Source organism: Pseudomonas sp. GL-B-19 (genome assembly GCF_019956415.1).
GTDB lineage: Bacteria > Pseudomonadota > Gammaproteobacteria > Pseudomonadales > Pseudomonadaceae > Aquipseudomonas.
The window spans coordinates 1-56723 of record NZ_JAHBDK010000053.1 but is presented as its reverse complement, the minus strand read 5'-3'; the positions used below and the strand labels follow the sequence as shown (position 1 = coordinate 56723).

Sequence of the window (56723 nt, the reverse complement as noted above, 5' to 3'; positions counted from 1 at the left end):
GCAGTGCCGGCGCTGAGCAGGTTCAGGCCCATCAAGTACAGCACGTAGTTGCCGACCAGACCGAGCACCGCCATCAACACCAGCCAGCCACCTCGCGGGCCGAGGACTTTACGAGTCGGCAAACGCCTGGTCGCCGCCAGATACACAAACAGGCACCCACCGGACACGATCAGGCGAAACCAGGTGACGGTCACCGGGTCCATCACCAGCAGCACTTGCTTGAGTTTGATCGGCAGGATTCCCCACAACAGCGCAGTCAACAAGGCCAGAAACAGACCGTAGACCCAGCGACCGGATGAAATGTGCATGCGAACCCCAACAGCCAGAAGGCGAGAATCGTCATTCTAGGCGCAGAGGCGTCTGGCACACAGGGACAGTTGGCGAGCAGGCGCGAATGAAACTGTGCAGGTCGCAGGCGGCGGAGCTGGAGATTCGGGTGTATATCGAGCAGATGCGGATTTTAAGTGCCCGCCGATAAACCGAGGCGCAGCCATCGCGAGCAGGCTCACTCCTACAGTTGATCGCATTTCTCCAGGAAGAACTCGGTCAACTGTAGGAGTGAGCCTGCTCGCGATGGCGGTTGATCAGGCGACACAGTTTTCCGGATTTAACGTACTGCTTCAAACAACCCCGTCGCCCCCATCCCGCCACCCACGCACATGGTGACGATGCCGTAACGCAGTTTGCGCCGCTGCAATTCGCGCACGAGATGCCCGACCTGACGCGAACCGGTCATGCCGAACGGGTGGCCAATGGAAATCGACCCGCCACTGACGTTGTACTTCTCGTTATCGATCCCCAGCCGATTGCGGCTGTACAGGCACTGCGAAGCAAACGCTTCGTTGAGTTCCCACAGATCAATGTCGACGATCTGCAAACCCTTGGCCTTGAGCAACTTGGGCACCGAGAGCACCGGACCGATGCCCATCTCATCCGGCTCGCACCCGGCGACCGTGAAACCACGGAAGAACGCTTTGGGCTTCAAGCCCAGTTCCAGCGCTTTTTCCAGGCTCATCACCAGCGTCATCGACGCCCCGTCGGACAGTTGCGACGAGTTGCCCGCCGTGACCGAACCGTCTTCGGCAAACACCGGTTTCAAGCCCGCCAGGCTTTCCAGCGTGGTGTCCGGGCGGTTGCAGTCGTCGCGATCGACGACGCCATCGAGAATTTGAATTTCACCGGTGTTTTTGTCTTCAACCCGGTACTTCACCGCCATCGGCACGATTTCATCATCGAACAGACCGGCGGCCTGAGCCTGAGCGGTGCGCTGCTGACTTTGCAGGGCATACAGGTCTTGCTCTTGGCGACTGACGTTGTAACGACGCGCGACGATTTCGGCGGTCTGGCCCATCGGGAAGTAGATGCCCGGCACCTGCTCCTTCAGCAACGGGTTGATCAGGTTATCGGTATTGACGCTTTTCATGGTCAGGCTGATGGATTCGACGCCACCGGCAACGATGATGTCGCTGCAACCCGAAGCAATTTGGTTGGCGGCGATGGCGATCGCCTGCAAGCCCGAGGAGCAAAAGCGGTTAAGGGTCATGCCGGCGGTGCCGATGCCCAGACGCGACAACACGGCGACGTTGCGACCGATGTTGTAGCCCTGCGCGCCTTCGTTGGAGCCCGCACCGACGATGCAGTCTTCGACGCTGGCCGGGTCGATGCCATTTCGTGCCAACAACGAGTCGACACAATGCGCCGCCATGTCATCTGGCCGGGTCTGGTTGAACTTGCCGCGAAAGGATTTGGCCAGGCCAGTCCGCACGCTGTCGACGATCACCACTTCACGCATGGCATACCTCATTGTTGTTATCGGTTGAGAGTGGACCGAGCATAAGTCCACCTCATAACTGACCGCGACAATCATTCATCCCGCGTATGCGTAACCATCGACTCAGCTCTTGTGCTTCCTGGCCCTCTTGTCGGACTTTTCGAACGCGGCTTCCAGCGCCCGATTAATCGTGCGCAAGACTTTGACCCGCGCCCAGCGCTTGTCATTGGCCTCCACCAGCGTCCAGGGCGAGATTTCGGTACTGGTGCGATCGACCATGTCACCCACCGCAGCGCGGTAAGCGTCCCACTTATCTCGATTGCGCCAGTCGTCTTCGGTGATCTTGAAACGCTTGAAGGGAATTTCTTCCCGGGCCTGGAAACGCTCCAGTTGTGTCTGCTTGTCGATGGCCAGCCAGAACTTGACCACGATGACGCCCGAGTCGGAAATCTGTTCTTCGAAGTCGTTGATCTCGCTGTAAGCCCGCAGCCAGTCCGTCGGCGGGCAAAAGCCTTCGATGCGCTCCACCAGCACCCGCCCGTACCAGGAGCGATCAAAAACCGTGAACTTGCCCTTGGCCGGGAGGTGGCGCCAGAACCGCCACAGATACGGCTGTGCCCGCTCCTCTTCGGTCGGCGCGGCGATCGGCACGATGCTGTACTGACGCGGATCGAGCGCCGCCGCGACTCGCCGAATCGCCCCGCCCTTGCCCGCCGCATCGTTGCCTTCGAACACCGCCACCAACGCGTGCCGACGCATGCGTTTATCGCGCATCAGGCCGGAGAACCGCGCCTGCTCGGTGATCAGTTGTTCTTCGTAATCGTCCTTGTCCAGCTGCAGGGTCAAGTCGAGACTGTCGAGCAGGTTGATCTGATCGATATGGATCGGCAGCGGTGCGGCATTGACCTTGTCGGGATGGACATCGGGGCGTTTCAGCGCAGTTTGCAGACCTTCAAGCAGGATCTTGCCTACCGCCAGGCTACGGTAATGGGCGTCCAACCCTTCAATCACATGCCACGGCGCGTAGTCGCGACTGGTGCGGCGCAACACACGCTCGCCGTATTTCACGAATTTGTCGTATGTCTTGGATTGTTGCCAGTCCAGCGGACTGATGCGCCAGCTGTGCAGCGGATCGTCGGCAAGGGCCTTGAGGCGCGCTTTCATTTGCTTTTTGGAGAGGTGGAACCAGAACTTGAAGATCAGCGCGCCTTCGTCGCACAGCATCTTTTCAAAACGCTCGGATTGGTTGATCGACTGATCCAGCACGGCGTCTTTGAACAGGCCATGAACCCGGCCTTGCAGCATCTGACTGTACCAATTGCCGAAGAAAATCCCCATGCGCCCCGCGGCCGGCAGCATCCGCCAATAACGCCAGGCCGGTGGTCGCGCCAGTTCCTCATCAGTTTGCTGGTCGAAGGTGCGGACCTCTATCAGACGCGGGTCCATCCATTCGTTGAGCAACTTGACCGTCTCGCCCTTGCCGGCGCCTTCGATGCCATTGATCAGGATGATCACCGGGAAACGTTTTTGCTGCTGAAGTTCGAACTGCGCTTCAAGCAAGGCTTCGCGCAACGCCGGCACCTCGGCGTCATAGGTTTCTTTGTCGATGGCGTGACCGATTTCAGCGGATTCGAACATTGGACGGCTCCCTTTCCAGATTGAACAAGACTAGCGGATTGGGCCGATAGCAAGCAGAGAAATCCCCTGCGATGTGGGCTTTTGTGGCGAGGGGGCTAGAATGGCGACCTTGCCGCCGCCGAGCCTGCCATGAAACCTGTATTGCCTCACGCCCAACTCGACTGGGACGACCAGGGTCGCCCGTATTCGCGGGTGTTCGACGACGTGTATTTTTCGGACAAGTCGGGCCTTGAAGAAACCCGTTACGTGTTCCTTGAGCAAAACAATCTGCGTGAACGTTTCACCGCGTTACCGGACGGCGGTCGACTGGTCATTGGTGAGACCGGCTTCGGCACCGGGTTGAATTTTCTGTGTGCCTGGCAATTGTTTGAACAGCACGCGGTGGCGGGTGCGCGACTGCACTTTGTGAGCGTCGAAAAATATCCGCTGAGCTTGCCCGATCTGCGACGCGCCCTGGCGTTATGGCCAGAACTCAAACGGTTCGCCGATCAATTGCTCGCGCAGTACGTAGCGATCCATCAAGGCTTCCAGCGATTGATCCTGGACAACGGCCGCGTGACGCTGACCTTGCTGATCGGCGATGCTCTTGAGCAGCTGCCGCAACTGGACGCGCAGATTGACGCCTGGTTTCTCGACGGTTTCGCCCCGGCGAAAAACCCCGACATGTGGACCGCCGAATTGTTTGCCGAACTGGCACGGCTGGCAGCGCCAGGCTCGACCATCAGTACGTTCACCAGCACCGGTTGGGTTCGCCGTTTGCTGAATGCGGCAGGCTTCAAGATGAAGCGCACACCGGGCATTGGCCACAAGTGGGAAATCCTGCGGGGTGTGTTCCTTGGCTGGCCCGAAGACACCGAGGCACCCGTTGCTGCAAAACCCTGGTTTGCTCGACCGACAGCCTTGACTGGCGAACGTCGAGCCTTGGTAATCGGTGGCGGCCTGGCCGGTTGCGCCACAGCCGCCAGCCTCGCCACGCGGGGTTGGCAAGTCAGTTTGTTGGAGCGACATGACGCACTGGCCCAGGAAGCCTCAGGTAACCCACAAGGCGTGTTGTACCTCAAGCTTTCCGCCCATGGCACCGCATTGTCTCAGTTGATCGTCAGTGGTTTTGGCCACACCCGACGCTTGCTGGAGCATTTGCAACGCGGTGTCGACTGGGACGACTGCGGCGTGCTGCAACTGGCCTTTAACGCCAAGGAAGCGCAACGTCAGGCGCAATTGGCGGCGGCGTTTCCCGAAGATCTGCTGCACGTGCTGGATCGAGAAAACGCCGAGATTCACGCCGGTATCGCACTGCAATCAGGCGGTCTGTTTTACCCCGAAGGCGGCTGGGTGAATCCACCCGCCCTGTGCCACTGGCAAGCGACGCATCCGGATATCCAGATTCTTACCCATCGCGATGTACTGGAACTGCGCCGCGTCGACGGGCACTGGCAAGCCTGGGATGGCGAATCATTATTAGCTGACGCCCCCGTGGTGGTGCTCGCCGGCGCCGCCGAGATCAAGCGCTTCCCATACAGCAGCGAATTGCCGCTCAAACGTATTCGCGGACAAATCACTCGCCTGCACCAGACACCTGAGAGCCAAAGCCTGAGTACCGTGGTTTGCGCTGAAGGTTATGTCGCCCCGGCTCGATTGGGTGAACACACGCTGGGCGCCAGTTTCGATTTCAACAACGATGACCTGACGCCAACGGCAGCCGAGCATGCCGGCAACCTGCACATGCTTGAAGAAATTTCGGTGGATCTGGTTGCTCGGTTCGGCGCAGACACCTTGCAACCTGAAGCCCTTGAGGGTCGCGCGGCATTTCGCTGCACCAGCCCGGATTACTTGCCGATTGTCGGGCCCTTGGCCGATAGTCAGGCGTTTGCCGACGCCTATATCGCCCTGAGCAAGGATGCCCGGCAAACCCCGGACATCCCTTGCCCCTGGCTGGACGGTTTGTACGTCAACAGCGGCCATGGTTCACGAGGGCTGATCACCGCGCCATTGTCGGGCGAGTTGCTGGCTGCATGGCTGGATGACGAACCACTACCATTGCCCAGAGCAGTGGCCGAAGCCTGTCATCCAAACCGTTTTGCCTTGCGGCGTTTGATCCGGGGTAAGTGAATCCACTCGACTCATGACGTCCCGGGTCAGGCGCACGGTCCCGATGGCGTTGCCCTCCTTGTCCGTCCCGCGGACTTATTACTTATCGATCTAAAACTCCCTCGCCCCCACCGGGTCAGTTTCTGAGTACCCGCCGCTTTGGCCGGGTATCGATTGACCCTCCCCAACGGAAAAACCGGTAAGGATTTTATGTGCGGATTAGCTGGCGAGTTACGTTTTGATCACCAACCGGCGGACCTCGCGGCCGTTGAACGAATCACCCATCACCTGGCCCCTCGCGGCCCGGATGCCTGGGGTTTTCACGCTCAAGGACCGATTGCCCTGGGCCATCGGCGCCTGAAAATCATGGACCTGTCGAACGGCTCGGCGCAGCCGATGATCGACAATCAATTGGGCTTGTCCCTGGCCTTCAACGGCGCAATCTACAACTTCCCGGAACTGCGCGCCGAGCTCGAAAGCCTCGGCTATGTCTTCTATTCCGGCGGTGACACCGAAGTACTGCTCAAGGGCTATCACGCCTGGGGCGAAGCCTTGCTGCCCAAACTCAACGGCATGTTCGCGTTCGCGATTTGGGAACGTGACGCCCAGCGCTTGTTCATCGCCCGCGACCGCCTCGGCGTGAAGCCGCTGTACCTGTCGCGCACCGCTCAGCGACTGCGCTTTGCCTCGGCGTTGCCGGCGTTGCTCAAGGGTGGCGAGATCAACCCGATGCTCGACCCGGTGGCGCTCAATCATTATCTGAATTTCCATGCCGTGGTCCCGGCGCCGCGCACCCTGCTGGCCGGTATTGAAAAGCTGCCGCCGGCCACCTGGATGCGCATCGAAGCAGACGGCGCCACCGAACAGAAAATCTGGTGGACCCTGCCCTACGGCCCACGCGCCGACGAAATGAACCTGACCCTCGAAGACTGGCGTGACCGTGTGCTCGACAGCACTCGCGACGCAGTGGCGATTCGTCAACGTGCGGCGGTTGACGTCGGCGTATTGCTTTCGGGCGGTGTCGATTCGAGCCTGCTGGTCGGGCTGTTGCGTGAAGTCGGCGTGGAAAACCTGGCGACTTTCTCCATCGGTTTTCAAGATGCCGGCGGCGAGCGCGGCGACGAGTTTCAGTATTCGGACCTGATCGCCAGGCACTACGGCACACAGCACCATCAATTGCGCATCGACGAAAAAGAGATCATCGAGCAACTGCCGGCAGCGTTCCGCGCCATGAGCGAGCCGATGGTCAGCCATGACTGCATCGCCTTCTATTTGCTGTCCCGCGAAGTGGCCAAACATTGCAAAGTGGTCCAGAGCGGCCAGGGCGCGGACGAGTTATTTGCCGGTTATCACTGGTACCCGCAGGTCGACGGTGCTGCCGATCCGTACACGGCCTATCGAGAGGCGTTCTTCGACCGTAGCTACGACGATTACGCAGCCACCGTGCAGCCGAAATGGCTGACAGCCAATGACGCCGCCGGTGACTTCGTGAAGGAACATTTCGCACAACCCGGTGCCGACGCTGCGGTGGACAAGGCCCTGCGTCTGGACAGTACGGTGATGCTGGTCGACGACCCGGTCAAACGCGTCGACAACATGACCATGGCTTGGGGTCTGGAAGCACGCACGCCGTTTCTCGACTATCGGCTGGTGGAATTGTCGGCCCGCGTGCCGGGTAAATTCAAACTGCCGGACGGCGGCAAACAAGTCCTCAAGGAAGCGGCGCGACTGGTGATTCCGAGTGAAGTCATCGATCGCAAGAAGGGTTACTTCCCGGTGCCCGGCCTCAAGCACTTACGGGGCGATACGCTGAACTGGGTGCGCGAATTGCTGCTCGATCCCAGTCAGGATCGCGGCCTGTTCAACCCGGCCATGCTCGACCGGCTGCTGACAGATCCGCAAGGTCAATTGACCCCGCTGCGCGGCTCCAAGCTGTGGCAATTGGCGGCCCTGAACCTGTGGCTCAGCGAGCAAGGAATCTGATCGATGAAACCCAACGCCACGGCTTACAGCCAACGCTTGTTGCGCGGCCAGACGCCTTCCTATGAACGCTTGCAGGCGCGTCTGGCCGAAGACGGCAGCGAACTGAGTGCCGCGCCGATCGCCGTGCATTGCGGCTGGGGCCGGTTGCTGATCGGGCACACCTTTCCCGATCCGGCCAGCCTCGCCCAAGAGTTGCTCAATGAGCAGCCGGGCGAACGCGACATTGCGTTGTACGTTGCCGCGCCTCAGCAAATACTGGGGCTTGAACCCGCACAGCTGTTTCTTGACCCGTCAGACACCTTGCGGTTGTGGTTCAGTGATTACCGTCAGGCGACGCGCGTGTTTCGCGGTTTTCGTATCCGTCGGGTACAAAGTGATGCGGACTGGCTGGCAATCAATCAGCTGTATCAGGCGCGCGGCATGTTGCCCATCGATGCAAGTCTGCTGACCCCGCGCCATCTGGGTGGCCCGGTGTATTGGCTGGCCGAGGATGAAGACAGCGGCGCGATCATCGGCAGTGTCATGGGCCTCAATCACCACAAGGCGTTCAACGACCCGGAAAACGGCAGCAGCCTGTGGTGCCTCGCGGTCGACCCTTGCTGCTCGCGGCCCGGTGTCGGTGAAGTGTTGGTGCGACATTTGATCGAACACTTCATGAGCCGTGGGCTGAGTTACCTTGACTTGTCGGTTTTACACGACAACCGGCAGGCGAAAAGCCTTTACGCCAAACTCGGTTTCCGCAACCTCTCGACCTTTGCCATCAAGCGCAAGAACGGCATCAATCAGCCGCTGTTTCTCGGGCCTGGGCCGCAGGCCAAATTCAATCCGTATGCACGGATCATCGTCGAGGAAGCCCATCGGCGCGGCATTGATGTGCACGTTGATGATGCCGATGCCAGCCTGTTCACCCTCAGCCACGGCGGGCGCCGGGTGCGCTGCCGCGAATCGTTGAGCGACCTGACCAGCGCCATCAGCATGAGCCTGTGTCAGGACAAAAGCCTGACGCACAAAGTGCTCAAAGGCGCAGGGCTGAACCTGCCTTCGCAACAACTGGCGGGCAATGCCGATGACAACCTGGCGTTTCTCGATGAGCACGAGCGGGTGGTGGTCAAGCCGCTGGATGGCGAGCAAGGTCAAGGGGTTGCCGTGGATTTGCGGACGATTGAAGAGGTGCAGCAAGCCATCGAAGCCGCTCGCCAGTTCGACAGTCGAGTGCTGCTGGAAAGTTTTCACGAAGGCCTCGACCTGCGGATTGTGGTGATCGGGTTTGAGGTGGTGGCGGCGGCGATTCGGCGGCCGGCAGAGGTGGTCGGCGACGGCCAGCATTCTATCGGTGCGCTGATCGAAGCCCAGAGCCGGCGTCGACAGGCGGCGACCAGCGGAGAGAGCAAAATACCCCTGGATCATGAGACCCAGCGCACGTTACATGCGGCGGGTTACGACTACAGCAGCATTCTGCCGGCGGGCGAGCATTTGTTCGTACGGCGTACGGCGAATCTACATACAGGCGGGATTCTGGAGGATGTCACGGCGATTCTGCATCCAACTCTGGAGGATGCTGCGGTGCGTGCGGCGCGGGCGCTGGATATCCCGATGGTCGGACTCGACTTGATGGTGCTCGCTGCCGATCAGCCGGCGTATGTGTTTATCGAGGCGAATGAGCGCGCCGGATTGGCCAACCATGAACCACAGCCGACGGCTGAGCGGTTTGTGGATTTGTTGTTTCCGCATAGTCAGCCGGCTGCCTAGTTCCCTTCTTGATCGTTCCCACGCTCTGCGTGGGAACGATCAGTTCTGTACCCATCAGGAGTTTCCATGACCAGCAAAATTCCCGAACCGGATCTCAACTATCTGCAAAAAGTCCTGCTGGAAATGCTCGCCATTCCCAGCCCGACCGGGTTCACCGACACCATCGTGCGCTATGTCGCCGAACGCCTTGAAGAGCTGGGTATTCCATTCGAAATGACCCGACGCGGGACTATCCGTGCGACCCTCAAAGGCAAGAAAAACAGTCCCGACCGCGCAGTTTCCGCCCACCTGGACACCATCGGTGCGGCGGTTCGCGCCATCAAAGATAACGGTCGTCTGACACTGGCGCCGGTCGGTTGCTGGTCCAGCCGTTTTGCCGAGGGCAGCCGGGTCAGCCTCTTCACCGACAACGGCGTGATTCGCGGCAGCGTATTGCCGCTGATGGCTTCCGGGCACGCCTTCAACACCGCCGTAGACGAGTTGCCGATCAGTTGGGATCACATCGAGTTGCGACTGGACGCTTATTGCGCCACCCGTGCCGACTGCGATTCGCTGGGGATCAGCGTTGGCGATTTCGTGGCCTTCGACCCCTTGCCGGAATTCACTGAAAGCGGTCACATCAGCGCCCGCCATCTGGACGACAAGGCCGGTGTTGCTGCATTGCTCGCGGCGATGAAAGCCATCGTCGACAGTGGCGAGGAATTGATGATCGACTGCCATCCGCTGTTCACCATCACCGAGGAAACCGGCAGCGGCGCGGCGGCAGCATTACCGTGGGACGTCAGCGAATTCGTCGGCATCGATATTGCGCCCGTCGCGCCCGGCCAGCATTCCAGCGAACACGCCGTCAGTGTGGCGATGCAGGATTCCGGTGGACCTTATGACTATCACTTGTCGCGACATTTGCTGCGCTTGGCCAGTGACAACGAATTGCCGGTGCGCCGCGACCTGTTCCGTTACTACTTCAGCGATGCGCACTCGGCGGTGACCGCCGGGCACGACATTCGCACCGCCCTGCTCGCCTTTGGTTGCGATGCGACGCACGGTTATGAGCGTACGCATATCGATAGCCTGGCGGCATTGAGCCGCTTACTGGGTGCCTACATTCTGAGCCCGCCGGTTTTTGCCAGCGATGCGCAACCGGCGAAGGGGTCGCTGGACCGGTTCAGTCATCAGATCGAACATGACACGCAGATGGAAAGTGATACGCGGGTGCCATCGGTGGATAGCCTGGTGGGGCAGCGCTCCGATAGCTGACATCTTCATTGTTTGATCTTGCGCTATCGCAAGCAGGCTCGCTCCCACAGGGAACTGCGGTCAACTGTGGGAGCGAGCTTGCTCCGGGCGGCGTTCCGACGAAGGCGGCCGCACAGGCGACACATCAGGCCGAGGCTAGCCGCCACCGATCATTCGCCGTAGCATCGCGCCATTGTTTAGCCGAGGTGCCTATGCTGATCCCCTACGACCAACTTGAAGTCGACACCCTGACCCGCCTGATCGAGGATTTCGTGACTCGTGACGGTACGGACAATGGTGATGACACGCCGCTGGAAACCCGTGTGTTGCGGGTCCGCCAGGCATTGACCAAAGGCCAGGCACTGATCGTTTTCGACCCGGAAAGCGAGCAATGCCAATTGATGCTCAAGCACGATGTGCCCAAGCACCTGTTTGACTGAACGGCTCAGCGCCCCTTGGTCTTGGCCAGTTTTACCTGGATGCGCTCATAGACTTCAGCCCGATGCACATTGACGTTCAGCGGCGCTTCGACGCCAAAGCGCACACTGTTGCCGCTGACGTTGAGGACACGCAGTGAAATGTTGTCACCGATGGAAATCACCTCGCCCACAACGCGACTGAGTACAAGCATGGTATTGGTCCTTGAGGATTGCCGGTCCTTGAAGATGCCCGGCGTTTAGCGGGTCTTCAAGGCGAGGACGGCAAATCAGCCCAGCCCTACAGCGCTGGACGATCACCTCTGACGGATGCGTCCGACAAATCGATTGAATGCAGGACCGTTCCTTCAGGACGCGGTAAAGCGCGGGCCAAACAAAATGACGCTGGCCCCGATCACGCACAGCGCCACACCAATCCAGTCCGAGCTCAATGGACGGATTCGCTCGACGACCGCCAGCCAGCCAATTGAAGCAATGATGTAAATGCCACCGTAGGCGGCATAGGCGCGCCCTGCGTAGGAGGCCTCGACACGCGTCAGCAGCAGCGCGAACAAGGTCAGGCTGAGCAGCGCCGGAAGCACCCACACAACGCTTTTGCCTTGGCGCAACCACATCCAGAACGCGAAACAGCCGGCGATTTCAAACAGCGCCGCGAGGAAAAACCACAAGTAATTGAGCATGCAGATGCCTCGTGAGGATGGCCGGTGGCGGCCACCCTAACGACGCTGTTGCCTACGGGCAAGTTCAGCCAGCGTTTTGTTTGGCCTTGGCGCGCATTTTATCGGCCATGACGGTCATTTCGTTGTAGAGCAGTTGCGGGTTCTTCTGTTTGATCGCCCAGGCCATGCGGCCCTGTTCGTGAGGCAGGATCATGAACTCACCGGCGGCCACCTGTTGGTAGATGTAGTCGGCAATGTCAGAGGCGGTGATCGGCGAACTTTCCAGCAATTTACCGACCTGCGCCTTCATCGCCGGGGTCGGACCGCGGAAAGAGTCGAGCAAATTAGTCTGGAAGAACGACGGGCACACCACATGCACGCTCACTTCCTGCTGTGCCAGCTCGATCAACAGGCTTTCGGACAACGCCACCACGCCGGCCTTGGCCACGTTGTAGTTGCTCATGGCCGGGCCTTGCATCAGGGCGGCCATCGACGCGATGTTGATGATTTTGCCTTTGCTTTCTTCCAGCAGCGGCAGGAACGCCTTGCAGCCCTTGACCACCCCCATCAGGTTGATCGCGATCTGCCAGTCCCAGTCTTCCAGCGACAGTTCACTGAAGAAACCGCCCGAAGCAACACCGGCGTTATTGACGATGATATCGATGCCACCCAGCTTTTCTTCGCAGGCCTGAGCGAATGCGGTCAGCTGGCTGTAATCGCGCACGTCGCAGCGCTGGGTAAATCCGTCACCTCCGGCCTCGCGAACCAGTTTCAGGGTTTCCTGCAAGCCGGGTTCGCTGACATCTGACAAGGCCAGTTGCCAGCCTTCGCGCGCCCAGCGCAGCGCGATTTCGCGACCCAGGCCCGAGCCCGCGCCAGTGATCATCATGCGATTTTGCATAGCAAACAGCCTTGTGGTTCCGGGGAAGATTCGCTGAGTGTAGCGAAGGACATTGCCCGACCCACGCTCCATCAGATTGCTGAATGGCCCGAGCAAACCGTGGGCGCGTGTGATTCAACTAACACTGGAACAAATGAAATAAGTCTGTCTTCGAAAAACATTAAAAAAACATGGAATTTTCCGACTCGCGCACCAGTCGGATTTTGTAAGCAGCTAGAAATTATTGCTTTCCAGCTGACAGTTTAAAGACAGGTCATTCCAGAAGACTTTCAACAAGGAAATAGACATGGGCACAATTCTGATCGTTATTCTGATCCTCTTGCTGATCGGTGGTCTGCCGGTTTTCCCACACTCCAGAAGTTGGGGTTATGGCCCGTCGGGTATCATCGGTGTGGTGCTGGTGGTGCTGTTGATCCTGCTATTGCTTGGCCGGATATAACGGACATAACGAGTTAACAGACAAAAAAAGAGGCCCTTGAAAAAGGGCCTCTTTTTTATTGCGCCGAAAACTTAGTCCGGCTTGCCATCAACCACACCAGCGGTGTTATCGAGCAGGCTTTTGGTCGCTGTTTGCAGGAACGATTCGAGCTTAAGCTTCAACTCCGCAGTGTGTGGATCGTTAGGAACGATCTCGGAACGCGGATTGGCGCCCAGCTCGTAGCGGTACATCTTAGGCTCCATATCCTTGTCTTTCGGTAGCACCAGAATCTGGTCAGCCGTGAGAATGGCCGTGGTCTGTTCGCTGCCCGACGGTTTGATCACGCCAAAACCGGCGTCACCTTCCGGCAGGTTGAGCAGGTCACGACCCCAGCACTGATGGCGCACTTCGCCACCGATGCGGCCCATAATGGTCGGCACGATGTCGATCTGAGTGCCCACGGTGTGGTCACGCTGGCCGAACTTTTCCTGGATACCCGGTGCGATCATCAGCATCGGCACGTTGAAGCGACCCAGGTCCATTTCGGTGATTTGCTGCTCGTTACCGAAACCATGGTCACCCACGATGACAAACAGGGTTTCCTTGAAGTACGGCTCTTTACGCGCCTTCTCAAAGAACTGACCCAGCGCCCAGTCGGAGTAACGCATGGCGGTCAGGTGTTCGTTGAGGTTGCCGCGATCGGTGACGCGCTCGACCGGCAAAGGTGTCGGCAAGGCATACGGCGTGTGGTTGGATAACGTTTGCAGCAAGGCATAGAACGGCTTGCCGTTTTCCCGAGCCTTGAGCTCCACCAGGCCACGGTCGAACATGTCCTGGTCAGACACGCCCCAGGTCGGATCAGAGAACACCGGGTTCACGTAGTCGTTACGGCCGATGAAGTTGGTCATGCCCTGGTTGCTGAAGAAGCCCGACTGGTTATCCCAGGCGAAGTCGCCGTTATAGACGTACACGTCTTCGAAGTCACGGGCACTGAGCAATTGCGGCAGGCCGGACAGTTTGTGGCTGCCTTCCGGGGTCTGCATCAGGTATTCGAAACCCGGCAGGTTCGGGAAGCAGGCCATGGTGGCGAACATGCCCTGGTGGGTGTGGGTGCCGTTGGAAAAGAAACGGTCGAACAACAGGCCTTCCTTCGACAGTTTGTCGAGGTACGGCGTGATGTTACCCGGTCCACCCAGCGCGCCGACCGAGTGACCAGCCATGCTTTCCATCAGGATCACGACCACGTTCTTGATTGGCAGGGTCTTGTCGGCCGGTGGCGTGTAATCACGACGCACGGCGGCTGTCTCGGCATCCACCAGTTTTTCGTCTTTCATCACCAGCATGTCACGCACGGTCTGCTGAGCCTCCGGCTGCGGCAGTGTGGCTTTCCAGATGTTGTCGCGATCTTCGGACATCCGGCTCTTGGCCGCCGCGATCAGCGACAGCGTGCCGTTGAGGCCCAACTGGTTGGCGAAGATCGAGTCAGTGGTGTAGACGTCACCCCAACGCATCGGTGGGCCTTGACGCAGAGTGCCACGAGCAGCGACCACGCAAATCAGCAGGCAGACGACGAACACGCCGATGCGTGCATACCACGGGGCGATCTGGCGCGTACTGATGCTGCCACCGCTGAACGGGCCGCGAGGACGGGTCGCACGATCGGCGCCCTTGAACGCCAAAGTCAGGATCAATGTGCCAAAGGCCCACGCCAGCAGATAGCGAACCACCGGGAAACCGTACCAGAGCATGCTCATCACGGTTTTCGGGTCTTCTTTCACATACTGGAAGACCAGGCCGTTGAGGCGCTGGTGAAACTCGCGGTAGAAGTCCATTTCCATCAGGCCGAGGAACAGCGCGATGCTCGAAGCGAGGGTCAGCCAGAAGCGGAAGAACCCGCGAGCAGCCATCGCCCGGGCGCTGAACAGTGCCAGCAACAGCGGAATGCAGAGGTAGACCACCAGACGCAGGTCGAAACGCAGGCCGTTGGCGAACGCTTCAAGAAAGGTCGCAGCCGGTGTGTCGAGGATCATCGAGCGGTTGTAGACCAGCAGCGCAACACGCAGCAGGCTGAACATGACCATCATGATCAAGGCGCACAACAGCGTATAGGCCAGATGCGATTTGACGGTCGGTTGCAGCAGGCGACTAGAAGCTCGCTGCTGATTCAGGGCGTCCGGGATTGCCATGTCGTTTTAGGACCCATTGGAAGTTGAAGTTTCAAAAATACGGCGGCGCATTGCCCTCTATTGGCCAATACCTGACCCTGGGGCTTGCGCGGTGCGCAAATGTTGCACGATCACCCGCCTCATTGCCATTGATTACTGTTTGGCTGGCAGATGCGGGGCGGATTGTCTTGGAGGCTTTGTGAAAATTTTGTGCAACGCATATCCGGAAACACAATAAAGCCGCGCACTGGTAAAAACACAAACGCCCCGAACCAGTCGGGGCGTTTTGCAGAACAACGGTGCGATTACTTCTCGGCGCGTTCTTTCAGGGCTTTCAAGGTATTGAACGGCGCATCGACCACGAACTTGTTGGCGACCATTGCCGGCACGCTGCCGCCCGGCTCGGTATGGACTTGATAGGTCACTTCAACCTGATCACCTTTTGGCACGAACTTCCAGAAACCTTTGACTTGAGCCACCCGAATAAAACCTTTTTCTTCCGGAACGTACTTCGGCACACCTTCAAGGTTACGGGTCAGGCTGCCATCGGCGCCTTCAATGGTGGTGATGTGCAACACCGAATCACGCGGGGTGACGGGCCACGGGGTATTGAACTGGGTGTAGGTCCAGCTCTGGTCGCCCTCGTGCTTGAGCAGCTTCTGCATTTTGCACTCGTGAATCCAGGCACAGGCGCCGGCCACGTCTTCTTGCAGTGCGCGCAGTTTGGCAACGGTGGTCTTCATCAACGTTACACCCTGATAGGACTTGTAGTCCGAGCCAGGCACTTCGCTCAGGGAGATCTTGATGCCGTCTTCGTTCTTGGCGACCTTCCAGTCTTCGGCCTGGGCAGCCGTCGCGGCGAGCACAGCGGTCAATCCACACAACACAGCGATACGATGCAGCGAACCCATAGTTTTATTCCTTATTGTTGAAGTTCCGTTGTTGAACACATCACACCGCCGTCATTTGCTCCCACCATCCCAGCAATTTGATCGCTTCGTCACGGCTGCTTCCGCACACTTCAATATCAGCTTCAAAGGCCGAACACACCGCCGGGCGTTGTGGACGGCCAAAAATGAGGCACAGGTTATCGACCGAAAGTTGTACGCAACGTTCGCCAGCGGCTTTGCCATTGGGCATACCGGGAATCGCTGAGCTGATGGAAGGGGCTATGCAACAGGCGCCACAGCCTTCACGGCATTTCATGATGACGGGCTCCTCACGAGGAGTGATGTGTAAAAAGGACGGGCACAGAGTAACCGCTAAAACAGTTGTTTAAAATTACCTGAACCGGGGTTTTTCCGTTCAAATCAACGTGACTGACCAGTCTCCGACAAAGCGTCTGGCCAGCGGGTCACGGACAGTGAAGGATTTACCGCTTGAACTCGAAATCCAGCGCCGCGCCTTCGACTTCGTGGCGCTCATCATTGCGCAGTTGCAGCTGCATTTCGTTATTGAGCAGCCGACCGTTGAGCTGAAACGGGCTGCTGCCGGTCTTTTCGCCAAACATGGGTGGCAGCAGTGCATCGTTTTGGGGCAATGGCATCGTACCGATCGGTTTCAGTTCTTGTGCCATTTGCGGGGGCAACTTCAAATCAAGTTTGGCGGGCGGGAGTTGGGTTTTCACCACTTCGCTGGCCGCTTTTGACTTGGAGGCAGTGGGGGGACGCTTTTTCACCACCTTGACAGGCTCGGCTTTTTTGGCCGGCGCCGGTTCTTCCGCGGTTTCGCCGGTCGCCGGTTCTTCATGACCCGCCGCCATGACGCCTTCAGCGTGAACGCTCATCAAGAGGCAAAAAAACAGGCAGGCGGCAGAAAAAATCGGTTTCATGAACCCAACAGCAAAAAACGGCAGAGGGCCATATGCTCCCCTGTTGCACGCCACATGACAAGCACCGCAGTGAACGACCGACTCAGAAGCCGCCGGCCGTTTCCTGGCAAAGTTGCGTGGCCAACATCCCAAGGGTCATCAATGCACGCTCGGCCTCACGGTTCCAGGGTGTGCCGCAATTCAGCCGAATGCAGTGATTGAACTGCTCGGTGTTACTGAAGATAAGCCCCGGCGCAATACTGATGCCCTGTTGCAACGCCCGCACGTGCAATTCCTGTGTGTTGACCCGCCCCGGCAAACTGACCCACAAAATGAAGCCGCCAGTCGGCCGGGTCATCTGCGTGCCTTCAGGGAAGTACTGCTGGACTGCCAGCTGGAAGGCGCTGAGGTTCTTGCGGTATTCCTGACGGATGTAACGTAAGTGGCGGTCGTAACCACCGTTTTCCAGATAGGCCGCAATGCCCATTTGCGTGACGCTGCAGGCCGAATGGGTACTGAACGTCTGCAGCCGCTGGATTTCCTGCTGGTACTTGCCGGCAATCATCCAGCCGATCCGCACGCCTGGCGACAGGGTTTTGGAGAAGCTTGAACAATAGATGACCCGATCCAGCCGATCGTAGGCCTTGAGCGATTTGGTGCGCCCCTGCTCGAACATCAACTCGCCGTAAATATCGTCTTCGACAATCTGGATATCAAAATCCGACGCCAGGCGCAGCAATTGTTTTTGCCGCTCCTCGGGCATGGTCCCACCCAATGGATTGCTCAAGCGCGTGGTCAGCACCAGCGCCTTGATCGACCACTGGTTGGCCGCCAGTTGCAGGGCTTCGAGGCTCATGCCTGTGGCCGGGTCGCTCGGAATTTCGATCACTTTGAGGCCGAGCAAGTCTGCCAGTTGCAGCAGGCCATAATACGTTGGCGACTCGGCGGCGATCAGGTCGCCAGGACGGGTCAGTACACGCAGGGACATCTGCAACGCATCGACGCAGCCATGGGTGATGACCACTTCGGAGGGGTCAACCACCACGCCGGCATCGCGCATGCGGATCGCCACTTGCCGGCGCAATGGCTCAAAACCGGGGCTGAACATGTAGCTGAACGCCCGCGGACTATGGAATCGGGTGACTTTGGCCAATTGCTGATGCAGCGCCCGAACCGGCAGGTAATCGACGCTGGGCACTGCGGCGCCCAGCGGAAAAACACCCTCGCGGCGGGATTCGACCAACACTTGTTGAATGATGCTGCTGCGCGTGACCAGACCCGGACGCTCGACCCGGGCGATGTCCGGCGTCGGCGCGGTCAGGGCTGGCGTCTGGTGAACGTAGTAGCCCGACTGCGGCCGGGCCCGGATCAGCCCCTGGTCTTCAAGATTGGCATACGCCTGCAACACCGTCGCATGGCTGACGTTGAGCTGCGAACTCATCTTGCGCACCGAAGGCACGCGCTCCCCCGGTTGATAGACACCACGACGGATGTCTTCGGCCAGTTGTTGAGCAATACGTTGGTAGAGCAAGAGATTGGTCATGACGCAGCACTCGATTTCACGGGCATTTTATTCTTGTGTGAAACAATACCGGAACAGTTTAGAAGTGTACGGGGACAGTTGCCACAATAGTCGACCGTACAGTGCAGTGTCAGCAAAATCTGTACTGCTTTTTTCCATGTACCCAGACAATTGGCAGGCGCAAAAAAACCCGGCGCTGTCTGGCAGGCCGGGTTTTCCAGAGACGCGACCCTTAGCGGGCAGCGCCGAGCTGGCCTTTTTCGTCGGAGAACACAATTTCCACCCGACGGTTCTGCGCACGGCCACGCTCGGAAGCGTTCACGTCCACCGGGTATTCATCGCCGTAGCCTTCGACCTGGATGCGTTTGTCGTCGATGCCCAAGTCCATCAAGACGTCAGCCACCGATTGCGCACGGTCACGCGAAAGTTTGAGGTTGTCGTGTTTACCGCCGGTGCTGTCGGTGTAGCCTTCGATCCGCACCACGCGTTTCGGATTGAGCTGCAGGAACTGAACAATCTTCAGCACCACACGGTTCGCCGAGTTTTTGAGCTCGGCCTCACCCGTATCGAACAGCACATCGCCCAATGTCATCACCAGGCCCCGGTCAGTCTGGGTGGTCGCCAATGCGACAATCTGTTCTTCGAGCCACTTGCCCTGCTGCTGAACGCTGAGCAATTTGGATTCGCGCAGCGCCAATTGCAGACGCTGACGCTCCAGTTCGAGCTTCGCCGCACGCTCTTCGTTGAGCACTTGATTGGTGTGTTCACGGGCGATTTCGCTGTAGCGCTGGCTCAGGTAGGCGTAATGCACCACGTCCGAACCGCTGCCCCAATAGCTGGACAGACGATCTGCGCGGGCCAGGGATTCACCGGCGCGGATCACGTCTTTGGGCGCGATACGCAGCACATTGGAATCTTCCTTGACCTTCTGGAAGTCGGCGCCCGCTTCTTGCAACGCGGCTTCACTGTGTTGCCCGGCGCAGCCATACAGACTGGCGCAACCGGCGAGGATCAAGCTGCCGAGCACTTTTGACTTGAGGCTCATTGGGCATCTCCCAGTTGCTTGCGCAGACGAGTGATGCGGGTATTGAGCACGTTCAATTGCTCCTCGCTCTTGAGGGTCAGCACCTTGGCTTCGGCCAGGCGCGCGTCCAGTTCGGCCTGCTCGGCTCGCATGCGCGCACGTTTGTAGGACTGCTCGGTCATGTTGCTTTGGGCACGAGCGAATTTTTCTTCGGCCAGTTTCATTTCCGGCATGTCATCGGCGGTGGCGCCCACGGCTTTGGCTTGTACGAGTGCCTGTTCGGTCAGGCGAATCTGTTCATTCGGCGCCGGATCGGCTGCACAACCCGCCAGAGCCAGAACGGCCAGGGCAGCGAAAAGAGGTCGAATACTCACTAAAAATCCCTACTGTTTTGGGGTACTGACAGGTTGTTGCTGTTGCTGCACCTTCCAACGCTCGATATTGCGTTGCAACGCGGCGTCCGTCAGTCCTGAGGCGGGCAATTCTGTCATCTTTTTGGCCAGCTGTCCGCGCAACCACGGATCGTTGCAAGCGGAGTTATGGGAAACCGCGAGGTACAGACCGGGCTTGTCGATCGGTTGCGGGTAGGCGATCAGGTCGTTGGCCATGCTCAGCGTCTGCGCGACCGCCATACCTGAATAGCGTCCAGCAAGGACAAATTCCACCTCACCCAGGAGCAACTTCTGGAAGGCCAGGGTCAGGTTGGGTGTACGGATGAGGGTCAATTGCTGCTCGGCAAAAGTGCCGAATGCCGGGGTCATTCGAGACTTTTCCGACACTGCGCCGGGATGACCGTGAAGGTCCTGAGCTTCGTTGTAGATCAATGTCGAATTCTTGCGGGTCCAGACCAGGTAGTCGTTTTCCAGCAGCGACGGATGAATGTAATCCAGGGTTTCCAGTTCGCTGACAGTCAACGGTGCATCGGCCAACATGTCCATGCGCCCGCTGCGCACTTCGTCCAGCGCCTGGGAGCGTTTGCCGGCATAAAGCAGTTCAACCTTGATGCCCAACTCCCCCGCCACGTGCTGCAACAGATCAGCACTGGCACCGATCAGTTTTTCAGGATTTTGCGGGTCTTGCCACAGGTACGGAGGTGCGTCCGGGCTGCCGGTCACGACCAGTCGCTCGCACTTGCCCGCCGCATTGGACAGCGCCGGCAACATCATCAAACCCAGCAGTAATGGCCAGCCGCACACGCGACGCAGATCCATGGCAACACTCTCCACTAAAACCCTGTTATATCGCCTGTAGGAGCTGTCGAGTGAAACGAGGCTGCGATCTTTTGATCTTCCGCTTGGGATTCGAGCGGACCTGAAAATTCGCAGCCTTGTTTCACTCGACAGCTCCTACAACAGCTCCTACAGAAGAACAAAAAAAAAGCCCGACCAAAAGGTCGGGCTCTTTATAAGTCAGGCCGCTGGATTAGACCAGCTTCTCGAACTCTGGGATAGCTTCGAACAGGTCAGCTACCAGGCCATAATCGGCCACCTGGAAGATCGGCGCTTCTTCGTCCTTGTTGATCGCAACGATCACTTTGGAGTCTTTCATGCCGGCCAGGTGCTGGATCGCGCCGGAGATACCGACCGCGATGTACAGCTGTGGCGCAACGATTTTGCCGGTCTGACCGACCTGCATGTCGTTGGGTACAAAACCTGCGTCGACCGCGGCGCGGGAAGCACCGACGGCAGCGCCCAGCTTGTCAGCCAGTGCGTACAGGTGTTTGAAGTTGTCGCCGTTCTGCATGCCGCGACCGCCGGAAACGACGATTTTGGCAGCGGTCAGTTCCGGACGATCGGACTTGGCCAGTTCTTCGCCGACGAAGCTGGAAGTGCCAGCGTCGTGAGCAGCGGCAACGGCTTCAACGGCAGCCGAACCACCTTCAGCTGCAACCGGGTCGAAACCGGTAGCACGCACAGTGATGACTTTCACCGAAGCGTTGGACTGAACGGTAGCGATGGCGTTACCGGCGTAGATCGGACGCTTGAAGGTGTCAGCGTTTTCGACCGAGATGATCTCGGAGATCTGGTCAACGTCCAGCTGCGCAGCAACGCGCGGCAGGATATTTTTGCCGTTGGAAGTGGCGGCAGCCAGGATGTGGCTGTAACCAGCTCCCAACTCTGCAACCAGCGGCGCGACGTTTTCCGGCAGTTGGTGAGCGTAGGCGGCGTTGTCGGCCACCAGCACTTTAGACACGCCAGCGATTTTCGCCGCGGCTTCTGCAACAGCACCCACATTCTGGCCAGCGACCAGAACGTGAATGTCGCCACCAATTTTGGCGGCAGCAGCAACGGTGTTCAGGGTGGCAGGAGCCACAACCTTGTTGTCGTGCTCAGCGATTACCAAGATAGTCATGATTAGATTACCTTCGCTTCGTTTTTCAGTTTCTCGACCAGTTCAGCCACCGACTTGACCTTGATACCCGCGCTGCGTGCAGCAGGCGCTTCGACTTTCACGGTCTTGTTGGTAGAGGCGGTGGAAACGCCCAAAGCGTCCGGAGTCAGCACTTCGAGAGGCTTCTTCTTGGCTTTCATGATGTTTGGCAGAGACGCGTAGCGCGGCTCGTTCAAACGCAGGTCGGTGGTGACGATGGCCGGCAGTTTCAGGGAAACTGTCTGCGCGCCGCCGTCGACTTCGCGAGTCACGGCAACGCTGTCGCCGCTGATTTCAACTTTGGACGCGAACGTGCCCTGACCGTAGCCGCTCAATGCAGCGAGCATCTGGCCAGTCTGGTTGTTGTCGCTGTCGATGGCTTGTTTGCCAAGGATCACCAGCTGAGGCTGTTCCTTGTCGACAACAGCTTTCAACAGTTTGGCAACGGCCAGCGAAGTCAGGTCTTCGGCGGATTCGACGAGGATGGCGCGGTCGGCACCCAGAGCCAGCGCGGTGCGCAGTTGCTCTTGAGCGGTGGACGGGCCGACGGAGACGACGACGATTTCAGTCGCAACACCTTTCTCTTTCAGGCGTACGGCTTCTTCCACGGCGATTTCGCAGAACGGGTTCATCGACATCTTGACGTTGGCAAGATCGACGCCGGAATTGTCCGCCTTGACGCGGACCTTGACGTTGTAGTCCACAACGCGTTTGACAGCTACAAGAACCTTCATGGATTCCTCGTTACTCTCCGGTGAAAAGAAAGTCGCCTAGGCGAACCTGGCGGTTGATGCTCATCGGCGCAAGGGCACCTCTAAAAACGCTGGCAAAAGTGTCAAGTGACCATCGCTCACAATGATGATGACCGTTTGTCAGTGGTGACCGACGAGTCATTCATTATCGCGGCGTGTAAACTGCGCGCTATACGTGCACTGCGCATCACCTTGTACTGCCATCGCCCTGTCTTTAGAGGTGCTCTTGAAACCAACAGTGTGCCTACGGCGAGCGCAAAACCGACCGTATCTTGACCGGAACGCCTATTCCGGTCAATACGGTAAAATGGCCGTTCGTAAGCCGCGTGACTTTGATTTCTCTGGCTTTGAGCCAATTCAAACAAACGTTTGTATTGGACGCTGGGAGTGGTGTAGATATAATGCGCCACCCAGAGAGAAAGGTGGACTATCGATTGTCCTGTTCCGCGCTCGCGCAGGGATTCATGGATGCGACACCAAACCTCCAAAATTAGAAAAAAAACTGTTGAGCCTTGAGTAGGAGATAACCTGTGGAACGCGAATACATGGAATTCGACGTCGTCATCGTCGGTGCCGGCCCCGCTGGTCTTTCCGCTGCCTGCCGCTTGAAGCAGAAGGCTGCTGAAGCCGGTAAGGAAATCAGCGTCTGCGTGGTCGAAAAAGGCTCCGAAGTCGGTGCTCACATCCTGTCTGGCGCCGTGTTCGAACCACGCGCCCTGAACGAGTTGTTCCCGGACTGGAAAGAACTTGGCGCCCCGCTGAACACGCCGGTCACCCGCGATGACATCTTCGTTCTGAAAAACGCAGACAGCGCGCAAAAAATTCCTGACCTCTTTGTGCCCAAGACCATGCACAACGAAGGTAACTACATCATCTCCCTGGGCAACCTGTGCCGCTGGCTGGCCCAGCAGGCCGAGAACCTGGGCGTAGAAATCTACCCTGGCTTCGCCGCTCAGGAAGCACTGATCGACGAGAACGGCGTGGTGCGCGGGATCATTACCGGCGACCTGGGCGTTGATCGCGAAGGCAATCCGAAAGAAGGCCTGTACACCCCGGGCATGGAACTGCGTGGCAAGTACACGCTGTTCGCCGAAGGTTGCCGTGGCCACATCGGCAAGCAGTTGATCAAGCGTTTCAACCTCGACAGCGAAGCCGACGCCCAGCACTACGGCATCGGCCTGAAAGAAATCTGGGAAGTCGACCCGGCCAAGCACCAACCAGGCCTGGTGGTTCACACCGCCGGCTGGCCGCTGGACATCATGGGCACCGAGAACACCGGTGGCTCCTTCCTCTATCACCTGGAAAACAACCAGGTGGTTGTCGGCCTGATCGTCGATCTGTCCTACAGCAACACTTACCTGTCGCCGTTCGATGAGTTCCAGCGCCTCAAGCACCACCCGGTGCTCAAGCAGTACCTGGAAGGCGGCAAGCGCATCAGTTACGGCGCCCGTGCCATCAGCAAAGGCGGCCTGAACTCGTTGCCGAAAATGGTCTTCAAGGGCGGCGCGCTGATCGGTTGCGACCTCGGCACCCTGAACTTCGCCAAGATCAAAGGCAGCCACACCGCGATGAAGTCCGGCATGCTCGCCGCTGAATCCGTGGCCGACGCGCTGTTCGCCGAGAAAGATGGCACCGAAGAACTGACCACTTACGTCGACGCGTTCAAGAAAAGCTGGCTCTATGACGAGCTGTTCGCCAGCCGCAACTTCGGCCCGGCGATTCACAAGTTCGGCGCGATCGTCGGCGGTGGTTTCAACTGGCTGGACCAGAATATCTTCGGCGGCAAACTGCCGTTCACCTTGCACGACACCAAGCCGGATTACGCTTGCCTCAAGCTCGCCGCCGACTGCAAGAAGATCGACTACCCGAAACCGGACGGCAAGATCAGCTTCGACAAACTCAGCTCGGTGTTCATCTCCGGTACCAACCATGAAGAAGAACAGCCGTGCCACTTGAAGCTGGCCGACCCAAGCATCCCGATCAGCAAAAACCTGCCGCTGTACGATGAGCCTGCCCAGCGCTACTGCCCGGCTGGCGTGTACGAAGTGATCACCATGGAAGACGGCGAGAAGCGCTTCCAGATCAATGCCCAGAACTGCGTTCACTGCAAGACCTGCGACATTAAGGACCCTGCACAGAACATTACCTGGGTGACGCCGGAAGGTGCTGGCGGCCCGACTTACCCGAACATGTAAGTTGAACGCCTGAACATCAAGGCTCCCGAAATGGGGGCCTTTTTGTTGCCCGCGATTCCCGTTTTTGTAGGAGCCGAGCTTGCTCGCGATAGCGGCGTGTCAGTCGACCGTGATGTTGGCTGACACACCGCTATCGCGAGCAAGCTCGGCTCCTACAGGGGATCTTTTGCCAACTCAGGCAGCGCGTTCTTCTCCGGGATTACGCTCAAAGTAGCGCTTGTACTCCCGGCTGAACTGCGACGTACTCTGATAACCCACCCGATGCGCCACTTGCGCCACCCCCAAGCCTTCAGACAGCAACAACTGCTGCGCCTTGAGCAAGCGCAAACGCTTCAAGTACTGCACCGGCGACAACAACGTGCTGCGTTTGAAATGCTCATGAAACGTCGACGCACTCATATTCGCGCAACTGGCCAGGGTCTCGACATTCAGCGGCTCGGTGTAATGCGCATGCAGATGGCTGAGCGATGCCGCAACCCGGGCGAATTGCCCCTGCTGCTCCACCAGCGCGCGCAACACATCGGCTTGCGGCCCGCGCAACGCGACGAACAACAACTCACGCAAACGCGCCTGGCCCATGACCTGACATTCCAGCGGATCGTGCAGGCAACGCAGCAACCGTTCCACGCATCCACGCATCGCGTCGTCGAGCACTGTCGAGGTCATGGACTCCAGCGTTTGCGCAGCAATACTGCGCCCGGACACGAGCCCCATGGCCAACACCAATTCACCGAGCAAAATCCGGTCTATCGCGATGGAAATGCCCAGCATCGGCCCATCCGGCGCGGCAAAGGTTTCGCACTCAAACGGCACCGGCAATGCCTGAATCAGATAATGCCCAGCGCCGTACTCCAGAGTTCGCGGGCCCAGGTACGCCAATTTGCTGCCCTGGACGATGATGACCAGGCTCGGCTCATAAATCTGCGGGCCACGGGCGACATCGCAACTGGCACGCAACACCTGCACTCCCGGCAACGCGGTGGGCGCGAAGCCGTCGCGAGTGGTCAGCGGCTGGATCAACGAAACCAGCGTGGCATTGGCATCGAGATGACGGGTCAACAACATGGGAGCTCTTCACAAAAAAGTCGCGGAAAAAGGGATGAAAGCATCTTCGCAGGTCTGATCATCCATTTGATCAATCGCACGTGGATGCCGGAGGAATAGGCATGACACCCGGAGGAATCGCCATGGCCGGTGCAAGGTGCGGCGCCCAGAATGCACCGCCTCACCTGTCACACCTTTTGCGAGGTTCCTCATGTACACCGCCATCGGATACGCCGCCCAGTCGGCCACCACTCCCCTCGCCCCCGTGAAATTCGAACGTCGCAGCCCTCGGGCCGATGATGTGGCGATCGAGATTCTCTACTGCGGCGTCTGCCATTCCGACATCCACCAGGCGCGCAACGAGTGGGGAATTGCCGTTTACCCGCTGATGCCCGGTCACGAGATCGTAGGCAAAGTGACCGCCATCGGTGCGAACGTGACCCGGCACAAGGTCGGGGATCTGGTTGGCGTCGGCTGCATGGTCGATTCCTGCCGCAGCTGCGAAGCCTGCCAGTCGAACCTTGAGCAATACTGCCTTGAAGGTCCGACCATGACCTACGCCACCCCGGACCGGGTCGATGGCAGCAACACCATGGGCGGCTACTCTGACAGCATCGTGGTCAGCGAGCACTTTGTCGTGCGCATCCCGGAAAAACTCGCCTTGGCCAGCGCCGCGCCGATCCTCTGCGCCGGCATCACCACCTACTCGCCGCTCAAGCATTACGGCGTCAAGGCCGGTGATAGAGTCGGGATCCTCGGCATGGGCGGCCTCGGTCACATGGGCATCAAGTTCGCCAAGGCGATGGGCGCCGAAGTCACCCTGTTCACCCGTTCGGCGAGCAAGGCCGAAGAAGGTCGTCGCCAGGGCGCAGACCACGTGATCGTGTCTACCGATGCCGAGCAGATGACGGCTGCAGCTGGCCAATTCGACTTCCTGCTCGACACCATTCCGGTGCAGCACGACCTCAACCCCTACCTCGACACCCTGCGTTTCGACGGCGTGCACATTCTGGTGGGTTTGATTGAACCGATCGATCCACCGGTCCACGCCGCCAAACTGGTGTTGGGACGTCGCGTGCTCGCCGGTTCGTTGATCGGCGGTATTGCCGAAACCCAGGAAGTGCTGGATTTCTGCGCCGAGCACAACATCACCTGCGACATCGAAATGCTCGACATCCGCCAGATCAACGAGGCTTACGCCCGCATGATCGCCGGGGATGTGAAATACCGCTTCGTTATCGACATGGCGACCTTGAAGGTCTAAACCTTCAAGCCCAGTTCTGCCGACAGCCGGGTTGTGACCCCTTTGATCAGGGGAATCAGCTCGGCCATTTTTTCCAGCGGCATGTACGGCACGGTGCTGGCGATGCTGATGCCGGCGACGATGCGCTTGCTGGCATCACGAATCGGCGCCGCCACACAACGGATCGACGGTTCGTTGTCTTCCAGATCAAAGGCATAACCGCCCGCCACGTACTCGACCATGCGCTGCTGAAACTGCTCCCAGGATTGCTCCGGGTGCTGCGGCCAAAACAGATTTTTCCCACCCGCCGGCAAGCTGATTTCGTACAGCCGCTGCCATTCTTCCTGCGTGTCATCCAGCATCAGCGCCTTGCCGATCCCGGTGCGCGCCAACGGCATGCGATGGCCGACCCGCGAACGCATTTCCGGGCCATTGCGACCCGGATTCTTGTGCAGGTACAACACCTCGTCGCCCTCACGAATTGCCAGGTGAATGGTGTCGCCGGTCAACGCCGACAATTCATCCAGATACGGCCCGGCCAACGTCACCAGTGGCAACTCTTCGCGCGCCTGGAAACCCAGTTCGATCAGCTTTGGCCCCAACAGGTAGCCGACCTGCGGCACCACACGCAGGTAACGCTCGTCCACCAGACAACTGGCCAGACGATGGGTGGTGCTGCGCGTCGTGCCGATCAGCCGGGCGATTTCCTTGAGATCGCGGGCGCCGCTGGCCACAGCCTGAACCACACCCAAACCACGAAGCAGTGTCTGGGTGCCGGTCGGCGCGGCGTCCTTGGCGATTTTTGGGGCGTCTTCCTGCATATCCAGCCTTTACCGTTGAGCGAGTGACGGGCGGCATTATGGTCGCCCGATGCCCGCAACTACAACTTGATACGCTCGACTTTGCCCACCAGCAAGATGTAGGAAAGCGCGCCAATCAATGCCAGAACCGAGATGTAGGTAATCGCCGGGGCAAACGAATCACCGGTCGCCAGGAAACCGATGACAATCGGCGTGGTGATCGCCGACAAGTTGCCGATGAAGTTGAACACCCCGCCGGTCAGTCCCAACAATCGTGCCGGTGCCAAGGTTGAAACCAGCGACCAGGTGATCGACGCCAGACCGTTGCCGAAGAAGGCCAGCGCGAGGAAGGCAATCACCAGCGGCGTCGATTCGACGAAGTTGGCGCCGATGATCGAGGTGGAAATCAGCAGGCCGCCAATGATCGGCAATTTACGGGCGAAACCTACCGTGTAACCGCGACGGATCAGGAAGTCAGAGAAGAACCCCGAACACAACACACCGACGAAGGCGGCGAGAAACGGCAGCGACGCCAGCAGGCCAGACTTGATGAAGTCCATGCCGCGATATTTCACCAGGTAAGTCGGGAACCACGTCAGGAAAAACCACAGCGTCGAGTTGAGGCAGAACTGGCCGAGGTAAATGCCCCACAGTTTGCGTTTAGTCAGAACAATCCCGAGGTCAGTCCAGCTGAACTTCGCTTTGACTTTGGCTTGCTCGGCCTGGATATCCACCAGCCCGCCACCCTCGCGGATCAGGTCGATTTCAGCATCGTTGACGCCTTTGAAATCCCGAGGCTCGCGGTACACCGCGTACCAGATCACCGCCCACAGAATGCCCACCGCACCGGTGCTGATGAACACCATGTGCCAGCCAAATTCATGCTGCAACCATGCGAGTACCGGCGTCAGGAATGCCAGGCCGACGAACTGCCCAGAGGTGTAGAAACCGATGGCAGTGGCGCGTTCGCGCTCGGGGAACCAAGTGGTGACCACGCGACTGTTGATCGGATAGGCCGGGGCTTCCAGGGCACCGACCGCCATGCGCAAGACGAACAGCGCGATGAAACTCGCGGCGAAACCGAGCATGACCGTGGCGATCGACCACAGCAACAAGGCGACGCTGTAGAGGATGCGCGGTGGAACACGGTCCACCAGCCAGCCGCCGGGAATTTGCATCGCGGCGTAGGTCCAGCCGAAGGCCGAGAAGATCAGCCCGACGTGGATCGGATCGATGCCCAGTTCGCTGGTCAGCGCCGGGGCTGCGATGGACAGGTTACTGCGGTCCAGGTAGTTGATCACCACGGTGATGAACAGCAGGACCATGATGAAAAATCGCTTGCGACTGGGCGTCACCAACGACGCTTGCCCGGTGAGGGTTTGCGATTGCATGAGGAGTGCCTCTTCTTATGTTTATTGAGGTCGTCTAGAAGACTTGCAGCGCCCCCTGTAGGAGCTGGCTTGCCAGCGAAGGCGGCATGACGTCCGACATTGATGTGACTGACAGGACGCTTTCGCTGGCAAGCCAGCTCCTACAGGGGGTTTGGGGTGGATCAGAAATCAATCACCACTCAGCAAAACTGCCATCGGCATGACGCCAGATCGGGTTGCGCCAGCGGTGGCCGACGGCGGCGCGTTCGATCACGTATTCCTCGTTGATCTCGATACCCAGGCCCGGGCCATTCGGGATCTTCACGAAGCCTTTGTCGTAGTCGAACACCCGCGGATCTTTCACGTAATCGAGCAGGTCATTGCTCTCGTTGTAATGGATGCCCAGGCTCTGTTCCTGGATGAACGCGTTGTAGCAAACCGCGTCCAGTTGCAGGCACGCCGCCAAGGCGATCGGCCCCAGCGGGCAATGCAGCGCCAGCGCCACGTCGTAGGCTTCGGCCATGTTGGCGATTTTACGGGTTTCGGTGATGCCACCGGCGTGCGACGCATCCGGCTGGATGATGTCGACGTAACCTTCGCTCAGTACGCGCTTGAAATCCCAGCGCGAGAACAGCCGTTCACCGAGGGCAATCGGGGTGCTGCTCAGCGGCGCCAGTTCCTTCAGCGCTTCATAGTTTTCGCTGAGCACCGGCTCTTCGATGAACATCAGTTTGTACGGATCGAGTTCCTTCATCAGCACCTTGGCCATGGGCTTGTGCACCCGGCCATGGAAGTCGACGCCGATGCCGACGTTCGGTCCGACCGCGTCACGCACGGCGGCGACATTGGCCAGGGCCAGGTCGACTTTCTCGAAGGAATCGAGAAATTGCAGTTCTTCGGTACCGTTCATTTTTACCGCAGTAAAACCACGGGAGACCGCTTCTTTCGCCGCGCGCGCAGTGTCCGCTGGCCGGTCGCCGCCGATCCACGAATACACACGAATCTTGTCCCGCACCTGACCACCGAGCAAATCACTGACCGACACGCCCAGCGCCTTGCCCTTGATGTCCCACAACGCCTGATCGATACCGGCCAGCGCGCTCATATGGATCGCGCCGCCCCGGTAGAAGCCGCCGCGATACAGCACAGTCCAGATGTCTTCGATGTTGCGTGGGTCTTTGCCGATCAGGTAGTCGGACAATTCTTCAACCGCAGCCGCAACCGTGTGGGCGCGGCCTTCAACCACGGGCTCGCCCCAACCGGTCACGCCCTCGTCGGTTTCGACCTTGAGAAAGCACCAGCGCGGTGGAACGATGAAGGTGGTGAGTTTAGTAATTTTCATCTCTGCTCTCTTTTTATAAATGCAGCTCTTATAGATGCAGCGCTCACAGCGCCAAAAAGTCTTAGCGAAGGGCTTTCCAGGCAGCCACGTAGGCCTTGGCATTGACGGCCACGTCCGCTGGCGTCATCCCCGGCTTGAACAAACCTGAACCGAGGCCGAAGCCTTTGACGCCAGCGTCGATAAACACCTGCATGTTGTCCGGCGTGATACCGCCGACCGGCGCCAGAACGGTTCCGACAGGCAATACCGCGAGCCAGGCTTTGACGACGGCCGGCCCCATCTGCTCGGCGGGAAACATCTTCAGCACGTCCGCACCTTCGGCCAATGCGGCAAAGGCTTCCGTCGGCGTCGCCACACCCGGTGACAGGAACAACCCCGCCGCTTTCGCTGCGCGCAGCACCTTGGGATCGCTGTGCGGCATGACGATCACTTGGCCGCCGGCGGCTTTCACTTGCTCGACTTGCTCCGGTGTCAGCACCGTTCCCGCACCGATCAGGCAATCGGCAGGCAAGGTACTGCGCAGGATGCGGATACTTTCGTACGGCTCAGGGGAATTGAGCGGCACTTCGATGACACGAAATCCGGCGGCGTACAGGACTTCGCCGATGGCCGCCGCTTCTTCCGGGTGCAGGCCACGCAGGATCGCGATCAGGCCGTTTTGCGCCAAGGCGTGTTTGAGCATGTCAGACCTCCAGTCAGGTTTAACGGGATGGGTTGGGTGTGATCAGTCCAGCGGCGAGCGCCAATTGCCACAACCCGCGTTCGGTGGCTTGCTCAGCCAGCAGCACCCGAGCAAAACCGCAGGCGTCGAGGGCCCGGCTGTAGCGGGCACAGAGTTGGGCATTACCGATGAGGATGATCGAAGGCAGGTGTACGCTATTGCGCCGACGTCGCTGGGCGGTCGCCAGCGCTGACAGTTCATGACCGATCAACAGCCCCGACAAGTAATCCGCCTGGGCCGTGGCGCTCAGATCACCGATCAGCCCGAGGCTGCGGGCACTGAACAATGTCGATAACGGGCCAATCTCGCCGTCCACCGACAAGGCCACTTGCACCCCACGATCAAAAGCCTGGCCATCGAATGACGCGCCTTTTTGCTGGGTGCGCCCCAGAATGCTGTGTTCGCTGAGCACGGCGAAAATTTCGCCGGTCATGAACGTATCGAAATGCACGATGCAGCCGTCGGCCACTTCCACCCATTTCGAATGACTGCCTGGCAAGCCGATCAGCAGATCGTTGCCCGCCTCGCCCTGAAGAGTGTGCAGAACGCCAAGTACCTGGGTTTCTTCGCCGCGCATCACGTTCGGCAACGGCGAACGCTGAATCACACCCGGCACGATGTGCACATCGACACCGCGAAGACTGCGAACCGTTTGTAGGGAATTTCCGAGATTGGCGACGTTCGCCGGCGTATCGCGGTAGGCCGCTTCGCGCCAGCCCTGAGCGCTGCCGACCATGCCACAGGCAATCACAGGTAAATCCGGCTGCGCGTCGAGCCAGTCACCACAGGCCTCATCGAAGGCCAGTTCAAAACCGTCAGTGCATGCCTGACCTTTAATGATTCGCGGCGTCTTGGGCAGCTGCATGATCCCCAACGACAACGAACGTTGTTCAAGCACTTGGCCATTCGCGGCGAGTTTGTAAGCACGTAATGAGGTTGTCCCCCAATCGAGCGCGATCAATTGCGCCAGCATCGCTTCACCTGTTTTGTTTATTGGCAGTGAGTGAGCGGGACTATAAACCGGGAAGCGCAATAATCTCAATATATAAATATCACTCCCATATATTGGGATTAACGCAAAAAAAATCGCAACTCAAGGCTGCGATCTTTTAACCGGCGATGCTGGCGTTTAATTACCCTCGGCAAACTCGCGCAACACCGCCCCATCCATCCGGTATCGCACCCACTCTTCCTGTGGTTGCGCACCCAACGATTTATAGAACTCGATCGCCGGTTTGTTCCAGTCCAGCACGCTCCATTCAAAACGCCCGCAATCATTGGCGCAGGCGATTTTCGCCAGGTGGCGCAGCAAGGTTTTGCCCGCACCACCTCCGCGTTGTTCGGGGGTGATGTAGAGGTCTTCGAGGTACAGGCAGTTGCTGCCGAGCCAGGTGGAATAGCTGAAGAAGAACACGGCGAAGCCGATCGGCTGACCGTCGCGCAGGCAGATCAGGCCGTGAGCGGTGGCGCCTTCGCTGAACAGACTGCGCTCGATGTCGGCGACGCTGGCGATGACTTCGTGGCGGGCACGTTCATAGTCGGCCAGTTCAGTGATGAACCCGAGGATTTGCGGTGCATCGCTGGGGGTCGCCGGGCGGATCTCGATCGTCATGGGACGTGCCTTCGTCAAAGGTTGAAAACGCCATACTAAGTTGCCAGGCTACGTCCGTCACACTGGAAATTCAAAGCTGAACTATGGTGCAACGTTTTCACATTCAAAGGACTGTTATGACCACTGATACTTTCGCCCCCCTGCAAAACCTCGCCGCTCAATTGCTGCCCTACGCGCTGGAGCCCTCAGAGGACGGTGCTCATGACCTGTCGCACTTGCAGCGGGTCTGGCACAACGTGCGCACGATTCATACGCAAGAAGGTGGCGAGCTTGAGGTGCTGCTGGCAGCGGTGCTGTTGCATGATTGCGTGGCGGTGGAGAAGAACTCGCCGTTGCGTTCGCAGGCGTCTCGACTGGCTGCCGAAAAAGCGTCCGGCGTGTTGGCCGACCTACATTGGCCGAACGAAAGAATCAGCGCAGTAGCCCACGCTATCGAAGCACACAGCTTTTCTGCCAACATCACCCCCACTACGCTCGAAGCGAAAATCATGCAAGACGCCGATCGCCTCGATTCCCTCGGCTTGCTCGGTGTCGCGCGCACGTTCTACGTTGCCGGGCGCATGGGCAGCGCGTTGTACGACCCGCAGGATCCAGAAGCAAAGTACCGTGACTACGACGACACACGCTTTTGCCTCGATCATTTCCAGACCAAGCTGCTGCACCTGGCGGACGGTTTCCAGACCGCCACCGGTCGACGCCTGGCACAGCTCAGGCATGAGCGTCTGAAAGGTTTCATGGAGCAGTTCAAGGAAGAGATCGGCGTCTGCTGAAGGCAATACTCCGGCCAGCGCTAATCCTGAAATCGCTAACCCAGGACCTAACATCGGCGCGATGCGTGATAGATATCAGACGCTCATTTCTATCGGCTCAAGGAACCGCGTCATGTCCAGCGCAACACCCCCAGTCTCCAGCCGGTTGTTCGGCCTGTTTTGCCTTGCCAGCTATTTGCTGTCGCTGTCCTACGGCTCGACTTTTTTGCTGTCGTTGCTGATCGGCTCACGCGGTGGCAATGAACACGATGCAGGCAGTGTGATTTCGGCGGCCATGCTCAGCACGTTCGCGGCGGTGATCGTCTCGGGGCATTTGTCTGACTGGCTCGGTGCCGCGCGCTCGATTGCCTTGTTCGGCGTCTTACTGGTGGCGGCCAGCCTCGGCTTCGCCTTGACCCCGGGCTTCGGCACTGCGCTGTTGTTTTTTGGACTGTTGCTGGGGCTGGGTTGGGGCGTGTTTTACACCCTCGGGCCGATCATTGTGGCCAGCTTGGTGACACCGGCCCAACGGGCCAAATACTTTGCGCTGCTGTCGGGCAGCATGATGACCGGGATCGGCAGCGGCCCTTTACTGGGCCGCGCTGCCAGCGCCCTCGGCTATCCGGTAACCGCCGCGTTTTACCTCGCTGCAATGGCCAGCCTGATCGGCGTTTTACTGTTCTGGCGACTGGATGCACAGATCAGAAAAACGCCCGCACCCGCCACCTCGGTCGCGCGAATTTCCTGGCGCGCAACGGCCCAGGTGCTGTCGTCCCGGGCCGTGTTCCCGATCCTCATGGTCGGTCTTGGTGGTTGCGTGTTCGGCGGCCTGTCGAGCTTCCAGACCAGTTACGCCGAATCCCGCTCGCTGGATTATTCGCTGTTCTTTTTTGGCTTCATGGGCGCGGCGATCAGCAGCCGAATGCTGATTGCCGGCATCGTGGTCAAACGTGACCCGTTCCGCGCATCGTGCCTGTTGTCGGGCCTGATGATGGGGTCGATTGTGCTGTTTGGTTTCGTGGTCGACAGCGGGCTCAGTTATGTACTGGCAGCCGTGATGCTCGGGGTCGGATACGGTCTGACCTATTCGGTGATCAACGGCCTGGCGGCCAACGAAGCGCCGCACGGCACGACCTCGCAAGCCTTGCTGTTGTTCAGCCTCTCCTACTTCATCGGCGTGTTTGGTTTTCCCTTGCTGGCCGGAAAAATCATAGTCGAACAAGGGATGCCCGCGTTGCTCCTGACCGTGCTGGCCGTGGCTATACTGAACTGGTTGATCACCGTAGGCCGGTTGATCTGGCGTCGCGTCGCGCCGGTTAAATCCGTGCAGCAGGCCTGAACCGTTCGTCATTCATCAGGCACCAATTCGAACGCGAGGCGGACCAATATCAGGTAGAGACTCTATTAAACGGAGACGATGCCATGTTCATGTCCAGGTTGACCGCCCTCGCTCTCGCCACACTGCTGTCCTCTGCTGCGTTCGCCGCCACACTCGCTGAAGGAACGGGCCCGACCAACCCGGTCGAGGGCCCGAAAGCGCCCGCCATCCAGAGCGCACCCAGCATGAACACCCACGGCACCGGTATCGACAGTAACCTGCCGCCCGCGACGGGCACTGACCCACGGATCCAGGGCAATGACGCGGGCCGTCAAAGCGGACTGAACATGCCCGACACCCAGACACCCGACAATGCCGGCAGCGGCATCGGCTCGAAAACCACCACCGGTGGCTCGGGCTCCGAGGGCGGTGCCTATTAATAGTTCGCCCACGCGAGCGACCTCTCCACACACATCAAGAGGTAAGCATGAACGACGATAAAAAACTGGAAAAAGAAGTCCTGATCCGCCTGTTGCATGCCCACCCGAGTGGCTTGGGCAAAGAGGTTCTGGACAATTATCGGGGGGAGAAAGTCGTGGCCAGTACCCTCGCAGCCCTGCAGGACCGGGGGCTGATTCAACACGGCCATGTGACCTGCGATGAGGCTGGCGAGCACACGGTGAATCTGCCGATCAAACTCAGCAGTGCCGGGGTTGAGGCGGCACGCAAACTGGATAGCTGAACACTCTGGGTAAAACTCAGGATTGTTGTTGAATTTACTGGCCCCATCGCGAGCAGGCTCGCTCCCACAAGGGATCTGTGTGTGACGCAGATCCACTGTAGGAGCGGGCTTGCCCGCGAAGGCGTCTGCACATCCAATACTAATGCGTCAGACATACCGCTTTCGCGGTCAAGTCGATCGCCGCACCGCCGCTCCTACCAGTACGGGGTATCAGCGCTGTTTCAGGCGGTCAATGACGACCGCCAGCAACAGAATCGAACCGCGAATCACATACTGGTAAAACGTGTCGATGTTCTTCAGGTTCATCGCATTTTCAATAATCGCCAGAATCAACACCCCGGCAATCACGTGCCGAATCATGCCGATCCCGCCACTCAACGACACCCCGCCCAACACACAGGCCGAAATCACTGTCAGCTCAAAACCCTGGCCAATCATTGGCTGCCCGGAGGTCATGCGCGACGCCAGAATTACCCCGGCCAGCGCACCAATCACGCCATGCACGGCGAAGATGATGATCTTGGTCCGGTCAACGTTGACCCCGGCCAGCAATGCCGCTTCCTGGTTGCCGCCGATGGCCATGGTGTTGCGCCCGTAGGTGGTGTAATTCAGCAGCCAGCCGAAAAACAGGAAGCAGACGATGGTGATCAGGATCGGCACCGGCACGCCAAACATCTGGCCGTTACCGAAGACGAAGAACTGCTCCTGCGACACGCCGACCGCTTTGCCGTTGGCGAAGATGTAAGCCAGTCCGCGAACGATCTGCATGGTCGCCAGCGTGGTGATCAACGCATTGACCCGCAGCTTGGCAATCACAATCCCGTTGATCAGCCCGACAATCAGCCCCATCACCAACGCGGCACTCACGCCGAGGAACACGCTGTCGGTGTCGCGCATCACCACTGCAGCGACCACGCCGGCACAGGCGATCACCGAACCCACCGACAGGTCAAAGTGCCCGGACGCCAGGCAATACAACATGGTGCACGCGGCAATCCCGGTGGTGGAAATCGCCAACCCCAGGCCGCGCATGTTCAGTGGCGAAAGGAAGTTATCGATCAGCAACGTGCAGAGCACGAAGATCCCGACCGCCGCCAGCAGCATCACCCAGTCATCGAGAAAGCGCCGCAGGTCCAGGGGTTTGCGCTGGGTCGGCAGAGCGTTGTTTTGGGTTGTCATCATAGTCACCTCTCAGTTCGCCACGCCGTCAGCGCGTTGGCGCGGCAAAGCCAGTTGCAGCAGGTTGGATTCATTGGCCTCGGCGCGAGACAACTCGCCGCGCATCGCGCCTTCGCAGAGCACCAGAATGCGGTCGGAAATACCCATCACTTCCATCAGGTCGCTGGACACCACAATCACCGCGATGCCGCTTTCGGCCAGGTTATGGATGATCTGGTAGATCTCGGCCTTGGCCCCGATGTCGATGCCGCGGGTCGGTTCGTCGAGCAACAGGACTTTCATCGGCATCGACAGCCAGCGACCGAGAATGGCCTTCTGCTGATTGCCGCCGGACAGGTACATGATTTTTTGCGCCGCATTGGGCGTCTTCACCTTCAGCGCCTTGATCTGCTTGTCGGCATTGCCCTTTTCCCACAGGCCGCGCAACAAACACCCGAAGGTGGAGTGGGCGCCGCGTGCGCTGATGTTGATGTTCTCGGCGACACTGGCGAGCGGGATGATGCCCTCCTTCTTGCGGTCCTCGGGGCACAGCAGAATCCCGGCGGCAATTGCATCACGAGGTGAGCGCAGTTTCAGTTCATGGCCGCGTAATTCCAGGCGTCCGGCGGTGTTGCGCTCCAAGCCGCTGAGCAGGCGGAACAACTCTGTGCGCCCGGCACCGACCAGTCCGAACAACCCCAGAATCTCGCCTTTGTGCGCCTCGAAACTCACCGGCTCGCGCAAGCCGGGTCCGAGCAGGCCATCGGCTTTCAACGCGACCGCGCCACGCTTGCGAGGCCGATAATCGTAGATGTCCTGAATGTCGCGACCGACCATGCACGTCACCAATTGGTCGTGGGTCAGTTCGCTCATGTCCTCGAACGTGCGCACGTAACGACCGTCCTTGAACACCGTCACCGCGTTGCAGATGCGGAACACTTCTTCCATGCGATGGGAGACGTACAGCACCACTTTGCCTTCATCGCGCAGGCGTCCGATGATCGCCATCAAACGGTCGATCTCGCGCGCCGACAGACTGCTGGTCGGTTCGTCAAAAGCAATCACATGCGCGCCACGGGACAACGCCTTGGCGATTTCCACCAGTTGCCGCTGACCAAGGGACAGGCGCCCGACTTTCTCTTGCGGGTCGATTTCATCGGCCAGGCCTTTGAGGCAAGCCAATGCCTGTTGGCGCAAAGTACCGCGATTGATCAGGCCGAAACTGGCCGGCAGGTGGCCGAGAAACAGGTTCTCTGCCACGGTCATTTCGGGCACCAGGTGCAACTCTTGATGGATCACCGCGACGCGGTTGGCGATGCTGTCGGCGGTGGATTTGAATGCCATCGTCTGCTCGCCGATCTGCAGGTTGCCACTGCTGGGCGTGTAAGCGCCGCCGAGGATTTTCAGCAGTGTGGATTTGCCGGCGCCGTTCTCGCCCATCAACGCGTGAACCTGCCCCGGGTGCGCAACGAAGCTGATGCCATCCAGCGCCTTCACCCCGGGAAAGGTCTTGCCGATCCCGTTGAAGCGCAGGCTGCCGCCAACGCTGTGTTCGTATGTCTGTACTTGCGCGTGCATAAAACACCTCTTCACAGGTCAGGCAGCCCCGTCGCCGGGGCCACCGTTGAAATCAACCGAGCCTCAGTTCCACAGGCCGATCTTTTCCAGTTCCTGCTTGAAGTTGTCGCGCGTGATCAGCGTTACGTCGTCCATCGCGGTGAATTTCGCCGGTTCCGTGCCGGTGGTGACCCACTCGTACATCATGCTGGCGGTGTTGTAGCCCTCGATGTGGGGGCTAGGCAGCATCGAGCCGAAGAAACCGCTGTGGGCTTTCTTCAGTTCGCCGATGGCGTCGGTGCCATTGATGCCGATCCCGATGACATTGGCAGCAGCGAAACCGGCGCTTTCGGTGGCGCGCACGCCGCCGAGCACGGTGTTGTCGTTCATGCCGCCGATGATCAGGTTTTTCGCCGAGCCCGGCAGTTTCACCAGCGCCGAGTTGGTGGCGTCCATGCTGCCCGGTACGTCGAGGGTTTTCAGCGCCGAGAACAGGATGTGGTCTTTGGGCATGCCGGCGTCTTCCAGCGCTTTGACCGAACCGTCAGTGCGTTTCTTCCCGGTGTCGAGTTCGTTGAAGGTGTTGATCACCGCGTAGGTGTCTTTCCATTCCCAGCCACGTTTCTTCGCTTCGGTGGCCATGGCGCTGCCTTGTTTCTGGCCGACTTCGAACGCAGCCATGCCGAGGTACGGAACGTCTTCCATGAACTTACCGCTGGCATCGACAAAGCGGTCATCGACGGCGATCACTTTCAAACCGTTCAGCTTGGCTTTGGCCATGATCGCAGGGCCCAGGGACACGTCGGGCGGGCAGATCACGAAGCCCTTGGCACCGTTGGCGGCAAGGCTATCGATGGCCGAGAGGGTTTTTTCGCCGTCCGGCACCGCAATCTTGATCAACGTGAAGCCCTTCTCTTTCCCGGCCTTTTCGGCGAATGCCCATTCGGTCTGAAACCAGGGCTCTTCCGCTTGCTTGACCAGGAAACCGATTTTCACTTCCTCGGCCGCCAGCAGCGTACTGCTCAGGCTAACCGCGGTGACCGCCAAAGCGGCACAGCACAGGGAACGGATCCGACGACGATTCATAAGCTGACTCCTTGTTATTTTTTTTGAGCGTTATTTGAAAGCCGGTGTAAACGATGAAGCTAATAGTCATATCGTATGATGATTGGCTTTCAGACGGAGTTCCGCGCCTGAAAGCCGTTTTGTTCAGTCGTGATACATCACTGAGCGCCCGCCATCGATGGTGATGCACGAGGCATTGATGAACGGCGCTTCATCACTGGCCAGGAATACGGCGGTCATGGCTACTTCAATCGGTTGACCGATGCGACGCGGTGGATGCAAGTCAAACGCGCGCTGGCGCTCGGCCTGCGGGTCGGCAAAACCGTTCCAGTAATCCACGTTCAATTGGGTTTCGATGTAGCCCGGTGCGATGGCGTTGACGCGAATGCCCTTCGGCGCATATTCGATGCCGAGTGCGCGGGTCAGGCCGAGCAAACCGTGTTTGGCCACCGGGTACGGGAAGCAGCCGGGGATGATGTGGGTGGAATGGGTCGAAGCGATGTTGATGATGCTGCCGATGCCCTGCTCGATCATTTGCGGCAATACTGCCTTGCAACCGTACCAAGCGCCGTCGAGGTCGATGGCGAAGCAGCGATGCCAGTCTTCTTCGGTCATTTCCAGAGGATCACGGAACACGTTGACCCCGGCGCAGTTGACCAATACGTCGATCCGGCCGTGCAGGTCAATCGCCAGTCTGGCCATGGCGTGCAGGTCTTGCTGGCGCGATACGTCAGCCTTGATCGCCACCACATCGGCGCCTTGTTCGCGCCAATGCGCCGCGACTTTCTCGACTTTTTCAGCCTGGATGTCGCTTATGATCAACTTGGCCTTCTGGGCCGCGAACGCCGCAACGATGGCCTCACCGATGCCTTGAGCGGCACCGGTCAGCAGCACCACTTTGTTTTTCAGGCGCTCGCCCTTGGGCGGTTCAGCCACCGGTGGCAAGGAAAGAGATTCAGCCATGAATCAACGCTCCTTTTTGCGGGCACAACAAAAACCGGGCATCTGTCGATGTCCGGTCAAAAGACTGTTTGGAAAATCGCTGCATCACTTCACCTGTTTTGTTTTTTTAAGTGTGAGTGCGTGTAACTGATGGCCGACTATAAACCCGCCCACCAAACAATCTCAATATATAATTTTACATCCCATATTTTGGGATTCAGCCAGCGAAACGCACGCATGGCTTTCCGGCCACATCCACTCGAATCGATAACACCGCACCATCCAGCGAATGGTTGAGTGGACTCGCAGCGCTGGTGATGTACAGGGTTTTCAGGTCTTCGCCGCCGAATACGCAACTGGTGGGACGGCTGATGGGCAGTTCGATGATTCGATCAACATGACCGTCCGGGGTCAGCCGGAGTAAACAGCTGCCATCCCAGCGGGCGTTCCAAATGTAGCCTTCGGCGTCCATGGCCGAGCCATCGGGAACCCCACGCTTGTCGGGACCGAACCAGACATAAGCGGTGTCCAGATTGCCGTTGGCGTGGATGAAATACCGGTACAGCGTGGCGTCGAGGCTGTCGGCGAAAAACAGCGTCGTTGCGTCTTCGCTCCATAGCAGTGTGTTGGGAATCCCCAGCCCGCGAAGCAGTGGCGTCACCCGCGCATCACGGTCGATACGAAACAGGCCGCCGGAGCGACGGGTGACAGGCTGGTCTTCACCGTTTTCGCCGATGTTGTTTTGCATGGTGCCGAGCCAGAGCCGGCCCTGCGCATCGCAACGGGCTTCATTGGGGCGATTGCCGGGTTGCGGGTCGGCCACGCAGAGCAGGGTCAGGTACGGTTCAAGGCCCGGTGAGTCGAGGTCCAGCCGATAGACGCCACTGCTCAACGCGACCAGCGCATCACCGCTTTCGCAGGGGATGAAGGCGGAGATATGTTCCGGCATTTCCCAGATCTCGACGTTGGCGCCGATCAGCCGAAGCGCTTGTTTGCCGGCGATATCGACCCAGTACAACGCCTGCGTCGGTACATCCCAGAACGGGCCTTCGCCAAGCCGCGCGCGGTGCTGGGTAAGCGCATTCAACGTCATGAAACCTCCTGCCTTGTTCTTGTTTTTTGTGTGGGAGCGGGCTTGCTCGCAATAGCGGTGGATCAGACAGCAATGATGTCGGATAACAAACCGCTATCGCGAGCAAGCTCGGCTCCTACAAGGGATTTGTCGGGTCAGCCGGCTTTTTTGTCGGCCATGACTTGCGGGTAGAAGCGCTTGATCGCCAGGTCCGCGTTATCGATCAGGGTCATGCAGGCCCACACCCCGCGCGCGGAGTCGCGGGCGGCGATGGCGTCGGCCATGTCTTTGTGAATCGGCAACGTGCGACGCAGTTCGTCAGGATCGGCCGCAGAGACTTCGAACGACACCGCTAGCAGCGCACCCAAGGCCGGGACCATTTGCTCAATGAATTGATTGTGGCTGGCGGCAAGGATGCACTCGTGGAAAATCTGGTCCGCGCGGTTGTAATCGACACCGCTTTCCACCGCCCGCTCCAGCGCGTTGTAGGCCAGAAGCACCGCCTGCACTTGCTCGACCGTCGCCCGCTCACAGGCCCAGCGCACGGCCATGGGTTCGATGGTACGGCGCAGGTCGAGCAAATCGTCGACGAAGTTTTCCGGCAAACCACTGCGTGACAACCAGCCGACGACTTGTGGATCAAAGAGGTTCCAGCGGCGCACCGGCAACACTCGGGTGCCGACTTTCGGCCCGACTTCGAGCATGCCTTTGGCGACCAGGGTTTTGATGGCTTCGCGAATGACCGTGCGACTGACACCGAGCTGCTCGCCCAGATCGGCTTCAACCTTGAGCGTTTCGCCGGGCTTCACTTGGCCAGCGGCAATCCAGCAACCCAGCCAATCAACGGTCGATGCATGAAAACTGCTGGACATGGAAACCTCAAAACCGCGCGCGAAGAAGCAACACGCTAATCATCATATGATTGAGTGTCAATTGGATTCTTCGGGAAACATGGAGATCAAATGTAGGAGCGAGCCTGCTCGCGATGAGGCCATAACTTTCAACATTAATGTTGAATGTCACACCGCCATCGCGAGCAGGCTCACTCCTACATTTTGAGCTGCTTAAGGTTCGAGACCGATGGGAAAGAACTCGCCACCGCTCCACACCCCAAGCCAGCGCTGTCCGTCGATTTCACGGGTCACTGCCAGTTCCACCAGTTGGTAGAACACGTTTCGATGAATCAGCGCTTCGAGGTTGGTGCGCACGTGGACATAGGGCGCCGGCTCTTGGGTGACAGGGTCGATTACCACGCGTATCGGGTGCTCTGCGCCCGCCTCGCTGGTTTCATCAACGTTGGTGGTGAACCGCAGGAGCTGAGCTTCGCCCTCGCCTTCCACATCCACGGTGATCGCCACAAACGGTGCATCATCGACCTTGATCCCGACCTTCTCGACCGGCGTGATCAGGAAATAGTCATCGCCATCGCGGCGAATGATGGTAGAGAACAGTTTGACCATCGGCTTGCGCCCGATCGGCGTGCCCAGGTAATACCAGGTGCCGTCGCGGGCGATGCGCATATCGATGTCGCCACAGAAATCAGGGTTCCACAGGTGAACCGGCGGCAAGCCTTTTGTTTTGGGGATCTGCCCCAACAAATCGTTGGCTTTTTGCGGGTCACTCATGGCGTACTCCTTGAATTTACTGGTCGCTGATCCCGATCAGGCTGCGCGCATATTGCTGCAGCGGCGGGCCAATCAGGTCTTCTGGCCTGTTGTCGTGGAACGTCAGTAAACCGCCACGACTCTTGATGGTTGCAGTATCAATCAAATACTGGGTGTTGGTCTCGATCAACATGATCTGAATCACGCCGCTGTCGATACCGAGGCGATCCACGTATTCCTGATCGATCCAGTCATCCATGTTGCCGATGCGGTCGTCAGCGTTGGCGAACCGGGTGTAAAGCAGGTAATGGGCACCGGCGGCGCGAGCTTCAGCCATGGCTCGGTCGATACCTTCGGGTGTGCGGGCGCGGCGTACCATCGGGAAGTATTCGATAAAGCCGTTGAAGGCCTCTTCGGCCACCGCGTTAGGGCGCGGATAGACACTGCCCGGTGGCGCGAACGGACCTTGGGCGATGTAGATGAACGAGTCCGGCTGAATGCGCAGGTTGTTTACCCGACGGCTGTTGCTGTGATCCAGCAGTCCCACGTCGCTCATCTGGTAGCGAGTCTCTTCAGCCATGTCGCTGACATTCATGCAGCCACCCAGCGCCAAAACGGCCAGAAGCAAAACCAGACTACGCATCCTACCCTCCAGAGGCCGGTGACGGAAAACCGGCGAATGGCCATTGGATGCAGCTTCCGCGCCAGCTCAAGTTGATTATCGCCTTATAGATCGCAATCGCGAGCAGGCTCGCTCCCACAGGTTTTGCGCAAATCATTGTGGGAGCGAGCCTGCTCGCGATGAGGGAGAGTCAGCCGCCAATAATCTTCATGATCGTCGCACCACCCGAAAACGCCACTTCCTGCTTGTCACCCAAGGCCTTCACCAGCAGCCGCTGCAAAGCAGGCAGCGCTTGATGGCGAGGCTTGTCCAGCAAGTCGCCGACGTAATGGCGATTGCTCGACGACAGGCAGCCATGCAGCCAACCCGTGGATGAAAGACGCAAACGTGAGCAAGTACGGCAGAACGGAACGCTTTCGTTGGCGATCACGCCGAAGTGACCCAGCCCTGGAATTTCATAACGTACCGCAGTGGCATCGACCGGCGCATCGGCTTGCAGGTATTCATAGCGCTCGCCAATCAGGCTCAGCAACTGCTGGAGGCTGACGAACTGTTGCAGGAAAGCATTGGAGTCGGTGGCCAGGTGGCCCATGCGCATCAGTTCGATGAAGCGCAATTCATAGCCGCGCTCCAGGCAGTAATCGAGCAGCGGCATCACCTGATCAAGGTTCTGTCCGCGCAATGGCACCATGTTGACCTTGATCTTGATACCCGCTGCGCTGGCCTGATCCATACCGTCAAGTACGGTCGCCAGATCACCGCCGCGCGCAATGCTGCGAAAAGCGCTGGCGTCCAGGGTGTCGAGGGAAACGTTGATACGACGAATGCCGGCATCTACCAGCAACGGCAGCTTTTTCGCCAGCAATTGACCATTGGTGGTCAGGCTGATGTCTTGCAGGCCCATCTGGCCGACGGCGGTCATGAAGGCTTCGAGTTTGGGGCTGACCAGCGGCTCGCCACCGGTGATGCGCAAACGCTCGATGCCTGCCGCTTCGATCAAATACGCCACGCCGCGCGCCATGGCCTCGGCCGACAATTCATCCTGCGCAGCCACCAGCCGCTTGCCGTTAGGCACGCAGTAGGTACAAGCGTAGTTGCAGGCTGAGGTCAGACTGATCCGCAAATTGCGAAAGCGCCTGCCTTGACGGTCAACGATCATGGATCACTCCGGCGATGGGAAATTGGAACGCGCAAAACTTGACTCAGAATTCAAGTTTTAGCAAGTCCCATGCCTGAGTATATTCCTGCGGTACTGCGCCATATAGATAAATCATGGCGCAATCAGGCAGCTGAATGATTCAGCTGCTCGGGGTGTCGCTATCGCGCTTGCGCTTGTTGCCCATGCGCACGCCGATGTCCATCAGGAACTGAAAGAAGCCTTCCTGATCTTCCAGCACATTGCTCCAGAACGGCGAGTGATACAGCGCCACGGCGCCATGCACCAGCGCCCAGGACGCGCAGTAATGGAAGTAAGGCGGCACGTCTTCGAGCTTGCCTTCGCTGATCCGGCCTTTGATCAGCAGGGTCAGGCGTTCAAAGTTGGAGGCGCGGATCTTGTGCAGTTCCTCGACCATCTCCGGCACTTGATTGCCCTTGACCACCTTCTCTTCCAGTCGGTCGAACAAACGATAGCGTTGCGGATCGCGCATGCGGAATTCGAAGTAAGCCCGGGACAGCGCTTCCTTGTCCTTGTCGACATCGGCCGAATGCAACAGCTCGTTCAAATCACGCTCGTAATCGAGCATCAGGCGCAGATAAATCTCCGCCTTGGATTTGAAGTGCTTGTAGATCGTGCCTTTGCCGATACCGACGGCATCAGCAATCATCTCGACGGTGACACTGTCTTCACCTTGGTCGAGGAACAGCTTGAGCGCGGTATCGAGAATTTCTTGCTCGCGGCGACGAAACTCACGGACCTTACGAGGTTCTTTATGCATAAGAAAAGGTCTGTTGGGGGTCAAAATTCGAAGCCGCGTATTATGCCTAACTTACGCAAAAATGCACGGATCATCCGACCATATCTGTGTTTCGTGATGATTTCCAGCAGGGTCGCCCACTGATGAGAACTCTTCCGAAGCGGCCGTATTCCAAAATTGTTTAAAAATCGCGACCGGTAAACTGGACGAGGCGCAATAGTGATCAATACTTGAACTGTCGGCGAGACATCTCCCCCAAGTGTTTCGCCGATATTGGTACCAACGGACCGCGTGCCATTGTTTTACTCCTAATGGTCTTAACCCGGATTCACCCCCCAGAACCCGGGTTTTTTTTGCCTGCGATTTAACCTTTCACATGCGCCAGCGGGAACAGCCGCTTGAAGTTCTCAGTGGTCTGCTCGGCAAATCGCTCGTAGGGCTCGCCTCGCAACATTGACAGAAACTCCGCAACTTCACGCACGTACTGCGGCAGATTCGGCTTGCCGCGATACGGGATCGGCGCGAGGTACGGTGAGTCGGTTTCCACCAGCAAACGGTCGGCCGGCACCTTGCTGGCCACATCGCGCAATGCATCGGCATTGCGAAAAGTGACAATACCGGACAAGGAAATGTAATAGCCCATGTCCAAGGCAGCCTTGGCCATTTCCCAGTCTTCGGTAAAGCAATGCAGTACACCGGCCTGAGGCAGTGCCGCTTCACGCAACAAGCTCAGGGTATCGGCGCGGGCACCACGGGTGTGGATGATGACTGGCTTGCCAGTCTGCCGGGCCGCTTGCAGGTGCAGGCGAAACGACTCCTGCTGCAACTCTGCCGCTTGCGGTTCGTAGTGATAATCCAGACCGGTTTCACCAATCGCGACCACACGGGGGTGATTGAGCTCGCGCAATAGCCAATCCAGCGCGGGCGCAGCGCCCGGTTGCACATCCAGCGGATGCACGCCGACCGAACAGTCGACGTCGTCATAACGTTCGGCCAGGGCTTTGACGTCGGCGGCGTTGTCGACGCTGACGCCGATGCACAGAAAGTGCCCTACCCCGCGCTGACGAGCCGCATCGAGTGCTGCATCCAGAGAACCGTCGTGGGCGGCGAGGTCGAGGCGATCAAGGTGACAATGGGAATCTACGAGCATAAAAGGGCTGCAACTTACATCGTATGAGTGGGACGGTCGGACTTGAGGGCTCCGGCCAGGTGGGTGCAGATGCACAGAGTCTAGGCGCAGACGGTCACTTCTGGGTAGGCAAGGATGCCCATTGCACCAGCAGCGCTTCCAGCAACAACACCCGGTTCAGGTTCGCCTTGCTCATCACTTTCTGGCGCTGGGCGAGGATCCAGTCCTGAATACCGAGGACTTTGTCCTGACTGGTTTTCTGCGCCAGGTACTGAACCACCTTGCGCATGTCCGCCAGCCCGAGGCCTTCTTCATCCTGAGTCAATTGATAACGCAGAATCAGGCTCGACCAGTCACAAAACCAGTCGAACAACAGCAATAGCGGGATCGCATTCCAGCCTTCGGCCAGTTGCGTTGGCGATTGTTGCTGCTTGAGCAACTTTTTCACCCCATCGACCACCAGTGCCCGCTGCTCGCGCACGCCTTGGGCTTGCAGGGTGACCGCAGCCAGTGGTGAACCGGCGGCCAGGGTCAGCAGTTCGATACGTTCTTCTTCCGCGCAGTCCGGCAAGGCTTTGGCCAGCCAGGCAAGGCTCATCGCCTCGCTTGGCAAAGGGCAGGCTTGCTGGACGCAGCGGCTTTTGATGGTCGGCAACAGTCGACTGGTCTGGTGGCTGACCAGCAGCAAAACGGTATCGCCCGACGGCTCTTCAAGGCTTTTGAGCAAGGCGTTGGCAGCGTTGACATTCATCGACTCGACCGGCTCGATCAACACCACTTTGCGCCCGCCCATCTGCGAGGTCTGCACCACGAAGCTGACCAACTCGCGCACCTGATCGACCTTGATCGCCTTGTCGGCTTCTTCCGGTTCCAGGATGTAATTGTCGGGATGGCTGCCAGCCTTCAGTAGCAGACAGGATTTGCATTCACCGCAAGCGTCCTGCGCGGTCGGGCGCTGGCACAGCAAACTGGCCATCAACCGTTCGGCCAGCGCGCGCTTGCCGATCCCGGCCGGGCCATGCAGCAGATAGGCATGAGCGTGTTGCTTACGACCGGCCAACTGCTGCCAGAGACTGTCTTGCCACGGATAGGCTTCAGCCACGTGTCAACTCCAGCAGACGCGGCAGCAGAACGTCCAGAGACCGCTGAACCTGCGCCAGTGGCTGGGCCGCATCGACCAGTACATACCGCGCAGGGTCCGCTTCAGCGCGCTTGAGAAATGCACTACGCACCGCATCAAAAAAGGTTCGGCCTTCGAGTTCAAAACGGTCCAGTCGACCGCGAGCGCTGGCACGGGCCAGTCCCACCTCCACCGGCAGGTCGAAGATCAGCGTCAAATCCGGGCGCAGATCGCCCTGGACGAAAGTTTCCAGGGTCGCGATGCGTTCCAGCGACAAACCGCGACCACCGCCCTGATAGGCGTAGGTAGAATCCGTAAAGCGATCACACAGGACCACCGCACCACGGGCCAGCGCCGGGCGAATCACTTCGGCCAGGTGTTGGGCGCGCGCGGCGAATACCAGCAACAATTCGGTGTCGGGGTTCATGACTTCATCAGCTGGCGCCAGCAGCACGTCGCGAATCCGCTCGGCCAACGGCGTACCGCCCGGTTCGCGGGTCAGCACCACTTCGATACCGGCAGCGCGCAGGCGCTCGGCCAGGTATTCGCGATTGGTGCTTTTGCCAGCACCTTCCGGGCCTTCCAGGGTAATAAACAAGCCAGTCACGGGCAGTCCTTAGTCAGAATTATTGCGGGCTTTGCGGAGCGGCTGCATCCGGCGCGGGCTCAGGTGCAGGTTCAGGCGTCGGTGCAGGAGCCGCTTCAGGTGTAGGCGCAGGAGCCGGCTCAGGAGCCGGTTCTTGCGGCGCCACGGATGGCAAAGCCTCGGGATCGGGACCCGGCGAAGCCGCCGGAATCGGCGCCTCGGTGTCCAGCGATTCGCCATTCGCCGTCTCTGGCGCAGGGATCGGCGCCGGGCTGGAACGATAGTCGACTCGACGCCTGATCTGGAACTCGCGCACCGCGTTGTTGTGAGCATCCAGATCATCTGAGAACACATGACTGCCATCGCCACGCGCGACGAAATACAGACTGTTGCCGGCCACCGGGTTCAACGCGGCATGGATGGCTTCGCGACCGACCATGGCAATCGGTGTCGGCGGCAGGCCCGAGATCACATAAGTGTTGTACGGGGTCGCTTCCCTGAGGTGGGCACGGGTCAATTTACCGCTATAGCGATCACCAAGACCATAGATCACCGTCGGGTCGGTCTGCAGCAACATGCCGATCGCCATGCGTCGAACGAAGACGCCAGCAATCTGCCCGCGCTCCTGCGGCACGCCGGTTTCCTTTTCCACCAGCGAGGCCATGATCAGCGCCTGATAGGGCTCGGTGTATGGCACGTCAGCAGCGCGCTGATCCCACTCTTTGCCGAGGACCTCGTCGAGGCGGTCATAGGCTTTTTTCAGCAGATCGACGTCGGTCATGCCACGCACAAACCGATAGGTGTCGGGGAAGAAGCGACCTTCCGGAAAGATCCCGCGGTGACCGAGCTTCTCCATCACCTGACTGTCACTCAACCCGTCGATGGTCTGCTCGAGTTTTTCGTCTTTGGCCAGGGCTGCGCGAACCTGACGGAAATTCCAGCCCTCGACCAGGGTCAGGCTGTATTGAACCATTTCGCCGCGTTTCCACAGCTCGATCAGCCCCTCAACCGTCATGCCCGGAATCATGCGGTACTCGCCACTGTGCAAAGGTTGCTTGGGGAGATTGAAGCGCCAGTAAACGCGCAGCCAGAACGCATCCTTGATGACGCCCTTGGCTTCGAGTCGATAGAAGGTGCGGGTTGGCGTCGTGCCCTTGGGCACTTCCAGCAGTTCTTCCTGGGTGATGTTCAGCGGCTGTTCCAGCGCCGAATGGATTTTCCAGGCAGAAGCGCCCAGACACAGCCCCGCCAGAACCAATCCGGTTTCCAGCAGCAGCAAGAATTTACGTCTCACGTATCAAGCATCCAGTAGCGCACGGGCAATGGTTTGGAGTTTACGGGTGAGCGGCCCAACCGGCCAGCTCAACGCAGCATAGGCACGCACCGGCCAAACGCCATACACGCTGTTGCAGACAAAGACTTCATCGGCCCATTGCAGCTGATCTAGGCTGATGTCGGTGATTTGCGTGGGAATCCCCAGTGACTCGGCTTGAAACAATAATTCGGCACGCATCACGCCGGCCACGCCACAGCGTTTTAAATCGGCGGTGATCAGCACGCCATCGCGCACCAGGAACAGATTACTGAACACACCTTCGATGACGCGACCGGCCTGATCGAGCATCAAGCCTTCGGCATGTTCGGTGTCTTGCCATTCGCCACGGGCAATCACTTGCTCAAGACGGTTCAGATGTTTAAGCCCGGCGAGCAAGGGTTGTCTGGAAAGTCGCGTGACGCAGGGGAACAGACGGACGCCCTGCTCTGCATGAACAAACGGATAAGCAGCAGGAGGATTGCCTTGCAGAATGCGTCGGGCTTGCGCCGAAGGATCGGGAGCATAACCGCGCAAGCTGTCGCCGCGCGTGAGAATGAGCTTGAGCACACCCTCACCAAGCGCTGCGGCGTAGGCCAGCAATTCGTTGCGAACCAGCTCGTGATCAACAGCGATCGCCAGGCGCGAACAGCCTTGCGCCAGACGCGACAGGTGCCGGTCCAGCAACAGCGGCTGCCCGCCACGCACAGCAATGGTCTCGAACAGACCATCGCCGTAAGCCAGGCCGCGATCTTTCAGCGACAGAGCGTCTGCCGGCTGACCGTCGACCCAGCTGTCCATCAGTCAGCGAACCGGCGGAACACCAGCGAGCCGTTGGTCCCGCCAAAACCGAAGGAGTTGGACAGCACCACATCGATGTCCATGTTGCGCGCAGTGTGCGGAACAAAGTCGAGATCACAGCCTTCGTCCGGCTCATCGAGGTTGATGGTCGGCGGCGCTACCTGGCTGTTGATCGCCAGCACGCTGAAGATTGCCTCGACTGCGCCCGCTGCGCCCAGCAAGTGACCGGTCATGGACTTGGTCGAACTGACGGCCAGCTTGTAGGCGTGATCGCCAAACACCGACTTGATCGCACAGGCTTCGGCAAGGTCGCCGGCCGAGGTCGAAGTACCGTGGGCGTTGACGTATTGAACCTGATCAACGTTGACCTTGGCATCGCGCAGGGCGTTGGTGATGCAACGTGCAGCACCTGCACCGTCCGCCGGTGGCGAGGTCATGTGGTAAGCATCGCCACTGGTGCCGAAGCCGATCAGCTCGGCGTAGATGGTCGCGCCGCGCGCCTTGGCGTGCTCCAGTTCTTCTAGCACTAGAGCACCGGCACCGTCGGACAAGACAAAGCCATCACGGCCCTTATCCCAAGGGCGGCTGGCACGGGTCGGCTCATCGTTGCGGGTCGACAGTGCGCGGGAAGCACCAAAGCCCCCCATGCCCAGCCCGCACGCTGCCATTTCGGCACCGCCGGCAATCATCACGTCGGCTTCGTCGTACATGATGTTACGGGCTGCCATGCCAATGCAGTGAGTACCGGTGGTACACGCGGTGGCGATGGCGTAGTTAGGTCCCTGTGCACCCAGGTGGATGGACAGGAAACCGGAAATCATATTGATGATCGAGCCAGGCACGAAAAACGGAGAGATCCGCCGTGGGCCAGTATCATGCAGGGTGCGGCTGGTTTCTTCGATATTGGTCAGACCGCCAATACCCGACCCCATCGCCACGCCGATACGCTCGCGGTTGGCGTCAGTGACTTCCAGACCGGAATTGCGTACAGCCTGAAAACCTGCGGCCAGACCGTATTGAATAAACAGGTCGAGCTTGCGAGCTTCCTTGACCGACAGGTATTCCTCGACATTGAAGCCCTTTACCGAGCCGCCAAAACGGGTGGAATAGGCAGAAAGGTCGGTGTGTTCGATCAGACCAATGCCACTGCGGCCAGCCAGAATGCCCTGCCAACTGCTCGGCACATCCGTGCCCAGTGGCGACAACATACCCATACCGGTGACTACGACGCGTCTACGCGACACAGCACTCTCCTTTTTTTTCAAATGACGACTTTGCATCATGCCTAAAGAAAAAACCGCACGCCGTGATGGCAGTGCGGTTTTTCCATGACAGCAAGCAACGATTACAAGCTATTAACCCTGGTGGTTAGTAACGTAATCGATTGCGGCTTGTACAGTAGTGATCTTCTCAGCTTCTTCGTCAGGAATTTCGGTCTCGAATTCCTCTTCCAGAGCCATCACCAGCTCAACGGTGTCAAGGGAGTCGGCACCCAGGTCTTCAACGAAGGAAGCAGTGTTGACCACTTCTTCTTCTTTAACGCCCAGTTGCTCAGCAACGATTTTCTTGACGCGCTCTTCGATGGTGCTCATACCTTGTTTTCACTCCTAATGGACAAATTCAGGCAGCTGGCCAGTGGGTAAGTGTATAGAAAGACTTTTCAGCTTTTCAACTGAAAGCTTCACTCCTCAAACCCGACAGCCCTCTGCCTATAAAATAGATTGCAGCTTTATAACGGATTTTAGACAGCTCGTATGACATTTTTTTGAAGCGATCCGTCACATTTAACTCATGTACATCCCGCCGTTCACCGGGATTGTAGCCCCAGTAACGTAAGCCGCACCGTCGGACGCAAGAAAAGCGACCACAGACGCGATCTCTTGAGCTTGCCCCAGACGTCCCAGCGGAATCTGCGTCTGCAAGGCTTCACGCTGTGCCTCAGGCAGCTCACGGGTCATATCGGTGTCGATGAACCCTGGGGCCACCGAGTTTACCGTAATCGAACGCGAACCGACTTCACGCGCCAGTGCGCGGCTGAAACCTTCCAGACCGGCCTTGGCGGCTGCGTAGTTTACTTGGCCTGCGTTGCCCATGGCACCCACAACCGAGCCAATACTGATAATTCGTCCCCAACGGGCTTTGGTCATACCGCGCAAAACGCCCTTGGACAGGCGGAACAGACTGTTCAGGTTGGTATCGACAACGTCATGCCACTCGTCGTCTTTCATACGCATCATCAGGTTATCGCGGGTGATACCGGCATTGTTGACCAGGATCGCCGGCGCACCGAACTGTGCAGTGATGCTCGCCAGTACTGCAGCAACGGATTCGTCGCTGGTGACATTGAGCTCAAGACCGGTGCCTTGAATACCGTTTTCTTTCAGGGTTGCGGCGATGCGTTCGGCACCAGAAGCGGAGGTCGCGGTGCCAATCACGGTGGCACCCTGACGACCCAGTTCCAGGGCGATGGCCTGGCCGATCCCGCGGCTCGCGCCGGTGACCAGTGCAACTTTACCTTGCAGACTCATGCAAGCTTCTCCTGATTCAGGCCAGCGCTGCACGGGCGGCAGCGAAAGCGTCTGGGGTATTGAGGTTGGATGTCGACACGCCTTCGGCGCAGCGTTTGTTCAGACCAGCCAGCACTTTGCCGGGACCGCATTCGACCAGTTGGGTCGCGCCCTTGGCGGCCAGCGCCTGGACTGACTCAACCCAGCGCACTGGCTTGTAGAGCTGCTCAAGCAGATCGCGCTTGAGTGTATCCAGATCGGCCGGCACATTGGCGCTGACGTTCTGTACCACAGGAATCTGCGGCGCTTGCCAGTCGATTGCAGCGATGGACTCGGCAAAACGCTCGGCCGCCGGGCGCATCAGCTCACAGTGCGACGGCACGCTGACCGGCAACGGCATGGCGCGCTTGGCACCACGACCCTTGCAGCCTTCGATGGCGCGCTCCACTGCCGCCTTGGCACCGGCGATCACCACCTGACCCGGGGAATTGAAGTTCACCGCACTGACCACTTCGCCTTGCGCCGCTTCGGCACAGGCTGCCAGCACGTCAGCATCATCCAGACCGAGAATGGCGGCCATGCCACCTTGTCCGGCCGGAACGGCTTCCTGCATCAACTGACCACGGCGTTCAACCAGCTTGACAGCATCGCCGAGGGTCAGGCTGCCCGCAGCAACCAGAGCGCTGTACTCGCCCAGGCTGTGACCGGCAACGTAAGCCGGACGCGCGCCGCCTTCAGCCAGCCACAGACGCCACAAGGCGATCGAGGCGGTCAGAATGGCCGGCTGGGTTTTATCGGTTTGATTGAGTTGCTCTTCCGGCCCTTGCTGGGTCAGTGCCCACAGGTCGTAACCCAGAGCATCGGAAGCTTCTTTGAAAGTTTCGAGGACAACCGGATGTTGCGCGCCCAACTCGGCCAGCATGCCGAGGGACTGCGAACCCTGTCCTGGAAAGACGAATGCGAGGGAAGCAGACATGTAACAAGCCCCTAATGATCTTGTCGTCGGAGAATTGATGTCCCAAGTGGGGGACGCAAGAAACTGACAGTTGGATGGCCAATTGGCCCAAGCGGTCACATTTAAGCATTGTCCGACGAAAACGCCTAAAGCAACAAATCCTCCAGACGACCGTGAATCCGCTCCGGCAGATTTTCCTGAATTTCGATCAACGCACGGGAAATGGCGCTTTGAAACCCCTGAACCCCGGCCGAACCGTGGCTTTTCACCACAATCCCTTGCAAACCAAGGAAGCTGGCGCCGTTATGCCGCGCAGGTGCGAGCTCAGCCTGAAGACGCTTCATCAGCGGCAACGCCAAGGCCCCCACCATTTTCGACGCGAGGTTTTTCTTGAACAAGGCTTCGATGCGCCCGGCAATCATGGTCGCCAGCCCCTCGCTGGACTTGAGCAGGATATTGCCGACAAAGCCATCACACACCACCACATCCGCCTCGCCACGGTACAAACCGTCACCTTCGACAAAACCGATGTAATTGATGCCACGAGCAGCCTGCAACAAGGTGGCCGCCAGCTTGACCTGCTGATTACCTTTGATGTCTTCGGTACCGATGTTCAGTAGCGCGACACGCGGACGAGCAATGCCGAGCGCTTCCGCCGCCACCGAGCCCATGACCGCGAACTGCAACAAGTGCTCGGCACTGCAATCAACATTGGCGCCCAGATCGAGTAACTGGCAGTAGCCCTTTTGCGTCGGAATCGCCGCCACCATTGCCGGACGATCAATGCCCGGCAAGGTCTTGAGCACAAACCGCGACAACGCCATCAGCGCGCCGGTATTGCCGGCACTGACACAAGCCTGAGCCTTGCCATCGCGCAATAACTCAAGCGCCACGCGCATCGACGAGTCGGGCTTGCCGCGCAGAGCCTGCGCAGGCTTTTCGTCCATGGTGATGACTTCAGACGCGGGCGCAATCGACAGGCGCGAGCGATCCACAGCCGATTGGCCAGAGAGCAATTCTTCAAGAAGGGAGGGTTGACCGACGAGGGTCAGGTGCAGCGAGGGTGTAGCAGACAGGCAAGCGAGGCTGGCCTGAACAATGCTGCGGGGACCGAAGTCCCCGCCCATTGCGTCAATCGCGATGACTTGAGCGGACAAGTGATTACTCGTCAGCGCCCTTGTCGATCACTTTACGGCCACGGTATACGCCTTCTGGCGATACGTGGTGACGCAGGTGAACTTCACCGGTGGTTTTTTCTACAGACAGGGTGCTAGCCTCGAGAGCGTCGTGCGAACGGCGCATGTCACGGGCGGAGCGGGATTTTTTGTTCTGCTGAACAGCCATAATTGATTAACTCCTAAACGTTTGGGTCACGCTTTAACTGCGCCAATACACTGAACGGGTTGGACCGCGTTACCTCGTCCTCGCTCGGTTCGGGCTCATCGAGACCCGCCGGCTGCTGGCATTCTTCCGGATGATGAGCAGGCACAATGGGCAAGGCGAGCAGAAGCTCCTCCTCGATCAGTGACTGCAGATCCAAAGGATCTTCGCCCAGTTCCAGCACGTCATAACCTTTCGGCAACGACTGGGTATTCGCACCCTCCTTCACCACAGCATAACTGCATTCGCTATGGATCGGCAGGGTGACCAGCTCAAGACAACGCTGGCAAACCATTTTGACCTCGGTGTCGATAAAGCTGTGGATGACCACAGATTTACGTTCATCTCGTTCAAAAACGAATTTAGCCTGCACCGTACCGACAGTGTCGGAAAGCGGGTCGCAGAGTCTCTCCAAATCGGCCAGCAGCAGTTCACCTTGAAGGGTGGTGCCACGATCAGCCAATTTGCGCGGGTCAACGTGAGGTGGAATCGGGTCATTCAACATAGGCGCAGCATTATAGGGATGCCCCCAGCCATGTCAAAGGAAATTCAGCCCTGTCCGTCACTTGCAAGCCTCCGCTAGAATTCACGCCTGACTTTTGGAGTTGCGCATGCTGCCTTTATTACTCGCTTCAAGCTCGGTGTATCGCAGGGAATTGCTGGCCCGCTTGCAGCTGCCTTTCACCTGCAGCTCGCCGGAAATCGACGAAAGCCATCGACCGGGTGAGCCGGCCATTGAACTGGTCAAGCGCCTCGCCAAAGAAAAAGCCCTGGCACTTGCGGGCAGCCATACCGCCCATCTGATCATCGGCTCCGACCAGGTCGCGGTACTCGGTGACAGGATTATCGGCAAACCCCACACCTTCGAAAAGGCCCGCGAACAACTGCTGGCCGCCAGCGGTGCCAGCGTGACCTTCCTCACCGGACTGGCACTGCTCAACAGCCAGACTGGCGACTGCCAGGTTGATTGCGTGCCGTTCACCGTCCACATGCGCGCACTCGATCAGGCACGCATCGAACGCTACCTGCGCGCCGAACAGCCCTACGACTGCGCTGGCAGCTTTAAGGCCGAGGGTTTGGGGGTGAGTCTGTTTCAAAGCACCGAAGGCCCTGACGCCACCAGCCTGATCGGCCTGCCACTGATCCGCCTGATCGACATGCTGCTGGCCGAAGGCGTGCAAATTCCCTGAACACAAAAAACCGGCCACGAACAGACTGTGTGAAAACCTAGCAATCTGCCTGGCGATCAAAGAAAATGCTCCGCATCGAAAGATACGGAGCATTTTTCGTTATGGCCTACATCCAGGGACAGTCCCGTACCCAGACCAGTTTGTTCCC

General features: G+C 58.8%; 58 protein-coding genes (1 of these 58 running past the window's edge). 13 read left to right on the top strand and 45 right to left on the bottom strand.

What is annotated here, in order from left to right; genetic code table 11:
* The 3 genes from KGB06_RS20695 to pap form a co-directional block, all read right to left on the bottom strand.
* Positions 1-308 carry the 5' portion of a DMT family transporter gene (locus KGB06_RS20695; RefSeq protein ID WP_223519064.1) on the bottom strand. 652 nt of this gene lie to the left of the window's left edge, so the window shows 308 of its 960 coding nt (coding positions 1-308); the start codon lies at positions 306-308; the stop codon falls past the left edge of the window.
* A 299-nt stretch (positions 309-607) separates the two neighbouring features.
* Entirely contained in the window at positions 608-1792 is a 1185-nt protein-coding gene (locus tag KGB06_RS20690; protein ID WP_223519062.1) for a thiolase family protein, read from the bottom strand.
* Between the two features lie 102 nt (positions 1793-1894).
* Complete coding sequence (gene pap, locus KGB06_RS20685; protein WP_223519060.1) at positions 1895-3409, bottom strand: polyphosphate:AMP phosphotransferase; 1515 nt, start codon at positions 3407-3409, stop codon at positions 1895-1897.
* A 129-nt stretch (positions 3410-3538) separates the two neighbouring features.
* Between pap and mnmC the strand changes: the two genes are divergently transcribed.
* The 5 genes from mnmC (at position 3539) to KGB06_RS20660 (ending at position 10905) form a co-directional block, all read left to right on the top strand.
* Complete coding sequence (mnmC, locus tag KGB06_RS20680; protein ID WP_223519058.1) at positions 3539-5518, top strand: bifunctional tRNA (5-methylaminomethyl-2-thiouridine)(34)-methyltransferase MnmD/FAD-dependent 5-carboxymethylaminomethyl-2-thiouridine(34) oxidoreductase MnmC; 1980 nt, start codon at positions 3539-3541, stop codon at positions 5516-5518.
* Between the two features lie 189 nt (positions 5519-5707).
* Positions 5708-7480, top strand: coding sequence for an N-acetylglutaminylglutamine amidotransferase (locus KGB06_RS20675; protein ID WP_223519056.1), 1773 nt, complete (start codon positions 5708-5710; stop codon positions 7478-7480).
* Between the two features lie 3 nt (positions 7481-7483).
* Positions 7484-9229, top strand: a complete 1746-nt coding sequence (gene ngg, locus KGB06_RS20670; RefSeq protein WP_223519054.1) for an N-acetylglutaminylglutamine synthetase — start codon at positions 7484-7486, stop codon at positions 9227-9229.
* A gap of 66 nt (positions 9230-9295) precedes the next feature.
* On the top strand, positions 9296-10486 hold the full coding sequence (locus KGB06_RS20665; protein ID WP_223519052.1) for an osmoprotectant NAGGN system M42 family peptidase: 1191 nt from the start codon (positions 9296-9298) through the stop codon (positions 10484-10486).
* 191 nt (positions 10487-10677) lie between these two features.
* Entirely contained in the window at positions 10678-10905 is a 228-nt protein-coding gene (locus tag KGB06_RS20660) for a YheU family protein (RefSeq protein ID WP_007945785.1), read from the top strand.
* Between the two features lie 5 nt (positions 10906-10910).
* Here the strand turns inward: KGB06_RS20660 and csrA are convergent, their stop codons facing one another.
* The 3 genes from csrA to KGB06_RS20645 all read right to left on the bottom strand — a co-directional run bounded on the left by csrA (position 10911) and on the right by KGB06_RS20645 (position 12462).
* Positions 10911-11096: a carbon storage regulator CsrA gene (gene csrA / locus KGB06_RS20655; RefSeq protein ID WP_223519050.1), complete on the bottom strand. Its 186-nt coding sequence runs from the start codon at positions 11094-11096 to the stop codon at positions 10911-10913.
* A gap of 153 nt (positions 11097-11249) precedes the next feature.
* Positions 11250-11582, bottom strand: a complete 333-nt coding sequence (locus tag KGB06_RS20650; RefSeq protein WP_223519048.1) for a YnfA family protein — start codon at positions 11580-11582, stop codon at positions 11250-11252.
* Positions 11583-11646: 64 nt separating this feature from the next.
* Positions 11647-12462, bottom strand: a complete 816-nt coding sequence (locus KGB06_RS20645) for an SDR family oxidoreductase (protein ID WP_223519046.1) — start codon at positions 12460-12462, stop codon at positions 11647-11649.
* Positions 12463-12742: 280 nt separating this feature from the next.
* Between KGB06_RS20645 and KGB06_RS20640 the strand changes: the two genes are divergently transcribed.
* On the top strand, positions 12743-12901 hold the full coding sequence (locus tag KGB06_RS20640) for a DUF3309 family protein (protein ID WP_172825980.1): 159 nt from the start codon (positions 12743-12745) through the stop codon (positions 12899-12901).
* Positions 12902-12972: 71 nt separating this feature from the next.
* Here the strand turns inward: KGB06_RS20640 and KGB06_RS20635 are convergent, their stop codons facing one another.
* From KGB06_RS20635 to KGB06_RS20590, 10 genes are all read right to left on the bottom strand, one after another.
* The gene (locus KGB06_RS20635; RefSeq protein ID WP_223519044.1) at positions 12973-15066 is read right to left on the bottom strand and encodes an LTA synthase family protein; all 2094 of its coding nucleotides are present in this window, start codon (positions 15064-15066) and stop codon (positions 12973-12975) included.
* A gap of 284 nt (positions 15067-15350) precedes the next feature.
* A complete protein-coding gene (locus KGB06_RS20630; protein ID WP_223519042.1) occupies positions 15351-15956 on the bottom strand; it encodes an START domain-containing protein in 606 nt (201 codons plus the stop codon).
* 40 nt (positions 15957-15996) lie between these two features.
* Positions 15997-16251 (bottom strand): YkgJ family cysteine cluster protein, encoded by a 255-nt coding sequence (locus KGB06_RS20625; RefSeq protein WP_223519040.1) that lies wholly within the window; start codon positions 16249-16251, stop codon positions 15997-15999.
* 166 nt (positions 16252-16417) lie between these two features.
* A complete protein-coding gene (locus KGB06_RS20620; RefSeq protein WP_223519039.1) occupies positions 16418-16876 on the bottom strand; it encodes a translation initiation factor 2 in 459 nt (152 codons plus the stop codon).
* An 82-nt stretch (positions 16877-16958) separates the two neighbouring features.
* Positions 16959-18398, bottom strand: coding sequence for a PLP-dependent aminotransferase family protein (locus tag KGB06_RS20615; protein ID WP_123432724.1), 1440 nt, complete (start codon positions 18396-18398; stop codon positions 16959-16961).
* A gap of 211 nt (positions 18399-18609) precedes the next feature.
* Complete coding sequence (locus KGB06_RS20610; protein ID WP_223519037.1) at positions 18610-19422, bottom strand: OmpA family protein; 813 nt, start codon at positions 19420-19422, stop codon at positions 18610-18612.
* Positions 19419-19775: a DUF4398 domain-containing protein gene (locus KGB06_RS20605; RefSeq protein WP_223519035.1), complete on the bottom strand. Its 357-nt coding sequence runs from the start codon at positions 19773-19775 to the stop codon at positions 19419-19421. The genes KGB06_RS20610 and KGB06_RS20605 overlap by 4 nt, the downstream gene beginning before the upstream one ends.
* Before the next feature lie 9 nt (positions 19776-19784).
* Entirely contained in the window at positions 19785-20612 is an 828-nt protein-coding gene (locus tag KGB06_RS20600) for a substrate-binding periplasmic protein (RefSeq protein WP_223519033.1), read from the bottom strand.
* Positions 20613-20823: 211 nt separating this feature from the next.
* On the bottom strand, positions 20824-21753 hold the full coding sequence (locus KGB06_RS20595) for an electron transfer flavoprotein subunit alpha/FixB family protein (protein ID WP_223519031.1): 930 nt from the start codon (positions 21751-21753) through the stop codon (positions 20824-20826).
* Positions 21754-21755: 2 nt separating this feature from the next.
* Positions 21756-22505, bottom strand: coding sequence for an electron transfer flavoprotein subunit beta/FixA family protein (locus KGB06_RS20590; protein WP_007945693.1), 750 nt, complete (start codon positions 22503-22505; stop codon positions 21756-21758).
* A 548-nt stretch (positions 22506-23053) separates the two neighbouring features.
* Here KGB06_RS20590 and KGB06_RS20585 point away from each other — a divergent pair.
* On the top strand, positions 23054-24718 hold the full coding sequence (locus KGB06_RS20585; protein ID WP_223519030.1) for an electron transfer flavoprotein-ubiquinone oxidoreductase: 1665 nt from the start codon (positions 23054-23056) through the stop codon (positions 24716-24718).
* A gap of 174 nt (positions 24719-24892) precedes the next feature.
* Here the strand turns inward: KGB06_RS20585 and KGB06_RS20580 are convergent, their stop codons facing one another.
* Positions 24893-25783, bottom strand: coding sequence for an AraC family transcriptional regulator (locus KGB06_RS20580; protein ID WP_223519028.1), 891 nt, complete (start codon positions 25781-25783; stop codon positions 24893-24895).
* A gap of 190 nt (positions 25784-25973) precedes the next feature.
* Between KGB06_RS20580 and KGB06_RS20575 the strand changes: the two genes are divergently transcribed.
* Complete coding sequence (locus tag KGB06_RS20575) at positions 25974-27026, top strand: NAD(P)-dependent alcohol dehydrogenase (RefSeq protein WP_223519026.1); 1053 nt, start codon at positions 25974-25976, stop codon at positions 27024-27026.
* On the opposite strand, the gene KGB06_RS20570 is transcribed toward KGB06_RS20575, so the two are convergent.
* The 6 genes from KGB06_RS20570 to KGB06_RS20545 form a co-directional block, all read right to left on the bottom strand.
* Positions 27023-27826 (bottom strand): IclR family transcriptional regulator, encoded by an 804-nt coding sequence (locus tag KGB06_RS20570; RefSeq protein ID WP_223519024.1) that lies wholly within the window; start codon positions 27824-27826, stop codon positions 27023-27025. The genes KGB06_RS20575 and KGB06_RS20570 overlap by 4 nt on opposite strands.
* A gap of 59 nt (positions 27827-27885) precedes the next feature.
* Positions 27886-29196, bottom strand: a complete 1311-nt coding sequence (locus tag KGB06_RS20565; RefSeq protein ID WP_223519022.1) for an MFS transporter — start codon at positions 29194-29196, stop codon at positions 27886-27888.
* Positions 29197-29368: 172 nt separating this feature from the next.
* Entirely contained in the window at positions 29369-30517 is a 1149-nt protein-coding gene (gene dgoD / locus KGB06_RS20560) for a galactonate dehydratase (RefSeq protein ID WP_223519020.1), read from the bottom strand.
* Between the two features lie 61 nt (positions 30518-30578).
* Positions 30579-31199 carry a 2-dehydro-3-deoxy-6-phosphogalactonate aldolase gene (locus KGB06_RS20555; RefSeq protein WP_223519018.1) on the bottom strand — a complete coding sequence of 207 codons (621 nt, stop codon included), beginning with the start codon at positions 31197-31199 and terminating at the stop codon, positions 30579-30581.
* A 19-nt stretch (positions 31200-31218) separates the two neighbouring features.
* Complete coding sequence (locus KGB06_RS20550) at positions 31219-32211, bottom strand: 2-dehydro-3-deoxygalactonokinase (RefSeq protein ID WP_223519016.1); 993 nt, start codon at positions 32209-32211, stop codon at positions 31219-31221.
* Positions 32212-32367: 156 nt separating this feature from the next.
* Entirely contained in the window at positions 32368-32850 is a 483-nt protein-coding gene (locus KGB06_RS20545; protein WP_150780608.1) for a GNAT family N-acetyltransferase, read from the bottom strand.
* Positions 32851-32966: 116 nt separating this feature from the next.
* Between KGB06_RS20545 and KGB06_RS20540 the strand changes: the two genes are divergently transcribed.
* The 4 genes from KGB06_RS20540 (at position 32967) to KGB06_RS20525 (ending at position 35659) form a co-directional block, all read left to right on the top strand.
* Positions 32967-33620 (top strand): HD domain-containing protein, encoded by a 654-nt coding sequence (locus KGB06_RS20540; protein WP_223519014.1) that lies wholly within the window; start codon positions 32967-32969, stop codon positions 33618-33620.
* A 112-nt stretch (positions 33621-33732) separates the two neighbouring features.
* Entirely contained in the window at positions 33733-34938 is a 1206-nt protein-coding gene (locus KGB06_RS20535) for an MFS transporter (protein ID WP_223519012.1), read from the top strand.
* A gap of 83 nt (positions 34939-35021) precedes the next feature.
* Positions 35022-35357 carry a hypothetical protein gene (locus tag KGB06_RS20530; RefSeq protein WP_223519010.1) on the top strand — a complete coding sequence of 112 codons (336 nt, stop codon included), beginning with the start codon at positions 35022-35024 and terminating at the stop codon, positions 35355-35357.
* A 47-nt stretch (positions 35358-35404) separates the two neighbouring features.
* Positions 35405-35659 (top strand): hypothetical protein, encoded by a 255-nt coding sequence (locus tag KGB06_RS20525; protein WP_223519008.1) that lies wholly within the window; start codon positions 35405-35407, stop codon positions 35657-35659.
* 210 nt (positions 35660-35869) lie between these two features.
* On the opposite strand, the gene araH is transcribed toward KGB06_RS20525, so the two are convergent.
* The 22 genes from araH to KGB06_RS20415 form a co-directional block, all read right to left on the bottom strand.
* Positions 35870-36838, bottom strand: a complete 969-nt coding sequence (araH, locus tag KGB06_RS20520) for an L-arabinose ABC transporter permease AraH (RefSeq protein WP_223519351.1) — start codon at positions 36836-36838, stop codon at positions 35870-35872.
* A gap of 12 nt (positions 36839-36850) precedes the next feature.
* On the bottom strand, positions 36851-38395 hold the full coding sequence (araG, locus tag KGB06_RS20515; RefSeq protein WP_223519007.1) for an L-arabinose ABC transporter ATP-binding protein AraG: 1545 nt from the start codon (positions 38393-38395) through the stop codon (positions 36851-36853).
* Positions 38396-38458: 63 nt separating this feature from the next.
* Positions 38459-39460, bottom strand: coding sequence for a substrate-binding domain-containing protein (locus tag KGB06_RS20510; protein ID WP_223519005.1), 1002 nt, complete (start codon positions 39458-39460; stop codon positions 38459-38461).
* Positions 39461-39583: 123 nt separating this feature from the next.
* Entirely contained in the window at positions 39584-40402 is an 819-nt protein-coding gene (locus KGB06_RS20505) for an SDR family oxidoreductase (protein ID WP_223519003.1), read from the bottom strand.
* 196 nt (positions 40403-40598) lie between these two features.
* Positions 40599-41474 (bottom strand): SMP-30/gluconolactonase/LRE family protein, encoded by an 876-nt coding sequence (locus KGB06_RS20500; protein WP_223519001.1) that lies wholly within the window; start codon positions 41472-41474, stop codon positions 40599-40601.
* A gap of 134 nt (positions 41475-41608) precedes the next feature.
* The gene (locus tag KGB06_RS20495) at positions 41609-42325 is read right to left on the bottom strand and encodes a FadR/GntR family transcriptional regulator (protein ID WP_223518999.1); all 717 of its coding nucleotides are present in this window, start codon (positions 42323-42325) and stop codon (positions 41609-41611) included.
* Between the two features lie 192 nt (positions 42326-42517).
* Positions 42518-43078 carry a DUF1285 domain-containing protein gene (locus KGB06_RS20490; protein WP_223518997.1) on the bottom strand — a complete coding sequence of 187 codons (561 nt, stop codon included), beginning with the start codon at positions 43076-43078 and terminating at the stop codon, positions 42518-42520.
* A gap of 16 nt (positions 43079-43094) precedes the next feature.
* Complete coding sequence (locus KGB06_RS20485; protein WP_223518995.1) at positions 43095-43700, bottom strand: DUF4823 domain-containing protein; 606 nt, start codon at positions 43698-43700, stop codon at positions 43095-43097.
* Positions 43701-43869: 169 nt separating this feature from the next.
* The gene (locus tag KGB06_RS20480) at positions 43870-44838 is read right to left on the bottom strand and encodes a GTP 3',8-cyclase MoaA (protein ID WP_223518993.1); all 969 of its coding nucleotides are present in this window, start codon (positions 44836-44838) and stop codon (positions 43870-43872) included.
* 139 nt (positions 44839-44977) lie between these two features.
* Entirely contained in the window at positions 44978-45616 is a 639-nt protein-coding gene (locus KGB06_RS20475; RefSeq protein WP_007945721.1) for a TetR/AcrR family transcriptional regulator, read from the bottom strand.
* 343 nt (positions 45617-45959) lie between these two features.
* Positions 45960-46745, bottom strand: a complete 786-nt coding sequence (locus KGB06_RS20470) for a TatD family hydrolase (protein WP_223518991.1) — start codon at positions 46743-46745, stop codon at positions 45960-45962.
* A gap of 94 nt (positions 46746-46839) precedes the next feature.
* A complete protein-coding gene (locus KGB06_RS20465) occupies positions 46840-47826 on the bottom strand; it encodes a DNA polymerase III subunit delta' (protein WP_223518989.1) in 987 nt (328 codons plus the stop codon).
* The gene (tmk, locus tag KGB06_RS20460; protein WP_223518987.1) at positions 47819-48451 is read right to left on the bottom strand and encodes a dTMP kinase; all 633 of its coding nucleotides are present in this window, start codon (positions 48449-48451) and stop codon (positions 47819-47821) included. The genes KGB06_RS20465 and tmk overlap by 8 nt, the downstream gene beginning before the upstream one ends.
* 19 nt (positions 48452-48470) lie before the next feature.
* Entirely contained in the window at positions 48471-49724 is a 1254-nt protein-coding gene (mltG, locus tag KGB06_RS20455) for an endolytic transglycosylase MltG (protein ID WP_223518985.1), read from the bottom strand.
* Positions 49725-49727: 3 nt separating this feature from the next.
* Positions 49728-50543 (bottom strand): aminodeoxychorismate lyase, encoded by an 816-nt coding sequence (gene pabC / locus KGB06_RS20450; RefSeq protein WP_223518983.1) that lies wholly within the window; start codon positions 50541-50543, stop codon positions 49728-49730.
* A complete protein-coding gene (gene fabF / locus KGB06_RS20445; RefSeq protein WP_007945728.1) occupies positions 50543-51787 on the bottom strand; it encodes a beta-ketoacyl-ACP synthase II in 1245 nt (414 codons plus the stop codon). Before fabF ends, pabC begins: the two co-directional genes overlap by 1 nt.
* A gap of 111 nt (positions 51788-51898) precedes the next feature.
* Positions 51899-52135, bottom strand: coding sequence for an acyl carrier protein (gene acpP / locus KGB06_RS20440; protein ID WP_223518982.1), 237 nt, complete (start codon positions 52133-52135; stop codon positions 51899-51901).
* A gap of 192 nt (positions 52136-52327) precedes the next feature.
* Positions 52328-53071: a 3-oxoacyl-ACP reductase FabG gene (gene fabG / locus KGB06_RS20435; protein ID WP_223518981.1), complete on the bottom strand. Its 744-nt coding sequence runs from the start codon at positions 53069-53071 to the stop codon at positions 52328-52330.
* 16 nt (positions 53072-53087) lie between these two features.
* On the bottom strand, positions 53088-54026 hold the full coding sequence (gene fabD / locus KGB06_RS20430) for an ACP S-malonyltransferase (protein ID WP_223518979.1): 939 nt from the start codon (positions 54024-54026) through the stop codon (positions 53088-53090).
* 125 nt (positions 54027-54151) lie between these two features.
* Positions 54152-55162, bottom strand: a complete 1011-nt coding sequence (gene plsX, locus KGB06_RS20425; RefSeq protein ID WP_223518978.1) for a phosphate acyltransferase PlsX — start codon at positions 55160-55162, stop codon at positions 54152-54154.
* A 4-nt stretch (positions 55163-55166) separates the two neighbouring features.
* The gene (gene rpmF, locus KGB06_RS20420) at positions 55167-55349 is read right to left on the bottom strand and encodes a 50S ribosomal protein L32 (RefSeq protein WP_003179396.1); all 183 of its coding nucleotides are present in this window, start codon (positions 55347-55349) and stop codon (positions 55167-55169) included.
* 13 nt (positions 55350-55362) lie between these two features.
* Positions 55363-55890 (bottom strand): YceD family protein, encoded by a 528-nt coding sequence (locus tag KGB06_RS20415; protein WP_004371317.1) that lies wholly within the window; start codon positions 55888-55890, stop codon positions 55363-55365.
* Positions 55891-55996: 106 nt separating this feature from the next.
* Between KGB06_RS20415 and KGB06_RS20410 the strand changes: the two genes are divergently transcribed.
* Positions 55997-56575, top strand: a complete 579-nt coding sequence (locus tag KGB06_RS20410; RefSeq protein ID WP_223518976.1) for a Maf family protein — start codon at positions 55997-55999, stop codon at positions 56573-56575.
* The last annotated feature ends 148 nt before the right edge of the window (positions 56576-56723 follow it).

Coding starts and splice junctions, on each gene's coding strand:
- KGB06_RS20415 (WP_004371317.1), bottom strand. CDS start 55,890: ATGTTGAATGACCCGATTCCACCTCACGTTGACCCGCGCAAATTGGCT.
- KGB06_RS20570 (WP_223519024.1), bottom strand. CDS start 27,826: ATGCAGGAAGACGCCCCAAAAATCGCCAAGGACGCCGCGCCGACCGGC.
- KGB06_RS20575 (WP_223519026.1), top strand. CDS start 25,974: ATGTACACCGCCATCGGATACGCCGCCCAGTCGGCCACCACTCCCCTC.
- KGB06_RS20645 (WP_223519046.1), bottom strand. CDS start 12,462: ATGCAAAATCGCATGATGATCACTGGCGCGGGCTCGGGCCTGGGTCGC.
- KGB06_RS20470 (WP_223518991.1), bottom strand. CDS start 46,745: ATGCTCGTAGATTCCCATTGTCACCTTGATCGCCTCGACCTCGCCGCC.
- KGB06_RS20545 (WP_150780608.1), bottom strand. CDS start 32,850: ATGACGATCGAGATCCGCCCGGCGACCCCCAGCGATGCACCGCAAATC.
- KGB06_RS20595 (WP_223519031.1), bottom strand. CDS start 21,753: ATGACTATCTTGGTAATCGCTGAGCACGACAACAAGGTTGTGGCTCCT.
- pap (WP_223519060.1), bottom strand. CDS start 3,409: ATGTTCGAATCCGCTGAAATCGGTCACGCCATCGACAAAGAAACCTAT.
- KGB06_RS20555 (WP_223519018.1), bottom strand. CDS start 31,199: ATGCTCAAACACGCCTTGGCGCAAAACGGCCTGATCGCGATCCTGCGT.
- csrA (WP_223519050.1), bottom strand. CDS start 11,096: ATGCTTGTACTCAGTCGCGTTGTGGGCGAGGTGATTTCCATCGGTGAC.
- KGB06_RS20630 (WP_223519042.1), bottom strand. CDS start 15,956: ATGGGTTCGCTGCATCGTATCGCTGTGTTGTGTGGATTGACCGCTGTG.
- KGB06_RS20530 (WP_223519010.1), top strand. CDS start 35,022: ATGTTCATGTCCAGGTTGACCGCCCTCGCTCTCGCCACACTGCTGTCC.
- KGB06_RS20480 (WP_223518993.1), bottom strand. CDS start 44,838: ATGATCGTTGACCGTCAAGGCAGGCGCTTTCGCAATTTGCGGATCAGT.
- KGB06_RS20495 (WP_223518999.1), bottom strand. CDS start 42,325: ATGTCCAGCAGTTTTCATGCATCGACCGTTGATTGGCTGGGTTGCTGG.
- fabD (WP_223518979.1), bottom strand. CDS start 54,026: ATGTCTGCTTCCCTCGCATTCGTCTTTCCAGGACAGGGTTCGCAGTCC.
- KGB06_RS20490 (WP_223518997.1), bottom strand. CDS start 43,078: ATGAGTGACCCGCAAAAAGCCAACGATTTGTTGGGGCAGATCCCCAAA.
- rpmF (WP_003179396.1), bottom strand. CDS start 55,349: ATGGCTGTTCAGCAGAACAAAAAATCCCGCTCCGCCCGTGACATGCGC.
- KGB06_RS20635 (WP_223519044.1), bottom strand. CDS start 15,066: ATGGCAATCCCGGACGCCCTGAATCAGCAGCGAGCTTCTAGTCGCCTG.
- KGB06_RS20665 (WP_223519052.1), top strand. CDS start 9,296: ATGACCAGCAAAATTCCCGAACCGGATCTCAACTATCTGCAAAAAGTC.
- KGB06_RS20615 (WP_123432724.1), bottom strand. CDS start 18,398: ATGACCAATCTCTTGCTCTACCAACGTATTGCTCAACAACTGGCCGAA.
- KGB06_RS20535 (WP_223519012.1), top strand. CDS start 33,733: ATGTCCAGCGCAACACCCCCAGTCTCCAGCCGGTTGTTCGGCCTGTTT.
- KGB06_RS20475 (WP_007945721.1), bottom strand. CDS start 45,616: ATGCATAAAGAACCTCGTAAGGTCCGTGAGTTTCGTCGCCGCGAGCAA.
- KGB06_RS20525 (WP_223519008.1), top strand. CDS start 35,405: ATGAACGACGATAAAAAACTGGAAAAAGAAGTCCTGATCCGCCTGTTG.
- KGB06_RS20690 (WP_223519062.1), bottom strand. CDS start 1,792: ATGCGTGAAGTGGTGATCGTCGACAGCGTGCGGACTGGCCTGGCCAAA.
- araG (WP_223519007.1), bottom strand. CDS start 38,395: ATGCACGCGCAAGTACAGACATACGAACACAGCGTTGGCGGCAGCCTG.
- KGB06_RS20500 (WP_223519001.1), bottom strand. CDS start 41,474: ATGACGTTGAATGCGCTTACCCAGCACCGCGCGCGGCTTGGCGAAGGC.
- KGB06_RS20550 (WP_223519016.1), bottom strand. CDS start 32,211: ATGCTGGCGCAATTGATCGCGCTCGATTGGGGGACAACCTCATTACGT.
- KGB06_RS20565 (WP_223519022.1), bottom strand. CDS start 29,196: ATGCAATCGCAAACCCTCACCGGGCAAGCGTCGTTGGTGACGCCCAGT.
- KGB06_RS20660 (WP_007945785.1), top strand. CDS start 10,678: ATGCTGATCCCCTACGACCAACTTGAAGTCGACACCCTGACCCGCCTG.
- KGB06_RS20625 (WP_223519040.1), bottom strand. CDS start 16,251: ATGAAATGCCGTGAAGGCTGTGGCGCCTGTTGCATAGCCCCTTCCATC.
- araH (WP_223519351.1), bottom strand. CDS start 36,838: ATGACAACCCAAAACAACGCTCTGCCGACCCAGCGCAAACCCCTGGAC.
- KGB06_RS20590 (WP_007945693.1), bottom strand. CDS start 22,505: ATGAAGGTTCTTGTAGCTGTCAAACGCGTTGTGGACTACAACGTCAAG.
- mnmC (WP_223519058.1), top strand. CDS start 3,539: ATGAAACCTGTATTGCCTCACGCCCAACTCGACTGGGACGACCAGGGT.
- KGB06_RS20675 (WP_223519056.1), top strand. CDS start 5,708: ATGTGCGGATTAGCTGGCGAGTTACGTTTTGATCACCAACCGGCGGAC.
- KGB06_RS20610 (WP_223519037.1), bottom strand. CDS start 19,422: ATGAGCCTCAAGTCAAAAGTGCTCGGCAGCTTGATCCTCGCCGGTTGC.
- fabG (WP_223518981.1), bottom strand. CDS start 53,071: ATGAGTCTGCAAGGTAAAGTTGCACTGGTCACCGGCGCGAGCCGCGGG.
- dgoD (WP_223519020.1), bottom strand. CDS start 30,517: ATGAAAATTACTAAACTCACCACCTTCATCGTTCCACCGCGCTGGTGC.
- pabC (WP_223518983.1), bottom strand. CDS start 50,543: ATGGACAGCTGGGTCGACGGTCAGCCGGCAGACGCTCTGTCGCTGAAA.
- KGB06_RS20510 (WP_223519005.1), bottom strand. CDS start 39,460: ATGAATCGTCGTCGGATCCGTTCCCTGTGCTGTGCCGCTTTGGCGGTC.
- KGB06_RS20410 (WP_223518976.1), top strand. CDS start 55,997: ATGCTGCCTTTATTACTCGCTTCAAGCTCGGTGTATCGCAGGGAATTG.
- KGB06_RS20580 (WP_223519028.1), bottom strand. CDS start 25,783: ATGTTGTTGACCCGTCATCTCGATGCCAATGCCACGCTGGTTTCGTTG.
- KGB06_RS20485 (WP_223518995.1), bottom strand. CDS start 43,700: ATGCGTAGTCTGGTTTTGCTTCTGGCCGTTTTGGCGCTGGGTGGCTGC.
- KGB06_RS20620 (WP_223519039.1), bottom strand. CDS start 16,876: ATGAAACCGATTTTTTCTGCCGCCTGCCTGTTTTTTTGCCTCTTGATG.
- ngg (WP_223519054.1), top strand. CDS start 7,484: ATGAAACCCAACGCCACGGCTTACAGCCAACGCTTGTTGCGCGGCCAG.
- KGB06_RS20540 (WP_223519014.1), top strand. CDS start 32,967: ATGACCACTGATACTTTCGCCCCCCTGCAAAACCTCGCCGCTCAATTG.
- KGB06_RS20650 (WP_223519048.1), bottom strand. CDS start 11,582: ATGCTCAATTACTTGTGGTTTTTCCTCGCGGCGCTGTTTGAAATCGCC.
- acpP (WP_223518982.1), bottom strand. CDS start 52,135: ATGAGCACCATCGAAGAGCGCGTCAAGAAAATCGTTGCTGAGCAACTG.
- KGB06_RS20505 (WP_223519003.1), bottom strand. CDS start 40,402: ATGGCTGAATCTCTTTCCTTGCCACCGGTGGCTGAACCGCCCAAGGGC.
- KGB06_RS20600 (WP_223519033.1), bottom strand. CDS start 20,612: ATGGATCTGCGTCGCGTGTGCGGCTGGCCATTACTGCTGGGTTTGATG.